This window comes from Streptomyces sp. NPDC030296, from assembly GCF_055572815.1.
In genome coordinates this window covers 56,765-114,239 of record NZ_JBVICQ010000013.1, presented here as the reverse complement: position 1 = coordinate 114,239, position 57,475 = coordinate 56,765, and the positions used below count along the sequence as shown (strand labels likewise).

The following is a 57,475-nucleotide window of genomic DNA, read 5'->3' as shown; positions in this document are numbered from 1 at the left end:
GGAGACGACCCAGCGCGCCGGGTGACCAGTAGTCGACGTGCGCCGGCTCAACGACGCCCATGACTCTGTCATGACAGGGGGGGCTTTCTTCGGCCGCCTCGCTGTTTGCACCCTTCGCAGGGGGTCACTCGACGTGGTAGCCCCAACGGCGACTGCGACTGAGACCGGGAGTGATCAGCAGTGGCGCGAGATGAGAAGGCAAAGGCCAAGATGGAGCAGGCCAAGGGCAAGGCCAAGGGAGTCGTTGGCCGCGCGACGGACGATGAAGGTCTTGCGGCCGAGGGCCAGACCAAGAAGTCGAAGGGCGACATGCGTCAGGCGAAGGAGAAGATCAAGGACGCCTTCCGACGCTGACAGCCGCACAGGCTCGGTGGGCCCCCGCGAATCGGCGGGGGCCCACCGCTTGTTCCTAACGTGGCCTGCTTATGCGCCGCTAGGACATGCCACACAAGCTCCCCTGAGGATTCCGGTCCCCACCACATTCCGTGCATCGTCAGCTTCCCGGCGGCCCCCTACGAGCACGGCCGAGACGGGCGAGCCCCTTGCGAGGGCCAGGCGGGTGACACCGGCAGCCGGCTGGATCAGCCGAGCCCGCAGCAAGACGAAGGACCGTCGTCAACTGGGCGCGCGGCCCGTTCCCGCCGTAGATCGCCGGGCCTACTTGACGCGGCGCGCCATCGGCCTCGCCTCCGCCGGCATCGAACGGTACTGCACCGTCCCCGGCCGGACGCCTTGCCGGCGCACGGGCGCGGGTCCGTTCGCACTCGGCGACGCCCGACACAAGTTGAAGTGGCTGTTTTTGAAGGTTCGCCGCGAATCGCTTCTTCTTGATCATTAGGCTGTTGCCATGGCTGAGGGTCAGAGCGGTATAGCTGCTGAGGCTGATGTCGATGACGTGCGCTGGTCCAACACTCGTGTATGGGTGGAGCGCAGTCTCCGTCCTGGAGACCGGATTCGTGCTGTGACAACGCTGCGAGGGGGCTGGACGTCACAGATGCGCCGCCTTGAAGTCGAGGGGGAGGGTGAGCCGTACTCCCTCGTGCTTCGGTCGTTCGTCAAGCCGTTCTTCGTGAAACACGCGCTGGGACTGCTCACGCGGGAAGCGGACATCCTCCGGCTGCTCGCGGATACGAGCGTGCCAGCCGCTCGCCTGCGTGGGGTTGATGCGGCAGCCGAGCATTGCGACCACCCGTCGCTTCTGATGTCCCTGCTGCCAGGGAGCATCCGGCTGGACGCGGAGGACATTGAGCGGAAGACAGAGCTCCTTGCCCGGCAACTGGTAGCCATTCATAGGTTGCTGGTTGCAGATGAAGCCCGGCCGCGCACCTATCAGGCGTGGACTGGCCCAGAACGGGTGCGTCTTCCCGAGAACTCGAAACAGCCGGAAGTGTGGGAGCGCGCTGTAGAGGTGATCCGCCGCCCACCCCCGACGTATCGGCCTTGCTTCTTGCACCGTGACTTCCACCCCGGGAACGTGCTCTTCGCGGGGGAAGGAGCCGATCTGGCGATCACGGGTGTCGTGGACTGGGTGGAGACGTCCTGGGGACCTGCTGATCTGGATGTTGCCCACTGCTCGACTGCGCTTGTCTTGTTGCACGGAGTGGACGTCGGCATGCGGCTGGCGGACCACTACATCGCAGCCGGTGGGATGCTGAGCAACGACCCTGCTGATCACCTGTACTGGCGTGTGCTGGACGCACTGGCCTTCGCGCCTGGCGCGGAGAAGGTTGCCGGACCGTGGAGGGAACTCGGGAGGGTAGATCTGACATCGGCCGTTCTCGAGCGGCGCTTGGAGGACTATCTCCGAACGCTGCTCAGTCAGTACGGCTGAGACGTGCGGTCAAGGTCGTTCGGTGGCCTTCTGTGCTGCCGGCAATCGCGTCAGGCGCCGAGCCCTGAGAGTGATGAGTGCCCAGTTCAGGTTGGCTCGCAGGGTTGAGGCATCCGTTCGTAGTCGCGTGCGTTGCGGCGGGCGTTCATGCACCAGTCGATCGTGGCCTTGGCGGGGAACCCTTCACCTGCAGTCCTGGGCGAAACGTGCGGCCAGCGCGCAGATCGGCGACGAACGCGTCCAGGACGACGCGACGAAAATGCTGGGACTGGGCGGCGGGGAGTGCTGGAGGTCGTCGGCGAAGCGGAGGAGGGTGTCGTGCAGTTCAGGCCGTGTAGCGCGTCTGCATGACGATGGATATCACGCTGATCAGCGCCGTGCAGATGTACGCCTACTTCCTGCGCCAGGTCCGCGTCGACGCCGGCCGCACACCACTGAGGGAGGCGTAGCAGGACGCCGGAGTGCCGGTCGGCAGATGGATGGGGGCGGGTGTGCCCGCTCTCGGTCTCGTGCTCGGTGCCGAGGTGACCGAGGTCCGCAACCTCCCCGCCGCGCAGCTGCGTCCCCAGTCCGGCGAAGGCCGGCACCCGGACGCCGACCGGCTTGTAGCCGAGCAGCTGGCGGCGGGGAAGAAGCCTGCGCCCGCGTGCTGGGCCGAGGCGCTCGGACGCTAGGTGCAGGTCACCGGAGCCGATCTCATCTTCCGGCCGCAGCCGACCCTGCAACTGCTGTGGGCGCTGGGGGAGGAGGAGACGCGGAAGGCGATCGAGCCGCAGACGAGCGGGCCATCGCCCTCGTGCTCGCATGGACCAAGGACGACGTCGCCGTCATCCGGTACGGCTGAATGTGCGCATTAGTGATCAGCTCGGAGACCGCCAAGACGAGGCATCCACCGTGTTCGGCTCGGCAGCGGCCCAGGGAAGGGACTCAGGACGCTTTCGTGTCCACTCCCACCCCGCGCGTACTCTCTCGGACATGGTGAACGAGTGCGCCCACCCCATCGCCCTCACCGCCACTGCCCCGACTCCCTCCCCCGGGGGTGGAGCCTTTGACGCCCGCACAACGGCGTGGCCCTGGCCTCTGAGCAGGCCGCTGACCTGCTGCGATGCGGGCGCGGGAGGGAGGCGATGGCGTGGGCCTGGCAGGCGGGCGGGCAGGTATGCGTCCTGTCGGAACGGGTCGCGCGCCTCTCAGTTGGTGGTGAGCATGCCTTCCCGTAGGCGCTTCAGGGTGCGGGCCAGGAGGCGGGAGACGTGCATTTGGGAGCAGCCGAGGTGGTCGGCGATCTGGGCCTGGGTGAGTTCGTCGACGAATCGCCAGTGGATGATCTTCCGGGACCGTTCGTCCAGGTCGGCGATCAGCGGGGCCAGGGCATGGAAGTCCTCGACCAGTTGCAGGGCGGTGTCGTCGGTGCCGATGAAGTCGGCCAGGACGCTCTCGCCGTCCTCGCTTCCGGAGATGGCGGCGTCCAGGGAAGCGGAGTTGTAGCCGTTGGCGGCCAGCCGGGCCTCAATGACCTCTTCTTCGGAGAGGTTCATCAATTCGGCGAGTTCCTTGACCGTGGGGCTGCGGTCCAGGCGGGACTGGAGTTCCTCGCTGGCGCGGGCCAGTTCGACGCGGGCCTCCTGCAGGCGGCGCGGTACGTGCACGGCCCAGCTGGTGTCGCGGAAGAACCGCTTGATCTCGCCAACGATGTAAGGCACGGCGAAGGAGGCGAACTCCACTTCACGCGTCAGCTCGAACCGGTCGATCGCCTTGATCAGCCCGATGGTGCCGACCTGGACGATGTCCTCCATCTCCTCCGGCCCGCGGCTGCGGAAGCGGCCGGCCGCGTAGCGCACGAGGGAGGTGTTCATCTCGATCAGCGTGTTGCGCGCGTACTGGTACTCGGGTGTGCCCTCTTCCAGTACGGCCAGCCGCTCGAAGAACTGCTTCGACAGCGACCGGGCATCCCTCGGCGCGACGCGCTGCGGGTCGGCCACCTCAGGCAGGTCGGCTGCTACCGCGCCGACAACGTTCCGCTGGGTCACCGCTGTCACCGTCATCCGCCTCATCTCATCCGTGCCCACCAGTCAGCGCCCGGCCCAGTGGCGGGCCGAGAAGCCGCGCCTACCCTCTCGCCTTCAGATCATGCCGATCTTGCCGACCACCACACGGGTCGCCGCCCCCTGCGTAGGGTGCGCCTGACTGGCCGCAGCAAGCGAGTCGAGGAGAGGACTGTTGGCCAACGCCCGCTCGCCCGTACGCCCGCGGGCCGTTGCTGAGGGATCTGCGCCTCACCGGCGACATGATCGAGGTCGTGGTGTGGGACGGCGACCTGATGCTGCCGGCGCCGTGTGGGGAGCGCGGCGTGGACGGAGCGGCTGTAACAGGTAGGCTCGGCGGTTGTGATCGGGCCAGACGCTCCTGATGGGCGCTGCGTGGTGAGGGGAACAACGTGGATGTCCCGGTCGATGCGGAGGGATGCTCCGGCATGTCGTCGCATGGCGTGAGCGGACTGGAGGTCCATCCACTGCCGGGGGGTGCCGGTGTGGGTGCGGCGGGGGAAGTCAACGCCGCCACACGGCCGGTGTGGAGCGAGGTGCTCGGGCAGCTCGCGCAGCGGGGTGAGGACGTTGTACATGTGGACATGTCCCAAGTGATCTTTATCGACGTGGCGGGGGTGACGGACCTGGCGATGGCCGCGCAGTCGCTGCGCGGCGAGGGGCGGATCGTGGTACAGGATCCGCCGCCGCAAGTGCCGCGCATACTGGAGTTGTTCTGGCCCGGCCTGGGTGGGATCGAGGTGGCACGGTGACCCGCACCACCTCCGAGGCCGAGCGGTTTGTCCATCCGGCGTTGTTCTACCGCGGTGAGGACCAGTACCTGGCCGGCACGGTCCCCTTCGTGGTGGAGGGGCTGGACGCGGGCGAGCCGGTAGCGGTGGCCGCCCCGCCGCAGCGGCTCCAGGTGATCAAAGACGGCTTGGGCGAGCGTGCCGGGCAGGTGCACTTTGTGGACATGACGCAGGCCGGCCGGAACCCCGGGCACATCATCCCGGGCGTGCTGCGCCGGTTCGCCGACGCTCACACGACCGGTCGGGTGCGGATCATCGGTGAGCCGATCTGGCCCGGCCGCACCAGCACGGAGTATCCGGCGTGCGTACAGCACGAGGCACTGATCAACGCGGCGTTCACCGGCCGTGCGGTGACGATCCTGTGCCCGTACGATGCTGACGGGCTCGATGAGCAGGTGCTGCAGGACGCCTGGGCCACCCATCCTCTGATCATCGACGCGGACGGCGACAGGACTTCCGATGCCTACCAGTGGCAGGCGGTCGTCGCCCGTTACAACCAGGCTCTGCCCGTGCCGCCGCAGGCGGAGGCGTCCGCGTTCCGAGGCAGCGGTGAGCTGCACGAGGTGCGTACGTTCGCCGTGACGCGCGGCAAGCGGCTGGGGCTGGACGGGCAGCGGCTGCAGGACCTGGAACTGGCAGTGGCGGAACTGACCACCAACAGCGTCATCCACGGTGACGGCGGCGGCACACTGAGGATCTGGGAGGAAGACGAGCAGGTCGTGTGTGAGGTGCACGATGCGGGCCGGCTGACCGATCCGCTGGCCGGACGGCGCCCCCGGGCACCCGACCAGCCCGGGGGACGAGGCCTGCTGCTGGTCAACCACGTCGCCGACCTGGTGCGCATCCACACCAGCCAGACGGGCACCACCGTCCGCTTCTACCTCGGACGCTGACCGCCCGTCCTCCGGCAGTCAGCTCCGGCTCGGCATACTCCCTCGGCCGTCGACGCTGTCAGCCAGGAGTGGGTCCTTGCCCGATGGCAGGCAGACGGCGTCGGCCCCAAGTCCGGTGGACAGCTTGACCCGCGGCCGGACGCTGTGAGCCCGAGAAAATGTTCAGGCCGTTCCCCAGGCCGCGCTGGCGGCCCGTCCACGTCGCTCTGCCGGCGTGCGGGTGCTGGCTGCTGCGCCTGCAGCCTCAACGGGTGCTGTCTTGCCCGTCGGTCGCCGTCTGGGCAGTGGTCCGAGGTGCCCGTCCGCTAGAAGCTGCTCGGGACGAAACTCCCGGGCGTCGCTCAGGCCCCGCCTTGACCATGCCCGAAGTGCTGCTGCTGTCCCGGCTGATGCCGATCGGTCTTCTCCCGGTGCGTCGTTCATCGTGACCGCGAGGTACGGGTAGACCACTTGCTCCCGGTCCGTCCCTCGGGACGGCCTTCCGGTTGCGCACCTTGCGTGTCCCCCTGTGAGGGCTTCTTGGTCAAGCAGTGGCGTTGAACATGCGATACGGGGCAGACGAGCTTGGCATGGTCCGTACGGGGTCCGGCAGGAGGAGCCAGTGGCCGGTCATGAGACTTACGCTGCCAGCGCGTTTTCGCTGGTGGCGGTGATACTGCTCGCGCGGTGGTGCCTTGTGATCCGCAGCGGCAGGCAGCGCGCTGCAGGCGTGTGCCGCCGCCCCTCGCGCTGGACGGCGCGGAGGGACGCCCGGCGTACGGGCTCCACTGCGGCTGATGAGCAACGCCTTCCGACGGACGCATCCAGTGATCAGCGGGTGGTGCGGGAGGCGGAAGACCTCGTCCATGAGTACTGGCGTCAGATTCGTCCCCTCTACCTGCGCGATCACCGTCAGCTCTGATCCGGCCGTCAGCGCGGGGCCGGTGTGGGGGGCCGATCAGGTGCGAAGTGCCTGGCCGAGGGTTTCGTGGCAGTCGGCGCCAGGTGATGAGGCTCGTCGTCGGCTGTCGGTTACCGGCGCTCATGGTGAGGTCGGTTGTCGGAACTGTCCGACGCCTGCTGGATCACGGCATGCGCGGCCCGGATCAGGCAGGCGTTACTTGCGGCGGGAGTCCCGTCGGGTAGCTGGAGTACGTCTTCCAAGCCGATGCGGGTGTCCAGCCCGCGAGTGGCCGCTGTGTGCAGGATGGCCCAAGCCGCGGTCTCCTCACCGTGGAGGAGGATCGGCAGGTTCGTGCTGCTGAGTTCGTTCAGCAGGCAGGCAGCGACGTCTGGGGCGGTCTGTGGGTCGGTATCGGTGACTTCGGCCAGAACACGCAGCACGCGGTGCGCTTGTGGCCAAGCGAGGAAGCGTCGGGCGGCTTGTGTTCGGGAGTAGATACCGGCTTCGATTCCGATGCCCCGCTCCAGCAGCGTGCTCGCGACGGTCGTAGCGCCGTCTTCATGCCAGTTCACCGAGGCGTGATCGGGCAGCACGGTCCAAGAGCGTACGAGTGCGGCTCGCTGCTGTGCATCCGGCATCGTCCACGCCCCGGTGGTGACCCCGACGGGGACGGCCGGGACGGCCGCCCGCACGGCGGCGACCGCCGCGTCGACATGAGTGGGCTCGAGAGTGTCCTCGCCGTAGTGGTTCTTGGGGTGGAGATGGATGTCCTGAGCTCCGGCGTCGACGGCTTCCCGGGCGGCCTCTGCCAGCTCTTGCGGGGTCACGGGGAGGTGGGCAGACTCGGTTCGGTTCCTGGCACCGTTCAGACAGACCTGCAGCATGGGGTGATCGTCTCAGGTGTGTCTGACAGTCGTGGCCAGGTCGGTCCGCGGCCCTCATGCGGAGGCTGACGTCGGCGGCGTATGTGGCCCAGTAGCTGCGGAGAGAAGTTGCCAGACGACGGCGACGGCGACGTCGGTGTGGGTGCCGAGGGTGCGGGCGGGGATCTCGGCGAGTTGGGCGGGGATCTCGGTGGCGAGCTGGAAAAGAGCAGGCTGCGGGCCTGGTTGGGGCGGATGCCGAGGTTGTTCAGTCGCTGCGTCAGCTGTGTGGTGCTGATCGGCCGTCCGGGCGGACCGCCGGGGAAGACAGCGCGAGCTGTGCGGTGGCTCGTTGACCAGGTGTGGAGGACGAGCGGAGAGTTCTGGACCATGGTGGCCAGCCGCCGCCCTCTTGCGCACGCTGGAGACCGGCACACGGGGCGAGGCAGCCGCGCTGGGCACTGAGCTTCGCCGAGGCTGCCATGGTCCGGCGCCTGGGAGTGACGCCCAACCGTCAGCGGAACACGGTCCGGCGAGCGGCGTCGCGACCAGGCGGTGCGAGGGCAGGTGCCGGGTTCTAGGCTGCCGTCATGACCGAGCAGACCCCGACGCCCCGCGATGCCTTCGAGCTCCTGCTGGCCGGTAACCAGCGCTTCGTCGCCGGTACCCCCGAACACCCCAACCAGGACGCCACCCGCCGGGCCGAGATCACCCCGTCCCAGCAGCCCTTCGCCGTGCTGTTCGGGTGTTCCGATTCCCGGCTGGCCGCCGAGATCATCTTCGACCGCGGCCTGGGCGACCTGTTCGTGGTGCGCACCGCAGGCCACGTCATGGGCCCGGAAGTGCTGGGCAGCATCGAGTTCGGCGTGGAGGTGCTGGGCTGCCCGCTGGTCGTGGTCCTCGGTCACGATTCGTGCGGCGCGGTCGGCGCCGCGTGCGCCGCATTGGAGGACGGCATGACACCGGGCGGGTACGTCCGGGACGTCGTCGAGCGGGTGACCCCCAGCGTGCTGGCCGCGCGGGCCGCCGGGCACGTCGAGCCCGAGGAGATCCTCGCCGAGCACATCAGGCACACCGCCGACCTGCTGCTGGACCGCTCCCGCGTGCTCGCCGACAAGGTCGCCGCCGGGCAGGCCGCCGTGGTGGGCCTGCGCTACCGCCTCGCCGACGGCAGCGCACAGCTGATCGCGGCTCGCGGCCTCGATGCGGTGGTGCCCGCCGCATCCTGACCACCCGGCCGGAGCCACGCGGCCTGGCCAGGGACAGGCCCGCTCACTCCGGCTAAGATCCCCCGCTTCGGAGGGGACTGCCGGACCGGACAGACACCGCGCTCTGGAGACATCAGGTCCGGCAGCCCGCGCCGTCGGGGCTGGTCACCCGATGAGCCGAGGCCCCGCGGCGCGGCGCAGCCGATTGGCGATCGCCGACCCCAGCCCTTCGTCCACCGGCAAGGAGGCGACGATGAGGTCGCACCCCCGCTGGTCGAGCTCACGCAGGAACCCGTACAGCTCGCGCGCGTAGCCGGCCAGGGAGGCCGGGACCTCCACCACGGCGTGCGCCTTCACCGGTGTGCCGACGAGGGACGGAGGGAGAAGGACGCCGACCTGGTGCCCCTGCTGCTGCGCGAGCTGTGCCTCGTCGACGATCTTCTCCGGCTCCAGCAGGACGACCCGCGCAGACGGCGCGTAGTGCGACGGGTGCTGACCTGGCACCCGGACATGGCTCGTGGACGGGACCTCGATGGGATACCCCAGCGCCGCTTCGAGGTCCTCGCGGGTCACTCCGCCGGGCCGGAGGATGGCCGGGGTCTCGCCTGTGACATCGACGATGGTCGACTCGACGCCGACGCCGCAGGGACCGCCGTCCAGGACGAAGTCGACGGCATCTCCGAGCTCCATTCGGACGTGGTCGGCCGTGGTGGGGCTGACCGAGCCGAAGCGGTTGGCGGACGGGGCCGTGACACCGCCGCGGAAGGCCGACAGCAGCGCGAGGGCAACGGGGTGGTCGGGCACACGCACGGCCACCGTCTGAAGGCCACCCGTAGCTTCCAGGGGCACCCGGCGGCCGCGCCGCAGGACCAGGGTGAGCGGCCCCGGCCAGAAGCGCTCGGCCAGCAGGCGTGCCGTCGCGGGCACCTCCTGGACCCAGTCGTCCAGATGCTGCGCGCCGCCAATGTGGACGATCAGCGGGTGGGACGGCGGACGTCCCTTGACTTGGAAGATGCGCGAGATGGCAGCGGGATCTTCGGCGTTGGCGCCCAGTCCGTAGACGGTTTCGGTTGGAAGGGCCACCAGGCCGCCGGCGTGCAGCACACCGGCCGCCTTCTCGATGTCACTGGTTCTTGCCGTCACCCTCGAAATACTCTCACCGTTCCGCCCCCACGTTCCGTAATCTCGGCGGCGCATGACGAGCAGATCACGGCTCTCGGCACCCGTGAGAAAGGCTCGGCAGGGAGGTGCGGCGGAGCTGAGGGGGACCTGCCACCGTGATCAATCTCGGGGACCGATCACGTTTGCAGCGACCTTCGGCTGTCAGTTCCCGTGCGGAACCCTGGGGTTTCAGCGATCGAGCACAACGCCTTGCCAGGGAACTGCCTCAACGTCATCCCGGCCGCCAGGAAGCCGCTGTCGCCGCCGCCACGGCACGACATGCTGCCGATCGCGGTCATGGTCACCACCCCCGGCAGCATCTGTATCGAGCGGCAGGGCACGCGGTCAGCCACGCTGACAGGCCTCACTGGTTGGCTTGGAAGCCGTTGTCGTACCGAACTTGATCGGCATGTTCTCGCAGCTCAGGCATGATTCCGGGGCTGGCGAGGCAGGCCGTCGGTGGAGGTACCGGGATGGCGTCGGTCGTGGGTCTGCTGGAGGAGCGGGAGCTGGCCGCGCGGGAGCGCGTGGAGGGGCTGCGGAGGCGGACTGGCAGGAATGGGTGATCGCCCGGCGGCGCGTGGGCGAGTCCTTTCCGTTCCGCGTATCCGCGAGGACAACCCGGTCCCTGTGGAGGAGCCCTCCGTGCCCGAGCGGGAACCCGAGCCGGTGGCGGACGTGCCCGCCGTGGTGTCTGTCCCTGGAGCTGCGCGGGCGGGTTCGGTCGTCCCGGTGTGGCGGCCCGCGCTAACAGCGGACGCTCTCGCCGTGGACTACCAGCGCATTCTTGCCTTGCTGGCCCACCACCGGGGCGGCGGGAATGAGGTGATGACGTGCCAGGAGATCGCCATGCATCTTGGGGTGGCGCCGATTCCGGCCGGCGTCGAGGGTCTGCGGTCGAAGATGAGGCGGCTCGCGGACCGCGGCTGGGCGACAGAGCCGGCCCCGGGACGGTTCACCCTCGCCGACGGGCCAGCCGCCGGGTCATGAGCATCGCCATCGACCACAGGACCAGCTGATGCGCCGCGAGACCGGCATCACTCCGTCGGCATACAAGCGACGGTTCGGCCCCGAGGCCAACTGACGACATCCATGCCAACCAGCCGAAAGATCACCCGATCGAGTCCGCCGAGTCGAACCCACACTCAACATGATCGGTACGACAACGGCATCTTAGGGGTCGTTTTCACCTACATTGCCCGCTTATCAGTGGATTCTCGAAGTATCGGGTTGTGGTTCGGGTGAGGTGGCGGAGGCGGCCGATATCTATGAGGCGGGCGGGGTTGCGGATGAGGCAGAGAGAGATGCAATCCTGTCTCATCCCGGGATGCACGGGGTATCCGGGCGATCGGTCCGCTGCGCGCTGGGAGTTGATCGAGCCGGCCCTTGCGGCCTGGCGGTTTGAGCGCCGCGGCCGGGCGCTGGACTTCGGCCGGCCGCCCGAACGCGACCTGCGTGACATCAGGGACGCGATCTGTACGTGGATCGCACCGGCGTCCAGTGGCGTTACCTGCCGCTCCACCGCCTCACCGGCGAGAACGCGATCTCCTGGCGCGACCCGATGAAGGCCGCGAAACAACCGATTATGGGATGAAACGTCGGATGAAAACGACCTCTCGCTGATGTGGGGGCGTGGAGCGTTCAGGCTCCGGCGGTGTCGACGACGATGTTGGTGCGACCGTCAAGGCGGCCGGTTCCCCCGTGCACGCCACGGTCGGCGGCTTCAGGGCTGCTGATGGTTACGGAGGCGAGAATGCTCACGACTGGTTACGCTGTCGATACGATGGGTGGTGAGCACATATGGTCACGCGCGGATTCACGGGACGTCCTCGACGCACGGAAGGCGCTGTCCCGCCGGGGCAGTTCGTCACCAGTGACTTCCCGGTGCTCACGGCGGGCCCGACCCAGCACGTACCGACCCGCGCGTGGGAGCTGGTGGTCACCGACGGGACCACGGAGAAGACCTACACGTGGGCATCGCTGCGCGAACTGGGCGTGGTGGACCTGACCACCGACATTCACTGCGTCACGCACTGGTCCAAGCTGGGGACGACCTGGCAGGGCGTTCCGGTGGCGGCCGTGCTGGAGGACGCCGGGGTGGCCGACGAGCCCTACGCGCTGGTGTCCTCGTACGGCGGCTACACCACGAACGTCCCGGTGCAGGACCTGGTGGACCGCGACGCGATGATCGCGGTGGGCTACGAGGGCGGTCCGATCCCGGCCGAGCACGGCGGGCCGGTCCGGCTGCTGGTGCCGCACCTGTATCTGTGGAAGTCTGCCAAGTGGTTGCGCGGGATCCGGGTGATGCCCGAGGACGAGTCAGGGTTCTGGGAGAACGCTGGCTACCACCACCGCGGTGACCCGTTCCTCGAACAGCGCTACTACGGTGACTGACCGTTCAACCATGCCACCGCGCGTGCGCGCCGTTCACGGCTGGCGAGCCGCCACTGTCGCCGGTACGGCGCGTGAGAGCGCCTCGGCCCGCAGCATTCGGCTCGCCGTCGACGGCTGGCCGGGGCATGTCGCCGGCCAGCACATCGACGTCCGGCTCACCGCCGAGGACGGGTACCAGGCCACCCGCAGCTTCTCGCTGTCCTCCGCGCCCGGGGAGGCGCCGCAGATCACCGTGGAACGCGTGGACGACGGCGAAGTGTCTCCGTATCTGGTCGACGTCGCCGCCGACGGTGATGCCCTGGAGGTCATGGGACCGGTGGGGGGCTATTTCGTGTGGCAGCCCGGCGACGACGTACCGCTGCTCCTGGTGGCCGGCGGCTCCGGCGTCGCGCCGATGCGCGCCATCTGGCGGGCCGCCCGCGCTCACGGCACTCCGGTGCGACTGGTGTACTCCGCGCGCACCGCGGACCGGGTCATCTTCGCCGACGAGCTGCGCAGTCCCAACGGGCCGGAGAGCACCGTCCACCTGACCCGGGAACGCGCGGCGGGGTTCGAGCACGGCCGGCTGAGACCCGAGCACCTGAGCGCGCTGCTTCGTCCCGGTGGTGTTCGCGAGCCGCGGCTGCGGGCTTACGTATGCGGCCCGACCGCCTTCGTCGAGGAAACCGCCCGCGGACTGATCGGCGCCGGCTTGGACGCCGACTCGTTGAGGACCGAGAGGTTCGGATAGGAGGCCCGCAGTGAACGCAGAGGAAGACCTCCTCTCCGTGCCCCCGGAGGACGGCTATGTGGACGGCAACGCCGTCGCCGGGGCGATGTCCCTGGCTCTGGGCCGGGACGCAACCACGATCGTTCTGGAGTGTGCCGAGTGCGGGGATCGGCACCGCGTCGCCGAGACCAGGGTCTATCTGCGCTGTCCCGGCATGGTGGTGCGCTGTCCGGCGTGCTCGGCGTGCGAGGTGCTGCTCGTCGACCGACCACGCCGGCTCCAGCTCACCCTGATGTCGATCCGTACCTTGGCGCTGCCGTGACCCCCGCCCCGCCGGGCGAAGACCGAGAGGCGGTGGCCGAGCGGCGTGCTCGGGCGGCCCGGCCGCCGGCATGCGCGGACATCGTCGACGCCCTCGGACGAATCCATCGGCACACGACCGGCGGAGCCGGCACCGAAGGCCAGCGAGAACGCTGACACACCAGGGCAACGAGGAAAGCACTCCGGCCGAAGCGGGCTCTGCGAGTCAAGCTCGCTCGGAGCGCCATCACCTCACGTCGCCGACATGGTCGGATCGCGCGGTTCCCGGCGTTCCTGCCCGACCCAGCCGGCAGCAACGGGAACGTGGCAGCCGGCCGTCCGATGTGACTGCAGCGGGCCCCGGCGAATACCGGGGCCCGCTGTCGCGCTGGTCAGGAGGGAGGATGTCAGCAGCCGTTGAGGATCGAGGACAGGGCGCTCTTCTCGGTGGAGTCGACCGACATGCCGTAGTAGTACTTCACCTGGACCCAGGCGCAGGTGTAGGCGTAGGTGCAGCGGTAGGCGGCGCGGGAGGGCCACCAGGTGCCAGGGTCTTGGCCGCCCTGAAACTGGTTGACGTTATCGGTGACGGCGAGGAACTGGGGAGCGGGTGAGGTCGTTGGCGACGGACTGCCGCTTGGAGGTGGTCCAGTTGTAGGCCCCGGAGCCTCGACGACACGTGCGGCTTGCTGTGGGAGGCCCTCGCCCACGAGGCCGTCACCCGCCCAGTGTTCGGCCCCCACCGGCGTCGACGACCTCACGCCAGACTGGACGACAGCCCAACGCACCACCGGGTAATACCCGCACGGAGCAGGCCCCGGTCAGGTCGGCGCCGATGAGCACTTCCGCTTCACGGGAGCGGCCGGGCCGTAGATCGGGCAGGGCCGCGGACGGCCGGCTGCCGATCGGCACCTGCGCCATCAACGGATGCAGGGTCTGTCAAACGAACGGTTTCACCAGGGTGGTTGGCACCCTCGGTGGTGTGCGGGAAACCGACCTCGTTGCCGTTGTCGTCGGTGCGCACCCCCTGCGGAAGCGCCACCCACCGCTCCGGCTGTGGTGTTGTCGGCCGGCCGTACCTCTTGGTGAGCTCTTGCTGCTTGGTGGGGGGCACGTGTTCTGTACGGCAGGGGCCGTTCAGGGTAAAGGTGGGGGTTGGGTCTGGCCGGCGGCGCTGTTGGCGTTGCGGGCTGCTCGGGTCAGGGCGTCCATGTCAGGGGTGTCGCTGCGTTGCAGGACGTAGAGCTTGCCCATGGCGAGGAGGCTGGGGCCGCAGAGCATGATGGCGAGCCACCAGACGTCTTTGGCGACGTAGATGCCGGCGCCGAGCATGGTGATGCTGATGACAGCTCCGACGTAGAGGCGGGCCGTCCGCAGGGCGTGCTGGCGTTTTTCCTGCGCCAGGCGTAGCTCGCGTTCCGCTGCGGCTTTTGCGTTCTCATCGGCGCGGGTGGCGGCTTCCCGCTGCATCTCCAGTCGTTTCAGCAGGGCTTGGTGGTCGCGTTTGAGCTGTGGTTCGAGGGCTTCGAAGGCGATCTTGAGCTGCTCCGGTCCGCCGAGGGCAGCGCCCCATTTCATGGCGATCTCGAGCCCGGCCGAGACGACGGGGTCACCGGGTGGGAGGGGCAGAGCGCTGCTGTTGTCTTCCACGCTCATCGCCGGGTGCCTCCGTCGTCGCTTCCTGCTGGGCTGTACTCAAGGGGGGTCGGTTCGGGCGGGGGACCGAGATGGACAAAGAGCCAGGCGAGGGCGTGTTCGAAGTCGGTCGCTGCGCGGGTCACGGCGATGTCGTCCTGCCGGTGGGAGGCGTAGCTGCGCAGCAGCTCCCGTGCGGCATCCGCATCGCCGGTGAGAGAGTCGGCCGATGCGGCGTCCTGCCCGTCACCGTGTCGGCGAGCGGATGCTGCCGTGTGGTGCGGCACCGGGTAGCGTCCGCTCACCAGCGCACGGCGCAGCCTGTATTCATCGAGCGGGCCAGCGAACGCCAGGCCGCGGCCGTGCGTGCATCCCAGCTCGCGCAGGGCCTCGATCTGCTCGGGCAGGTCCACGCCGTCGGCCCACGACTCCAGCCCCAGGTCGGCAGAGATTCGCAGCAACCCGCTTGCGATCTGGCCCAGCCGTGCCGACTCCGGGATATCCCCGACGATGGTGTGATCGAGCATGAGGACGTCAGCGGGCAGCTGGCGCAGTGCGGAAAGGGATGCGTATCCCTCGGCGAGAGCACCCAGCGCGATACGGACGCCGAGGCTGCGCAAGGCATTGAGCTGGGGCTCGAGCCCTTCGTCGACGGTGTGGCCTTCCGAGTGCGTGGTCTCGATGATCAGTCCGCCGAACGAGTTCCCGTACTGCGTGAGCAGCCCTTCGACAAAGGCGGGCAGAGAGGGTTCCCGTAGTCCTCGTGCGCTGATCTGGACGGACACAGGCGCCGACACCCCGCTGCTCAAGCGTGCGGCAGCCTGCGTGATCGCCTCCTTGAGCATCCAGCGGTTCAGTTCCGCTTCGTCGTCGCCCGCAACCATGCGCTGCTCGGCAAGCGTGAACAAAACCCCTTGAGCAGAACGCCAGCGGACCTGAGCGCTGACAGCAGTGACCGTTCCAGTGCTCAGCTCGACCAAGGGTTGGTGAAGGAGCACGAATTCGCCCCCGCCCAGGGCCGCACGGACTCTGCCGGCGCGTTGCGCATCGTGTGTCTGCGCCTCCTTCACGGGCGGCGCATAGAGCTCGACACGGTCCTTGCCCGTGGCTTTGGCGCGACGCAGGGCAAGACTGCCGTGGCGCAGCAGTTCCGTGGCGCTCACCCCAGGCGTGGCGAAGGCGACACCGATGGACGCAGTGATCCGTACCTCGCCGCCGGCAACGGCATACGGCACCGACAGCGCGTCCCGCAGGCGGCTGGCGTACTGCAGGATGTTCTGCTCACCGACGCTGCGGTCCGAACTGCGCTGTTGCACCACGAGTACTGCGAACTCATCGCCGCCCAGGCGGGCCACCGTGTCCCCGTCCCGTGCCGCTTGCCCGAGACGGTCGGCGACGTGCAGCAGCAGCGCGTCGCCCGCCTCGCTTCCGAGACGGTCGTTGAGACCCTTGAAGTCGTCGAGCCCTATGACAAGCGTGGCAACGCCATGCCGGGCGATGTGACGGTGGTCGAGAGCCCGGCGTGCGCGTGCGGTGAACAGATTGCGGTTGGCCAGGCCGGTGAGCGCATCGTGCTCTGCGTCATACTGCAACTGAGCCTGCAAGCGCGTCCGCTCGGTCACATCACGGCAGTTGAAGATCAGACCGCCCCGGTGGCGACTGATGGACGCCTCAGTGTTGAGCCAGGTGCCGACACCCGACTTGACGCGGAACTCGATACGACTGTCCGGCACCGCGGCGGGATTGGCGGCGAGGAACCGGCGGACTTCGTGGACGACCATGCCGAGGTCCTCGGGGTGGATCACCGCCGCCAGTTCGGAGCCGACCAGTTCGTCGGTGTCGTAGCCCCACGCTCCTGCCGCGGATGGGCTGACGTACTGGATGATGCCGGCTGGCGTGACGATCACGATGACGTCACTGGAGCCCTGCACCAGGGAACGGAAGTGTCCTTCCTTTTCGGCCAGTTGTCGGGTGAGCTTGCTGTTGCGGAACAGCAGCAGGCCCTGGTGCACGACGAGAGTGAACCCAACTGCGCTCGTGATGGAGACCATGACGGGATTGACCGCGCGGCCGCTTGCGACACTGAAGAGGACGCCGAGTATGCAGACGACGGCGGTCAGGTAGTGGGTGAGAATTGGCCACGTCGCGTACGCACGGGAAGTCCGGCGTAATGAGGTCCTGAATCTGCGCACGATCGCCCCCCTATCGAGATGGTGGCACAGGGCTCGAGCCTGCGTAGGGCTTTCATCTGACCCGGCTCGTGCACTGTCGTCCGGCGGTATTGCCGTGCCAGCAGTACGACCAACTCGAAGAGGGCACAGCCGCGAGATCTGGGGCGAGCGCCATCGGATTCACTGGGTGGACCGTGCCCGGCTGCGGCGGTGGGCGCAACACGGCACACTCTGCGGGAACTGCTGCGCTGTGGGCCGCCTTCAGGCGGATGCCCGGTTACCGCATGGGCTCACTGGCTGACGGAACCCCGATCCTCGCTGCCGCTGCCGTCGGTGTGGCAATCAGGCACGACTGCGGAGCGAGCGCATGGGCTGGCCAGGACTTCTTGCCCCGGCGGCATCGTGTGTCGTCAGGCGCCGCCGAATGCTGTGAACGCCCAGCCTGTGGCTTGGTGTACCGGGTCGGTCGGGAGGGCGGCGCGGACTTTGCGAAGAGCCTCGGCCAGGAAAAGCCCCGCGACTAGCCCCTTGTGTCGGGCGAGCATCAGGGGGACTACCGCGGTGTCGTTGACGGGTGCGCTGCATGCCACCATTCCGGCCGTGCCGAGCGGTAGCAGTGCGGTGATCAGACTGAGGACTTCGCCTGCAGCGACCCGGTTGAGGCGACCGGTGTCGCAGCAGGAGAGGATGATGCGGTAGGGGCTGCGGTCCAGGCGCTCGAATTCGTGGAGCACCATCGGTCCGTCGGCCATCCGTAGTGCCGAGAACAGGGGGCTGTCGGCGCGGAACGTGCCGTGGGCGGCGATGTGGGCCAGCGCGGCGCCGTCGAGTTCGTTGAGCACACGTGGCACGCGTGCGTCGGCATGTTCCAGGACTATGGCACCGCCGTATTGGCCGGCCAGGTGAGGGACTTCAGCGCCGCCGGTCGCAAGGCCAGGCCCGCGCACCAGGACAGGTTGCCCGCGCGGCGGAGGTTCGGTCTCCTGCGCGCGTAGCCAGCCGCTCGCCGACGGCGACACGCTGGACCCGTTCCCGCAGCGACGGCAGCAGCGCCCACTGCACCCGGTGCAGCCAGGCCGCCGGTACGACCACCAGGGGACCATCGTCAGACCAGGAGGTCGTCGAGAGTGTGGTCGGCGAGCAGAACCTCGAGCTGGTTCTCCAGTGCACGCAGGCGATCACGTTCCCGCTGTGTCACCGCCGCGGTCACGCGCCGGCTGAGGAACTCTGCTGGCCGCTGGCCCCGCGCGGCTGCTGCCCGGCGGATGGCCGCCATGTCGCTTCGGCTGAATGCGACGTTGAGCCGTACCCGGCCGTTGCGGTCCGCGTAGTGCGTGCTCAGGACGTCGATGGGCATCGCCCCGGCCTGCCCGCCGTCACCACCGCCAAGCAGGTCACCCAGTCCGACGCGAGCAAGCGCGACATCGTGCTGGAGGCCAACACGTACGACGCCGCGGGCAACCTGACCAAGCAGGTCACCGGCGGTGGCAGGACCACGGAGACCTTCACGGTCGACGCGCTGGGCCGCACGGAACGCAGCGTGCTCGACCCGGGCGGCCTGGGCCGTGCCACCGACTACCGTTACGACGCCGACGACCGGGTCAAGGAGGAGTCCCAGACCATCACGGGGGACAAGAAGCTCACCACGACGTCCGACTACGACGTGGCCGGGAATCTGAAGAAGCAGACGGTCACCGACGGCACCAGCACCCACACCACCACCCGCACCTACGACCAGCGGGGCCTGGAACTGACCTCGGTCACCCCGCGCGGCAACGAGCCCGGCGCGAGCGCCGCCGCCTACACCACCACTTACCGGTACGACGAGCTGGGCCGACTGTTCCAGGAGACGGCACCGCGGGTCGAGGCCGAGGAGAACGGCGGTGCCGCTACAGCGGTGCAGCCGGTCACCCGCACCGGCTACAACGCCTTCGGCGACGTCACCGAGGTCAAGGACGCCCGGGGCCATGTCACCCGCACGGAGACCGACCGGCTCGGCCGTACGACCGCGGTGACCCTGCCCGGGTACACCCCGCCGGGCGGCACCGAGCTCACGGCCGTCCTCCGCGCCACGTACACCCCGCTCGGGCTCCAGGAATCGGTCACCGACCCGCTGGGACGGGTCACGAGTTACGGGTACGACCAGCTCGGCAGGGTGATCAAGAAGACTGACCCGCCGGCTGATCCCGTCGCCGCGCTGCTCGGCGAGGGCAGCTCGGAGATCCAGGTCGGCCCGGTCACGGCGGCCGACGGCGGCGGAATCTCCAGCTACACCTGGACACCCACCGGCCTCCAACTGTCGGCGACCGGTCCAACCGGGGCCCGCGCCGAGGCCACATATGACGAACTCGGCCGACAGCTGACCTCGACGGTCGTCGAGCGGTACCCGGAACTGCAGAACCTGACCAGCCACTACACGTGGGACGACGCGGGCAATCAGACGCTGTCGAAGACCCCCGCCGGCCGGATCACGTCCGCCACGTACAACCCCGCCGGCGAGAGGATGTCTCTGAGTGACTCGGTCGGCACCGCGCGGTTCGCATACGACGGCCTCGGTCGCCAGACCGAGTTCGTCGACGCCACCGAGCGAAGGACGGTGACCGCGTACAACGCTCTCGACGATGTCACCGCGACCACCGACTACGGCACCGGCACCACCGCCCTGCGCACCATCGGCCAGGAATACGACGCCGACGGCAACCGCACGGCTCTGATATCGGCGGAGAAGAAAGTCCGTACGACGTTCACGTACGACGCGCTCGGCCGGATGACCAAGCAGGTGGAGCCGGTCACATCCACCAAGTCGATCACCACGACGTTCGGTTACGACGCCGAGGGCAACCGCACCCGTTTCACGGACGGCCGGAGCAACTCCACGGTCTACACCTTCAACAGCTGGGGTCTGCCGGAGTCCACCATCGAACCCGCCACGACGGCCGGCCCGAACGCGGCGGACCGTACCTGGACCACGGTCTACAACCGGGCAGGGCAGCCGGTGACCGAGCTGCTGCCGGGCGGCGTGAAGCGTGAGAGCACCTATGACGGTCTGGGCCGGCTGATCGGCGAGACCGGCTCCGGCGCGGAGGCGGCCACCACCGCCCGCACGCTGGAGTACGACCTGGCCGGCCGTCTGACCGCTGTCGGCGTGGCCGGTGGGGCCACCCGCAACACGTACATCTACAACGACCGGGGCCAGCTCCTGACCGCGGCAGGTGCGGGCGGGGTCTCCGAGTTCACCTACGACCTCGACGGCAACATGACGCACCGCAAGACCGCCGCAGGCAGTACCGACTATGGATACGACAGCGCCGGGCGGCTCGACTGGGCCTGGGACTCCCTCACCGGCAACGACATCTGGTACGACTTCGACGCGGCCGGCCGGCCCAAGCTGGAGCGGTACGCGGTCAAGCCGGCCGGTTCCTCGGTCTGGACGGAGTCGACCCGCCGTACCTACAGCTACGACGGCCTCGGCCGGCTCACCGGGGACAAGGTCACCCTCCCGGACGGGACGGGCACCATCGCGTCTACGGACTACACCCATGATCTCGACGACCAGGTGAAGACCAAGAAGACCGCCGGTACCGCCGGAGCCACCACCCACACCTACGCCTACGACGACGCCGGGCGCCTGACCTCCTGGGCGCATGACGGCAACACGACAGCGTTCGAGTGGGACGACTCAGGCAACCGCACCAAGTCCGGTTCCGCCGACGCGACGTTCGACGCGCGCAACCGACAACTGACGGACGGCGCGAAGACCTTCACGTACACCCCGCGCGGCACGCTCTCCTCCGTGAACAGCGGCACCGGCACGGCACGGACGCTGACCTTCGACGCCTTCGAACGGAAGATCACCGACAGCGGGGTCGAGTACTCCTACGACTCACTGGACCGCATCCAGACGCGAAATTCGACGACCTTCGCCTACGACGGAGGCTCGGGCGACCTGGCCACCGACGGCGACAGCAAGTACAACCGCACACCGGAAGGCACCCTGCTCTCCGCCTCAACCGGCACCACCAAGCTGTGGGCACTCACCGACCAGCACACCGACCTCGTCGCCGGCCTGAGCGCGGACGGCAAGACGGTCAACGGCTCCACCGCCTACGACCCCTTCGGCGAGGAGATCGCCACCAACGGCACCACGCCCTCCGTCGGCTACCAGTCCGGCTACACCGACCCGACCTCGGGTGACGTCAACATGGCGGCCCGCTGGTACCAGCCCGGCACGGGTTCCTTCGGCTCCCGGGACACCTGGCAGCTCGACCCGGTGCCCTCTGCCCAGGGCAACCGCTACGGATACGCCAACGACGACCCGGTCAACGGAACGGGTCCGACGGGACACGTGTGCGCATGTGGCGGCGGCAGCGGCCGGGTGGGTGTGGGCGGAGGCGTCCGGCGCGGGTCCGGGGGCGGCAGGTACGGCGACGTCGCACCGAAAAGGTACAACCCCTCCCGAAGGTCCGGCGGCAGGACGCGTCCGTCCGGAAGGTCGAATCGCAACTTGACGAACAGCCGGGCCCAGGCACGCAAGAATGCCCGGGAGCTGGCGCGCGTGGAACGGTGGTTCTCCAGGCCCCGTCCCGTCGGCCGCGCCTCCACGGGACGAGGCAACTCCTACCGCGGATGCACGTACGGCTGCTCCACCACCCCCTACAGGGGAACCAGCGCCACCCGCACCACCCGACCTCCCAAGCCCCCGACCCCCCAGAACCCGAACCGGGGCAAGAACCCGACTACGGCCCCAACGCGACCGGTGCCCAGACCGCGGGTCGACGTGGGGCGCGTCAAGCAGCAGGCGCTGCAGCGCGCGGTCGTGGTGGACCAGCGAGCGGTCATCGCGGCGACCTTCGACGGCGACAGACAGTTCTCGCCGGACGAGCAGACATCCCTGGAGTTGCTTGAGGACATGTTTCCGGACCAGAGCATCGATCCGGACCTTGGCTTCGGGACGTCGGGTGCCGACCCCGGTGCCAAGCGCACGAGGAACTCGTGCTCGCGGGACTTTGCTTCAGCAGATCCTTCCTTCTACTACGCCCCAATGACTCGTTTCGGTGCCGGACCGAACGATTGCAGAGCAACAGGGGCAGTGGCGCATATCGACGAGTACGACTTGCGGCCCTGGAGGCTGGACCCCAAGTGGAAGCCAGCCGGGTACGAGCAACTGCCGGTCGGAAATCGAGCGGCGCTACACCTCATCGGCAACCAGATGGGTGGTGCGAATGCTACCCTTCGCAACTTCGTTGCCGGGTACCAGTCTCCTGCGAATACACCGCACATGAGATCCTTGGAGAACGACGTTACCTCCGCTGTCCGAGCTGGAGAGCGTGTCGCGTACGGTGTTATCCCGGTTTACAACGGGGCGAACCCTGCCATCACGACAGAGATCAGGATGCGTGCAGTGGGTGACGGTGGGTATCGGCTGGATTGCACCGTCTATAATCGTCCGTCCGGCGGTTATTCCTGTTCTGAAAGGTCGTCCGGTGGAAATCTCTCAATTCCGTGAACTCCTGGGGGAGCCGCAGGTCAACGGAGATGTTGACCGTGACTGGCGTGCTCTGGAATCAGGCCTGGTGGAGCAGCTCCCTCGGGACTACAAGGAGTTCGTGACTGCTTACGGCCCAGGTTGCATCAATGACCAGCTCTACCTCTTTCATCCGCGAGCGGCGGGTGGTGACCAGGGGCTCAGGCTTGACTCGCTGTGGGAGCAAGCTTCCTACGCCTTTGGTGAGCTCTCGAGGAGTTATCCCGAGCTTTATCCGTTCACGATTCATCCGGCACCCGGTGGATGTCTGCCTGTGTGTCGCTCTATCTCGGGAAATCATGTATTCATCCAGCCTCCGGCGAAGAAGGGAGGCGGCTGGTCGGTGGTTGTTGAAATGGGGGAGTGGGCTCGGCTGGACATGTCATTCACGGACTTCCTGTGGTCGGCGTTGAGGGGGGGACTGGAGATCCCGATCATTGAAGGTGACGCGTCGTTCGAGCGCGTTGGTCTCGTGGAGCCGTAGCCTGCAGGTCGCGTGTGAGTAGCCTCATGGAGCAGGGCAACGGGAAGCATGGGAATGAAACTGTGCGGCAACTCGGGCAGAGTCTCGTTCCGCTTCACGAGTCGGGCGACACGGTCGACTGGCGAGCGGTTTCCGCCGACTACGGCACTCCTTTTCCCGCCGACTACATGGAGTACGTTGCGGCTTTTGGTGCGGGGACGATCGATCAGACGCTATTCGTGTCGATTCCGCGCCGAGGGATTCCTGCCATGCCCCTCACGGTGTCCAGGCTTCCCGAGGAGGTTCTTCGGGGGGAGGCGATGGACGATTGGCAGCGGTCGGACACGGCTTCGCATCCGGCTCTCTCGGATGTGCTGCTCTGGGGTGACACCAACTCGGCGGACGCGTTGGGCTGGGTGACCACCGATCCCGATCCCGACCGCTGGCCGGTGGTGGTGTGGGCCCGTCAGGGCGGCGGCTGGGCCGTTCATGACTGCGGCATGTCGACGTTCCTGCTGCGGATCCTCCGCGCCGAATTCGCGAAATGCCCTATCGGCGACACGTCCCTCTGGGGCCGGGGCACCGCGCGGTTCCTCAGTCTGAGGGCCGAGCATCGACTTCGGGAGGAAGGTATCGATCCTTGGACCGGTGAACCGGATCCTTTCGCCGGGATGGAGTTCGACTGAGCGAGGAGCCGTTCGCAGGGGCAGCGGAGCACCTTGGAAATCCGAGACCTGGCACACAACCACTCAACAAGACCGTTGTTAAATGCCTCGCCGAAGTCCATGGGGCTGCTCACGGCTCCTCGGATCCATCCGCCGGTGGGCGAGGAGTAGTTGGCCGGAATCGAACGTCCTGCCTGGCCTGACGGACGTAATGGAGGGGTTTGCCGGTCTTCGCGTCTTATGACTGGGTGAGGGCGGTCAAGACTCTCGGGCGTCGGGAGTGCAGTCGGCTGCTGGCATGTCAGGGGCGGTCTTGCCGGACCGCCCCTCCAACGAATGACATCGCAGATCTCAACACAGGTGTGGCCAAGCACTGTGTGGTCCATCAACTTCCCTCGGGTGGCCGCACCACCGGCTGCCGCGGGCGCCGTTGCGGGAGTTGCCGCCGTTCTTGCCTGCCGGGTCGTGCTTGTCATAGCCGAGGTGGTCGGTGATTTCACCCTCGAGGGCGGACTCCAGAAGCCGCTTGGTCAGCTGCTGCAACAGCCCGCCCTCGCCCGTCAGCTGGAGTCCTTCCGTCTGGGCGCGGCCCACCAGCTCGTCGATCAGCTGGTGGTCCACGGACTTCGACGGCTGCAGCACAGCCGCCTCGGTGGTTCGGGCCCGGTCACGTTCTCGCTGGGATCGGTGCATCTTCCTTGATCAGGAGTCACACCGAACGTTTTACAGTCCCGCCGAGCACCGTCCCGGTTATAGAGGGATCGGGTGCTGGCGCCTCTGCCATGCCCACGACTGCTGCATCGAGGCAAGGTGCTGACAGGGGGCGCGGAGGGGCGAGGATCTTTCACCATGAGGGACGGGGGACGCGGGACGGGGCAGGTAGTGGCTGCGCTGTGTGTGGCCGCGGGGGTGTGGCTGTGCGTGGTGGCCGTGCGAGGGGGCTGGGACGCTGCTGACCCAGTCGCCAGCGTTCTCGGCGGCGCTCTCCTTGCGACTTGTTCCGGGCTCAGGCAGGACGACAGGGGATCCGCCGCCTCCCAGCCCCGCCGGCCGTGCCCGACTGGGTTGTCGATCGTGACGAAGTGGAGCAGGTCGTCGCAGCGGTCTGCGAGCGCGCGGGGGCGCGGCTGCCGTTCCGCGGTCTTCGCGGCAGTCGCAGTGGCGGTGCCATGGTCGGGATCACCACGGGCCTGCACGGAGCGGGCGGGTTCGGCAAGACGACGCTGGCCCACATGGTGTGCGCCCACCGCAGGGTCCGCCGTGTCTTTCGCGGGCGCGTGTACGTGGTCACCGTCGGTCGCAATGTGCGGGGCCGGGCGGCGATCGCCGCCAAGGTGGCCGAGGCGACCCGGTTCATCACCGGCGACACTCTCGAATCGGGGAGGACCCCAGCAGGGCGGGGGATCACCTCGGACGTCTGCTGGCCAGGCGGCCACGCACGCTATTGGTGATCGACGATGTCTGGTAGCCAGAACAGCTGGAGCCTTTCTTGCGCGGGGCTCAGGAGCAGTGTGTGCGGCTGGTGACGACCCGCAAGCCGGGTGTTCTGCCGTCCGATGCCTGCCGGATCGTTGTGGACCGCATGTCGTTCGCGCAGGCGCATGCGTCCTCACGCGCCAACTCGACTCCGGCCTGCCGGCGTCCTTGGCGGCGGCTCTGGTCAAGGCGACCGGCCGGTGGGCGCTGCTGCTGCGCCTGGTCAACCAGCTGATCGTCGTTCTAGCCGCCACAGGCGTGCCGCAGGCCGTCGCGGCACAGGCGATCCTGGAGCGGTTGCGCGTGCTGGGCCCGGCAAGCGCTGACCGGAGATGCCGGTGGATCTCGATGACCCCACCTCGCCGTAACACCCCGCAGGCCACGACAAGGCCGTACGGCTGAGGAACCCAGCCACCCGCACCGGCAGCGACGAAGACACCGGAGTACGCAAGGTCGCTGTGGCCGCCGGCTCACGGCTAGCCACCGCCGCCGCCGACGACGGCCGGGTCCGCAGCCGCAACGCGACGACCGGCGCGATCTCACACGTCCTCACCGACTACGTCAGGGGAGTCCGCGCCGTAGCCTTCAGGCCGGACGGCAGCGGCGCTGCTCATGACCGGCGAGCGGAGCGAGGGCCAGCTCTTCCCTGGCCACCGTCGGCGAAGACGGCCAGATGTGGCTCTGGGACCCGCACACCGCAATACCGGCGGCAACCTTCGGCACGGACAGTATCCAGGGCATACGAGCCGCCGCGTACAGCCCTGACGGGACCGTACTCGCCACCGCGGACGACTATCGAACGCACATGAGGGGAAGCCGTTTCATGTTTCGTGTGAAGAGTGACCAGCCCGCTGCGGGTCGGCGGTGGCTCGCCCGCGACCCGGCGCGGGCGCCTGACTGCTCTTGCTGTCGCGGTGGCGGCCGTGGCCGGCGTGGTCTGGCACAGCCTGACGCCTCCACGGCCGCCCGGCAGAATTGGTTCTCGCAGCAGGGCCGGTCGACGAGCACGACGTCATCAGCCAGAACACCGGGGACGTCCCACTGCCTCATGACAGCGGCGACGTCTTCGCGGGACCTCCGAACACAGGCTGTCTCCGGTGCGTGAACGGCCTCAAAGACAAGCTGACTCTCGGCCAGTGACTCGACGGGCGCTTCCACTGCGGCGGTGAGGGCAGTCATCCGGTTCTCCCATGGGTCGATGCGGAGCGGCGCCTGTACCTGTCCCCCGCCGTGCTGCCTATCGGCATCCTCTGCGCGGGGCTGTGGGCCGAACCGGGCGTCCACGTCCACCAGTTTTCCGTTATCCCTGGAACGGGATCTGCCGTGGGCCACCACCGATGACGACGACCCGAAGCCGTTCATCTGGACCCACGTATGCGGTTCACAATAGCGATGGTTCTAGCCAGAGAAGACGTATGAATACTCCACTCATCCGGGTCATCCAGTGGTTGGTTTTGCCCCTACCGGGGCGGAGCGGCAAACGGGCTCGATTCCATGCGCAATGACGTGAGGGGGACGGCTCTCTTCGGTCCCGCAGGCCGGCTGTCGGTTGTGGCAGTCCCTCGCTGACGATGCGGTTCGGCAGACCATGAAGTCCAACGCGGAGGGCGTTCGTGGCGTGATCGCACATCACATGGAGCGCGTCGTGGGGGCGGTGTTCTCAGGTCCTCCGCTTCGATGACCACCTCCCGGGGTGTGTACCGGTCTGCGGTGGTGCGGGGACGGCGTGGAACCAGTACTGACGCCGGCCACCGGTGTCGTGTGCGTGGTCGCGAAACCGGTGGCCGACATGGCGCGGCGGTACGCGCAGCCCCGGAGCAGTCACTCCTCCTGGGGCGTTGCGAAGGGATCGGCAGGACGGCTGCTGCTGACGTCTGCTACAACCGGCGGAACATGGCCGCAAGGGCTTGTCCGCCACCGATGCACAGGGTGACGACGCCGAGCTCGAGGTCGCGGCGAACCAGATCCTGCGCAATCCGCAAGGTCAAGATCGCACCGGTGGCGCCGACCGGATGGCCGAGCGCGATCGCACCGCCGTGGGGGTTGACTCGTCCGGGATCGAGTTTGGCGTCGCGGATGCAGGCGACAGCTTGCGCTGCGAAGGCTTCGTTGACCTCGAACACGTCGATGTCCGAGGGTGCTGTGCCGGTCTTCTCGAACAGCTTGCGCAGCGCCAGTACGGGCGCGTAGCCCATCAGCTCGGGTTCCAGTGCCGCAGCTGCGACGGCTTCCAGTGCGACCAGGGGTCGCAGGCCGCGGGTGATCGCCGCGGTTTCGCGGGCGACGACCAGCGCGGCGGCACCGTCGTTGATCCCTGAAGAATTGCCCGCGGTGACCGTGCCGCCGGCGCGGAAGGCAGGCCGGAGCGTTCGCAGGGTCTCAAGAGACGTTCCGGGCCTGGGGTGCTCGTCCCGGTTGACGATCTGTGTCCTCCGGCCCACGATCTCGACCGGAACGATCTCGTCGGCGAAGATGCCGCTCTCCGAGGCGGAGGCACATCGACGCTGCGACTCGACGGCGAACTCGTCCTGCTCCTGCCGGGATACGTTGTACTTCTCGGCTACGTTCTCCGCGGTGATTCCCATGGGGATGTGGTGAAAGGGGTCAGTCAGCATCATGAGCGTGCCGTCGGCCAGTTCGCGGTGGCTCAGCCGGTAGCCGTTGCGGGCGCCGAAGTCGTAGAACGGCATGCGCGACATCGACTCGTCCCCACCCGCGAGCGCGATCTCGGCGTCGCCGCAGCGCAACTGCATCGCGGCCGACCACACTGCCTGCAGGCCGGAGCCGCACAGTCGATTGACCGTGTACGCCGGCACGTGGGTGGGCAGGCCGGCGGCCATGGCGACGCGGCGGGCGTTGAAGGTGTCGGCGCCGACCTGGCCGACGCAGCCCATCACGACCTCGTCGACCTCGGCGGGATCGACGCCGCTGCGACGCAGCGCCTCGCAAGCGGCCGTTGCTCCGAGCTCATGGGCGGCAACTGAACTCAGGGCGCCGCCGAAACTTCCGATGGGTGTGCGTGCGCCGTTGAGGATGACGATCCGCTCGTCCTGCACGGCGCCTCCTTTCCGTGGACGGATTCGGCTCATGCGATGCGGGTCGAGGCTCGAAGGGCCGTCTTCGACAGCTTGCCTGTGCCGGTTTTCGGCAGGGTGGTCATGAAGACGAACTCGTCGGGCAGCCACCACTTCGCCACCATGGGAGAGATGTGCTGCAGCAGGTCCTCAGCGCTGGTGGCGCTGCCCTCGCACAGGGAGACGTAGGCGACAGGTCTCTCGGTCCAGCGCGGATCCGGTCGGGCGATCACAGCGACTTCGACGACGTCCGGGTGGGAGGCGATGGCAGTCTCGAGTTCGACCGATGAGATCCATTCGCCTCCTGACTTGATCAGATCCTTCATCCGGTCCACGAGCCGGAGGTAGCCGTCGGAGTCGATGGTGGCCAGATCGCCGGTGCGCAACCATCCGTCTTCGGTGAAGCTTTCGTCTGCCTCGACGCGGAAGTAGCCACCTGCCACCCAGGGCCCGGCGACCTGCAGCTCGCCGACGGCGTGGCCGTCACGGGGCAGCTTCCTGCCGGTCTCGATGTCCAGAAGCCGCATGCTCACCAGCGGGAGCGGCTGGCCCTGGGCGGCACGCACAGCGGTCTGTTCGTCGGCGCCGAGCTGTAGGTGCTGGCTGCGAGTGCCGCCTACGGCGCCGACGGGGCTGACCTCGGTCATCCCCCAGGAGTGTGTGATGGGCACGCCGACGGCAGTGCGATACGCCTCCGACAGCGAGTCCGGGACCGCGGAGCCGCCGCCCAGAAGGAACCGCACGGCGCTGAGGTCGTGAGCCGAGAGCCCAGGACTCAGGCTGGTCCACACAGTGGGCACCGCCGCGGCGACGCTGACGCGTTCGGTCTCCATGAGCTGGAGCAGATGCCCGGGTTCCGCTGACGGTCCCGGCAGCACGAGCGAGGCTCCGGCCATCATCGCGCCGTAGGGCAGACCCCAGGCGTTGGCGTGGAACATCGGCACGATTGGCATGACGACATCGTTCTCGCTCAGGCCGATGAAGCCGGCCGCGAGGGTGCCCAGGCAGTGCAGGACCGTTGAACGGTGGCTGTAGAGGACGCCCTTGGGCGGTCCGGTGGTACCGGAGGTGTAGCACAGGCCGGAGGCAAGGTGCTCGTCTGCGAGCGTGAATGTCTGCTCGAACGAGCCCGTGAAGGCAGCAGCACTGGAGATCAGCTCGTCATAGTCACAGACGCGAGGGTCTGAGGGGATCGCGACGTCGCTGCCGTCGGGGAGCACGACCCAGTGGCGCACCCTGGGCATCCGTTCGGCGCTGGGCCAGATCCGTGGCAGGAGCGCCCGGTCGACGAAGATCACGTCGTCCTCGGCATGGTTGACGATGAACTCGACGTGCTCGGGGCTGAGCCGGATGTTGAGGGTGTGCAGGACCCGCTTGGTGGCCGGCACCGCGAGATAGAGCTCGAGATGGCGCCGGTTGTTGCTCGCGAAGGTCCCGACCCGGGCGCCGGGGGGCACTTCAAGCTGTTCCAGCACAGTGGCGAGGCGCCGAGCATGGTCGGTGACATCGGCGTAGGTCAGCTGCTCGATGCCGGCACTGGCGACGAGCTTGTGGGAGTAGAGCAGCTCGGCGCGCTCCAGGATGTGTGCGATGGTCAGTGGGCGCGGCTGCATGAGTCCCGTCATCACGTCGCTGAGGCCGATGGTGTCGTCTGGGGTCAGCATCGGGGGCCACCCGCGACATAGAGGGTCTGACCGGTGGTGAAGGATGCCTCGTCCCTCACGAAGAAGGACACTGCTGCGGCGATGTCCTCGACCGTGCCCGTGCGGCCGACCGGGATGTCGGCGGCGAACTCGGCGAGCAGTTCATCGTAGGACTTGCCCATGCGTGCTGCGGTGGCCTCGAGCATGTCGGTGGCGATGAATCCGGGGGCAACCGCGTTGACGGTGATCCCGAAAGGCCCGAGCTCGATGGCGAGGGTCTTGGTGAAGCCCTGCAGACCGGCCTTCGCGGCCGCGTAGTTGGCCTGACCGCGATTACCGAGGGCGGAGGTGCTCGACATGGAAACGATCCGTCCCCACCGCTCCTGGACCATCCAGCGCTGTACCGCCCGGCTCATCAGGAAGCTTCCACGGAGGTGGACACTCATCACGCTGTCCCAGTCGGCGGTCGTCATCTTGAACAGGAGGTTGTCGCGAGTGATGCCGGCGTTGTTGATCAAAATCGTGGGTGCACCGAGCCGCTCTGCACACTCCTCGACCGCCGAGTTGACAGCCGCCTCCTCACTGACGTCGGCTCCCAGCCCGATGGCGGAGCCGCCGGCAGCGACGATGGCGTCGACAACCGGTGCGCAGGAAGCGGCATCGAGGTCGACCACAGCTACGCGGTGGCCGTTTTCGGCGAGGCGTCGGGCAACGGCTGCACCGATGCCGCGGGCGGCTCCGGTCACGATCGCGACGCGGGACTGGTCAGGCATGGGTATCTCTTTCGGTCAACGGATACTCCAGAACACGGCACGGATACATGGGCATCTGGACGGTGATCAGGGATACGAGGGCTACTGTCGGCCGGGGACGGCGACGCGGACGGTCTCGATCCAGCCCTGCCGCTCCTCGGTGTCCGCGGGCTGCCAGCTGTTGGAGGTGAGCAGATAGAGGCTGCGCCCATCGGGGCCGCCGAGTACGCAGTCAGCCGCGCAACGGCCTGGCACGTCGACGATGTCGGTGACCTCGCCGCCGGCCAGGACGCGGATGAAGCGACCGTTCGCGACGCACGAGACCCATACACCACCCTCGACATCGACGCACAGGCCGTCGGGCGTGGAGCCCGCGGGCAGCGGGGCCCACAAACGCTTCCCGCTCAACGCGCCGCCCTCGCCGACGTCGAAGGCAGTCAGACGCGCGGTCCAGGTCTCGGCCACTACGAGGGTCCTGGTGCCGGGGAGGATCACCGACCCGTTGGGGAAGACCATGTCGGAGTCCGCCAGGCACGCCTCCCCCGCTGGCGAGATCGCGAAGAGGGGGCCGTTTTCCTGCGGCGCGCCGGCGTACAGGTCGTAGCCGAAACCTCCGACATATGCGGTGCCGGACTCGTCGACGACCATGTCGTTGATGGGCGCGTCCGTCATCGCGGACAGATCGGCGTAGACACTCTGACTGCCGTCCGGGTCGTGCTTGAGCACGACCCTGCGCAGCATCGAGCTGATCAGTAGTGATCCGTCGGCCAGCCAGCCGAGGCCGGAGGGCTGGTCGTCGATGCGGGTGAAGACTTCCGGCAGTTGGTCGCCGTCCGGGTCGGCACGGAAGATTTCTCCGGTGTGCATGTCGGAGAACCAGAGCCGGCCGTCGTGCCAGCGGCCTCCTTCGGGGAAGCGGAAGCCCGTGTAGAGCCGGGTGGGTGGGGTCACGATGCGGCCTTTCTCGAGTCGGCCGGCCTGGTGAGGCCCGCTGAGCGGAGTGAGTGCAGCCTGACGGAGGATCGGGTCCAGGCCCGGCGTAGACCCGGCGCTTCGACAGCGACGATGAGGAGCAGCAATGCGGCGTAGAAGAGCTGGGCCAGGTAGTCCGGCAGGCCGGCGGCGGTGACGATCTGGGCGAGCAGGGACACCGTCAGTGCCCCGGCCAGGAGGCCGGCGACGCTGCCGCGTCCGCCGGCCAGTGAGACACCGCCGAGCAGCGCGCCGACAGCGGCAAGGATCAGCGGCTGAATTCCAGGATCGGGGTTGGCCGCGCCCAAACTGAAGTTGAGCAGGGTGCCGGAGGCCGCGGCAAGCACACCCGAGGTGGCGAACAGGCCGATGAGGAGGCGGTCGGCGCGTACCCCGGAGACCCGGCTGGCGCGGCGGTCCGATCCGATGGCGCGGATCTCTCGTCCCCAGCGTGAGCAGCCGAGGATCAGGCCGACGACCGCGAAGGCGGCGAGCACGAGCAGGCTTCGGGGCGAAAGGACCACGGCGATCTGCCTGTCGACCCACAGTGTCACCGAGATGTTGTCGTAGGTCTTGCTCAGCCCGCCGGAGATCGCCTTGGTCAGGCCCAGGAGTGCGATGTAGGTCCCCAGGGTGACCGGCATCGAGGGGATGTTGAACCGGGCGACGATGGCGCCTTGGACAGCTCCGATCACTGCGCCGGCCGTGAGGGCGACAGCTGTGCCGATGACCCAGTGTGCGCCGCCGTACTGCACCGCGAGCATGCCACCCAGGGCGTAGGTACCGACGATCGAGAGGTCGAACTCTCCGGCGAACATCGTGAGCCCGAGGCCCAGCACCAGTGGGGCGAGGCGGGCGAAGAACTGCAGTGCGTTGAAGGTGTCGAAGGCCACTAGCGGCTCGCCCGAGTAGAGGGGCAGTGCCAGGTAGGCCAGCAAGGCGATGCCCAGTGCGCTGGTCGGCAGCAGGCGCTGAGGGCTACTCAGGAAGGCCCGGACGAAACGGGTTTGAGGCATCATCGGGCTCCTTTGCGGGACCGGAGGTGGACCACGATTACGATGGCGAGCACGATCAGTCCCTTGACCAGGATCTGTGCCCCGGTGCTGTAGCCGCGCAGCAGCAGGAGGTCGGAGAGGGCGGCGATCAGCACGGCTCCGCACAGTGTGCGAACCGCTGAGCCGCTTCCTCCGGCGATGGGGGTCCCGCCGACGAGGACAGCGGCGATCGCGTCGAACGTCAGGGTGCCTCCGAGGTTGATGTTCGCGGTGGTGTTGAAAGCGCCGCTGAAGGAGGCCGCTACCGCGAACAGGGCGCCGGCCAGAAGCCAGGCGATGGTGATGGTGCGTCCGACGGCAAGGCCGGCCGCAGTGGCCGCGCGCCGGTTCTCGCCGGTGAGATAGAGGGTCCTGCCGAAGCCTGACCGGCGGAGCAGGAGCTCCAGCAGGACGGTGAGGGCCACGAGCACGTAGACACTCAGCGCAATGCCGCCCGGTGTCGCATTGAGGTGGATGTAACCCGCGCCCCGAGGAGCAACCGAGGTTCCTCCGGTGACCCAGGTCGCCACGCCGACCAGGGCGAAGCCGGCAGCAATGGTCAGCACGATGGGGTTGGCCTCGCCGTATCCGACTGCCAGGCCTTGCAGCGCGGTGATGGCCGCGCCGGCGGTGAGCGTGGCCAGCAGTGAGGGACCCAGCCCCCACGACTGGGTCGCGAGGAACACCATGGCGCACACCGAGGCGGTCTCGGAGATCGCGAGGGAGACCGACGTCCCGGCGATCACGATGAGGGTCAGCCCGAGAGCGGCGATGCCGACGAGGCTGGCAGAGGTGAACACCGCGCGTACGTTGTCGAAGGTGTAGAAGCGGTCCGTCGCCGCGCCGAGTACCAGCAGGGCGACGAGAGCGAGGGCGGCGACAGCATCGCTCCAGGCGACGGCGCGCCGGGTGCCACCGATGGCTGTGGCCGCGGTGTCCAGGGGTGTCTGCACAGTGTTCACCGGGCGCCTCCCACCTCGTGCACGGCGGTACCGTGAGTCATCTCGAAGAGCAGCGCGTCCCCGGAGGTCACGCTGTCGTGCAGGGCGACGACCTCGCCCTTGTGGAACGTGACGACGACGTCGGCGAGTTCGACGAGCTCGTCGAGCTCGGTGGACGCGAACAGGACCGTCATCCCGTCGGCCGCGGCTTGGCGGACGAGCCGGTGGATGGCCGCCCGCCCGCCCACGTCCACGCCGCGGGTGGGTTCGTCCAGGAGCAGCACCTTCACGTCCGGACGTCCCAGCGCCCGTGCGACGAAGACCTTCTGCTGGTTGCCACCGCTGAGGTCACCGACCGCGACCCCCAGGCGCTCCCGCAGTCCGCAGGACGCCGCAAGGCGGCGCTCGCATGTCCGCCACGCACGGCTGCGGACCACGCCGGCTCGGGTGAAGGCCGGGATCCTCGTGGCCATGAGGTTCGTACCGACCGGGCGTCGCAGGAACAGGCCCTCCGACTTGCGGTCGTTGGAGGCGAACGCGATGCCGCCACCCGATGCGGCAACGGGATCGCCCGCAGTCAGATACCGTCCTTTGACGCTGACGCGCCCGCGCATCGCCGGCTCAAGACCGGCTATGGCACGCAACACCTCGGAAGCCCCTGAGCCCACCTGGCCGGCCAGGGCGTAGACAGTCCCGGCATGAGCGTCGAGGGACAGGCTCTCGAACCGTCCGGGCACGGCGATCGCGTGGAGCTGCAGAGCCACCTCGCCGGCGTTCGCCGGCCGCTTGGGACTGCTCTCCGGCGTCTCGCCGAGGATGTGCCTGATCAGGCTCTGGACGGTGAGGTTCGCCGTGTCGGCCACGGTCACGACGCGGCCGTCGCGCATGACCGTCACCCGGTCGCACAGCTGGAGCACCTCGCCGAGCCTGTGGGAGACGAAGAGCACGGAGCAGCCGGCGGCGGCTACGCGGCGTACGGCGGCATAGACCCGCTCACTCTCGACATCGCTCAGCGTCGCGGTCGGCTCGTCGAGGATGACCACGCTGGCACGCTGGCCCATGGCCCTGGCGATTTCGACCAGTTGTCGCTCGCCGAGCCCCAGCGAACCGAGTGGCTGGTCGGGGTGCACGTGCGCGAGCCCCATCTCGTCGAGCATGTCGCGAGCGCGAGCTCGTTCCTGCCGGGGCCGGTGAACCCACCCGGCGCCGCGATCGCCGAGAAAGAGGTTCTCGGCCACTGTCAGGGCCGGAACGACGCTGAGCTCCTGGTCGACCAGCGCGATGCCCGCAAGCTGAGCGCTGCCCCTGTTGCGCAGCTCGACGACCTCGCCTGCGATGCTGATGCTGCCGGCGTCAGGGCTCTCCTGTCCCGAGAGCATCTTGACGACCGTGCTCTTGCCTGCGCCGTTGTGCCCGCACAGGGCGTGGACCTCACCGGCCCGGAGCATGAGGTCGGCGCCGTGCACGGCCACCGTGTCGCCGTAGGTCTTGCGCAGGCCGGTGAGGCTCACCAGCGGAGGGCCGGCCGGGGAGTGGTAAGGCCGGGCGCTCATGCGTGGCTGCACTGCGCGGCGTACTGGTCGACGTTGGCTGCGGTGATCCGCTCCTCCTTGACGGTCTGTTTCCGCGGAGGGTTCTCGCCGCTGAGGTAGTCCAGGACGTAGGCCGCCGTCTGGTTCGCGATCGTGCCGGGATCCTCGGTCGCGGTGCCGTAGAGGGTGCCCTGCTTGATCGCGTCGATGCCGGCCTTGAAGCAGTTGCTGCTGGTGACGATCAGGCCGTTCTTCCCACCGACCCTGCAGCCCGCCTGCTGGGCCGAGGCGATGATCGGGAGTGCCATGTAGTCCGCCATGCCGTAGGCAGCCTGGATCCCGCCGCAGCTGCGCTTAGCCAGCAGCTGGGTCGCGATCTGGCCCGAGAGCTTGGGGTCCCAGTTGCCGTCCTGGGTCTCGATCACCTTGTAGCCGGGAGCGGTCGCCATCTCGGCGTTGAAGCCCTTCATGCGATCCTGGGTCACCAGCGAGGAAGCGGTGCCGGTGATGACGACCACGTTGCCGGACTTGCGCCCTTGTGCCTTGAGGCCCTCGATGATGTTCTCGGCAGCGGCCTTGCCGAGTGCGACGTTGTCGCTCACGACCTGAAGCACGTCACCGTCGACCTTCGGATCGGGGCGGCCGTCGAAGACCAGCACCGGCACACCGGCCTGCTTCGCCTTGGCGATCGGAACCGCCATCGACTTCGTGTCGAGCAGTGCGGTCACGATGAGGTCGGGCTTGTCCGCGATCGCCTGGTTGAAGTTCTGCACCGCTGTACCTGGGTCCATGGTGGTCAGGTCCTTCAGCTTGACGTCGGCAGCCTTGAGTCTCTTCTCGAAGACGCTGTTGAAGTAGGCACCCCACTGGTTGGTGTTGCCGTAGCCGATGAAGTGGACGGTCTTTCCCGCGGCGCTGCCGCCGTTCCCCGTGGTGCTGCCCGACGGTCCGGCGGCTGTGGGCGACGAATTGGCGCAACCGGCGGCCAGTGCCGCCATGGCGACCAGGGATCCTGCCAGAGCGATCTTGTTGATCCGCCGGCGGCCGGTCCTTGTGAGGGTGGTCCCGTCTGTGGCCAGGCGCGTTTCAGGCCTCATGTGTCATGTCTCCTCATGGGCACCTCGGTGTGTCTTTCCATGCGTCACGTTAGGTACAGTTCCTTCAGTAGAAGAGGTATGAAAAATCCACTCCTGTGCGCCACGTGGTGCATGTTTCCCACACCACTTGATGACGGTGGTGTGACGGGAGGATGTGAGGGAGATGACGTCGACGGCGTCGCCTTTTCCCGCCGACGAGAGCTCGCAGGCCTATCACCTCCGGCGCAAGCGCGAACTCTCGTCGCTCTATGCGACCGCCAGGTCACTGACTGCGCTGGGTGAGCTTGATGACGTGCTGCGGTCGATCGTGCGCCACGCTCACGGACTCATCGGCACGGACTTCACATACCTGTCCCTGCTCGGCCCTGACAATGCGCTGTCGGTCCGCGCCTCGGAAGGCACCATCTCCGCTGACTTCCTTGCCGCCGGCATTCCTCCGGGCACTGGACTCGGAGGGCAGGTGATCGAGCGGCGCAAGCCGATCTGGGTCAGCAACTACCTCACAGCCGACGAGCTCAATCACGTCCACGAATTCGACGAACTCGTCGCACGAGAAGGCCTGGTCGCGCTGCTAGGGGTGCCCTTGCTCGTCCGCGGCCGGGCGGTCGGTGCCCTGTTCGCCGCCGACCGCTCGGAAAGGTCGTTCAGCTCGGAGGAGATTGCGCTCTTCAGCGCATTCGCAGATCACGCCGCGATCGCACTCGACAATGCTCGTCTGTACGACCAGAGCCGCACCGCCCTCGAGAAACTGCAGGCGGCCTACCGCGTCATCGAAGAGCACGTTGCAACAATCGAACGCTCGCAAGCCGTTCACGAGGCGCTCACCGATGTCGTCCTCACCGGCGGCGGACCGAAGGACGTCGCCCGCCACCTGGCCGATCAGATGGGCGGAGCGGTGATCTTCCTCGGTCGCGACAACACGCTGTTGGCGAGTGCGGGCGTCGACCAGACACTCCATGACAGCGGCAATCCGGCGTGGCCCGGGATCAGGCAAGCCCTCGAGGGCGCGCGTCGCACGGGACGCTGCATGACCCAGCAGGACGCATCCGCCACCTCGCACAGTGTCGCAGTCGTCCAGGCCGGAGACAGCTACCTCGGGGCCCTCGTGTGGAGTCAGCCTGCCAGCCCGAGCCCGGCTGACCTGCGCATGCTCGAGAGAGCCACACACATTGTCGCTCTGATGATCCTCAAGGAGAACGCGGTCGCCGACGCGGCCGAGCGGCTCAGCGGTGAGCTGATGACAGAGCTGCTGGTCAACAGCCCCCATGTCAGCGCAGCGCAGCGGGCACGTACCCGCGCGCGCGGCATCGATGTCGACGCGCTCAACCTCCTCGTGGTCGCCGACTCCACGACGGCTGCCACTGTTGAGCTGTCACGCCAGCTCCATGCATACGCCCAGAACCACGCGGGCCTGGCCGGTGAATACCTCGGCCGGGCCACGATGCTCCTGCATGCCGAGAACGCGGATGAGGCTGTCGCCGACGGACACCGTGCCATACGCCGGCAGCTCGACCGCGACGTCAATCTCATAGGCGAACACGTTCAGGACCGCGACTGGGCCCGCGCATTCGCGACGGCGAGCCGGTGCCTCGACCTCGCACTCGCTCTGGGCAGGACCGACCACGGCGCCACAACAAGTGACTATGCGCTCTACTCGCTCCTCTTCGCCCCGGACCGCATCAACGAACTGGACCGCTTCATCTCAGCCACCATAGGCCCCCTCCTCGCCTACGACGCCCAGCGCTCAACCGACCTCGTCACCACTGCTGTGACCTACTTCGCGAACCGAGGAAGCCTGGCACAGACCGCACGGGCCCTCCAAGTCCATCTCAACACGCTGCTCAAGCGGCTGGACCGCATCGACCTCGTCCTCGGCGACGGCTGGCGGGGGCCGGAGGCGCTCGACACCCAACTCGCGCTCCGTATGCACCAACTGCGCGTCTCCGTGGGCAGTTAGAAGCTGCTGTCTTTCCGAGCTTGGGGACAATGCTTTCGCTGGTCAGGCATAGGATTGGCGACCCGGCGGGACGGGTGGCCTGTTGTCTCCCTTCTGATGTGGTGGTCATGGATGCCGTGCCGTGGGGCTGCTGACAGCACGAGCTCGTCGCTCACCGGCGCGTGGACGAGCTGCGGGAGGAGGCCGACCGAATACAGGCTGAGCCGGCCGTGACGGAGCGGGACCGGAAGGATTGGGCGATCGCTCGCTCAGGGGTGGGCAAGGTGCTTGCCCCGGCGGTCGGGACCGGGCAGGGCCACGGCCAGGCCGACCGGACAGCACCGGCCTCCGACGGGCAGGCCGAGGAGGCACGATCTCTTCCACCGCCCGACCTGTCATCCCAACCGCCGAGATGTCGGTTCAAGTCGGGCGACTTCACTTACTGCCCGGAGAAGCCCACCCCTCACTCGACGTATCTGCGTCACAGGTTGAGCAGATCCCGCTCTCGCTTACAAAACCTGTCCTCCCCGTCCTTGCGCCGGCTGCCTCACGGACAGGTGTCGAAGTACCGGGCTAGGCCCTCGATTCCCGCACTCACGGCCCGCTCGACAATGGGTGCCAGGGCCTCCGGCAAGATCTCCTGGCTGTACACCACTCGTGAGCCTGTCCCGTCCTCCAGCACGTCGAGGGTGCCGAGGTGGAACTCGACGGGCAGCGGCAGGCCCTCGACGAACCGGTACTGGAAGCGCCGCAGTTCGTCGTTCTCCGTCACCACGAGGGACTTCAACTCGCCGTCTGTCGTGCGCAGGTGGCGGTGCTCGTCGTCGAAGCGGGCCTCCTTCACGGCCGGGAACCAGTCCGGGATCTTGCTCACGTCGGTGAGGACGGCCCAGACGGTGTCGGGGTCCTGGGTGACCCGGGTGTCGAAACGGAAGGTCGCCATGGTGCCTCCTCGAAGGGATCGCTGACGTCAGAAGGGATAGTGCGCGTGCTCGGTAGAGAGGGTCACCCAGCGGGTCTGGGAGAAGGACTCGATGCCCCAGCGGCCGCCGAAGCGGCCGTAACCGGAAGCGGCGATACCGCCGAAGGGGGCCTGGGGCTCGTCCGCCACCGTCTGGTCGTTCACGTGCACGATCCCGGTGCGGATACGGCGGGCGACCTTCAGGCCGTGTGTGCCGTTTTCCGTGAGGATGCCGCAGCTGAGGCCGTGCTCGGTCTCGTTGGCCAGGGCGACGGCCTCGTCGTCGTCGGTGAAGGCCCTGATGGCGACGACGGGTCCGAAGGCCTCCGTGTGGTGCAGCTCGGCGTCCTGGGAGAGGTCTGTCACCACGGTCGCCGGATGTACGGCCCCTTGCGGCTCACCGCCCCCGGTGAGGACCCGCGCTCCCTTGCCGACCGCGTCCGTGACCAGGGCGGCGACCCGCCGGGCGGCTGCCTCGTCGACCAGCGGGCCGATGACGGTGCCGGGCAGGCCGGGGTCACCGCTCGGCAGGCGGGTGACCTTCTCGGTGAAGCGCAGGGTGAACTCGTCGGCGAGGGAGGCGTGGACCAGGATCCGGTCGGCGCACATGCAGATCTGGCCGGAGTTCATGAAGGCGGCGAAGGCGGCGGCGTCCACGGCATGGTCGAGGTCGGCGTCCTCCAGGACGATCACCGCGTTCTTGCCGCCGAGTTCGAGCACGGCGGGCTTGAGGTGCTCGGCGGCGAGGGTGCCGATGATCCGGCCGACGCCGGTGGAGCCGGTGAAATTCACGGCGCGGACGCGCGGGTCCGCGATCAGGGTCCTCGCGATGTCGGCGGCGTCGGCCTTGTCGTTGGTGATGACGTTGAGGACGCCGTCAGGCAGTCCCGCGTCCCGGAGGACGTCGGCCACCAGCAGGCCGCACGTGATCGGGGCGTCCTCACTGGCCTTGACCACCACGGTGTTGCCGGCCGCAAGCGCGGCGGCGACGGCCGGGTGCCGAGGATGACGGGCGCGTTCCACGGCGCGAACGCCGCCACCACGCCGAAGGGTTCACGGACGGCGAGGCTGAGGCCGCCCGGGTCCTGGGTGGCCAGTGCCTCCCCGAGCGAGGCCGTGGTAACCGCGGCAGCCTCGCGCAGGATGCCTGCGGCCAGTTGGACGTTGAACAGCGCCCAGCCCCGGGTCGCGCCCACCTCGCCCGCCATCAGCCGCACCACATGGTCGCCGCGCTTTTCCATGATGTCCGCCGCGTCCAGGAAGATCTTCCGTCGGGCGAAGGGAGCGAGGGCGGCCCACTCGGCGAAGGCGGCGTCGGCTGCGTCCACCGCGGCCCGCACGTCCTCGGGGTCGGCGGCGGCGACCGTCGCGTACGGCTCGCCGGTCCAGGGGCTGATGTCCTGGGTGGTCCGGCCGGAGACGGCGGGGGTCTCCTTGCCGCCGATCAGTAGGTTGCGGTGCAGTGGCATGGGGTCGTTTCCCTCTGTGCGGGTCCGGTGTTTCTCTTCGTACGCTCGGTACGTGCTCTGGTGCGGATCCGCGCGTCAGGCGCCGATCATGTTGAAGCCGCCGTCGGCGTTGAGGTAGGCGCCGGTCATGTGGGCGGCGTCGTCGGTGGCGAGGAACAAGGCGGTGCCGGCGAGTTCGGCGGGGCCCGGGATGCGGCGCAGCGGCGTCTTGGCGACCATGTCCTGGCGTCGGCCGGACTGCCAGTCCTCGCGGCCCAGGAGCCGGTCGGTCTCGATGAAGCCGGGGGCGAAGGTGTTCACCCGCACGGTGGGCGCGAAGGCCTGGGCGTAGGACTTGGTGATGCCGAGGATGCCGTACTTGGCGGCGGCGTACTGCGGTGCGCGGGCGCTGCCGCGCACGATCACGGTGGAGCCGATGTTGACGATCGTGCCTTGCCCTTGGTTCAGCATTCTGGAGCCGAACTCGTGGACGCAGAGCATGGTTCCCTTGATGTCGACGGCGAGCACGTGGTCGATGGATTCCTCGGTGACGTCCCGCCAGGACTTCTGCTCGGCGGCCATGTCACCGACGTTGTTGACGAGGACGTCCAGGCGGCCGAGCCGCTCGAAGACCTGCTCGGCCATGCGGATGACGTCGGCATGGAGGGCGATGTCGGCCTGCACGGTGAACGCCTCACCGCCCAGGTCCTTGATCCGGGCTACCGTCTCCTCCGCTCCGGACGCCGAGCTGCGGTAGTGGACGGCGACCCGGGCGCTCTCTTGGGCGGCACGGACGGCGATCTCGGCACCGAAGCCGGTACCGGCGCCGGTCACCAGCACGGCGCGGTCTTCAAAACGGCGGGGCAGTACGCGTGCGGGGCTAGTGTGCTCGGACATGAGTGGCGATCCTTCGGGTCGGGGGGTGTTCAGTAAGCCGGGTCGGTGAAGTGCTGCTGGATCTCGCCGATTCCCTCGATCCGGCTCACCAGGTGGTCGCCCTCGGTGAGGTAGCGCGGAGGGGTGCGGCGGTTGCCGACTCCGGCAGGCGTACCGGTGAAGACGACGTCGCCGGGGAGCAGGGGGAGGACGGCCGAGAGCCGGGCGATCAGTTCGGGGACCGGGAAAATCATGGACTTGGTGCGGTCGTGCTGGACGACCTCGCCGTTGAGCAGCCCGGTGATCTCCAGGTCGTCGGGGTCGTCGAACTCGTCAGGCGTGACGAGGACCGGGCCGGTCGGCCCGAAGCCGGGAAAGGACTTCCCCATGCTGAACTGTGCGGGTGTTCCCTGAAGTTGGGAGACACGCTCTGAGAGGTCCTGTCCGACGGTGAGTCCGGCGACCACGTTCCAGGCGCGCTCCTCGGACACGCGGTGCGCCCGCTGCCCGATCACGGCGACCAGCTCCACCTCCCAGTCGACCTTGCCCTCGGGCAGTTCGACCCTTGCCCGCGGGCCCGTGATGCAGGTCGGGAACTTGGTGAAGACCAGCGGCTCGTCCGGTGGAACGTAGCCGGCCTCGGCGGCGTGCGGGGGGTAGTTGAGGGCGAGGGCGAATACCTGTCGGGGACGGGGCACCGGGGCCTGGAGGTCTGCCGGGTCCACCTCGATGTCGTACGCCTCGGCCGGCAGACCGGCGGCCCAGTCGCGGAAGGACTGCCACTGCTCCAGCAGAGCCATCGGGTCGGTCGACAGCCGCCCCTGTGAGGCCCAGCCGACGTCGGCGGCCCGGTCGCCGCGGACCACGACGGCGCGTCCGCGCAGGACGCCGAGCCTCACCAGTCCACCTTCTGCGGCACGGGGGTGCCGTGGCCCTGCTCCCAGCTGACGATGGGATTGCGCAGCACGCCCAGGCCCTCGACCTCCGCCTCGACGACATCACCCGGCTTCAGATACATCTCCGGGTCGCCGCTGAAGCCGGCGACGCCCTGCACCGTGCCGGTGGTGATCAGGTCGCCCGCGCTGTAGCCCTGCGGGGAGTGGTAGGCGACCAGGTGCGGGATGGACACGGACATGCGGTTGGTGTTCGACTTCTGCCGGACCACGCCGTTGACCCGCAACTCCATGTCGAGGTTCTGCGCGTTTGGGATCTCGTCGGCCGTCACGATGTACGGGCCGAGGGGGCAGAAAGTGTCGATGGCCTTGCAGAAGGAGAAGACGCCTGACTCCATCTCGCGACGCTGGATGTCGCGGGCGGAGATGTCGTTGAAGACGACGTATCCGGCGATGTGGTCGGCCGCGTCGTCCACGCCGAAGAACTTGCCGGGCTTGCCGATGACGACGGCGATCTCCAGCTCGTAGTCCAGTTCGCTGGTGAGGTGCTCGGGGTAGATGACCGGCTCGTCGGGGCCGACGATCGCGTCGACGTTCTGGAAGAAGACGATGCCCTTGTGCATGGGGTGGGACCAGTCGACGTTCTTCGACTCGTCCTCGTGCTCACGGAAGTTGCCGGAGGTGTGGAAGAACTTCTTGGGCACGATCGGCGCCCGCAGCTTCACGTCGTCCAGCGACAGCCGCTCGCCGGTCTCCGTCACCCGACCGTCCCGCTCGAAGTACTGGCGGGTCGAGGCGACCTCGAGGGGGAGGACGAGCCTCTCCTCCAGTTCAAGCCTGCCCACGCGGCCGTCGTCGAAGGTGATCAGTTTCATGATGTCCACTTTCCGTATGTGCGGGTGGGGTGTTGCGGTGGTCCGCCGGTTTCTCCCCGGCGAAGACCCGCAGCTGAAGGGCCAGCAGTGCGTAGTAGCCGACCAGCGTGGTGAGTTCGAAGAGGCCTCGCTCTCCCCATGCGGCCACCGTGTCGTAGTACTCCTTGTCGCTCAGCGCACCATTGCGGAGCAGCGCGGCGATCGCGAGGAGGGCGGCCCGCTCGGCCGGGTCCGGCAGGTCGGGCAGTCCGCCGGCGTGCAGCGCGTCCAACTCGCCTTCCGTCAGGCCGCAGGTGCGGCCGACCGCCTCGTGGGCCTCCCGCTCGAACGTGCTGCCCCAGTGGGCGGCGACGGCCAGGATGGCCATCTCTCGCACACGGTCGGTCAGGACCGACTCGTAGCGCACCGCGGCCCCGACGGCCTGGACGGCAAGCCCGACGGGCGGGCTGAGCAGCATGGCGTTGAACGGGCCGCGCAGCCGGCCCTCGTCGTCGGTGAGGGGAAGGCCTGTGGTCCGGTGGCCCGGGGGCCGCCGGTGACAGCCCGGTAGACCTCGCTCTGCTGCTCGTCCAGCTCGCCGGGCAGCAGTCCGGCCAGACGTGCGGTCATCCGCGCTCCTTCCGAGCGGGCCGGAGATGTCGGGGGAAGTCCGAAGGAGTCGGGGCCTCAGACGAGCGTGCGGCCGCCGTCCACGTAGAGCACCTGTCCGGTGATGTACGAGGCGCGGGCGGAGGTGAGGAACAGCACCGCTCCGACCACGTCCTGCGGCTGTCCCAGGCGCCCGGCGGGGACCAGACCGGTCATCTCCTCACGCATGCCGGGCTTTGCCAGGTACGCGCGGGTCAGCTCGGTCTCGGTGTAGCCCGGGGCGACGGCGTTGACGGTGACGCCGTCGGCGGCCCATTCGCGGGCCATGACCTTCACCAACTGGTCAAGGCCGCCCTTCGACGCCGCGTATGGACCGTGATGGCGGTGGGCGAGCTGGGAGGAGACCGAGGAGAAGAACACCATGCTGCCGTGACCGGCCTCGCGCATGAGCCGGCCGGCTGCACGCCCGGTCCAGAACGCGCTGGACAGGTTCAGGGTCAGGATGCGATCCCACACCTCGTCCGGTGTGTCCACCACGGGACGGCGGTCGTTCGTGCCCACGGCGTGCACCAGCACGTCCAGGCCGCCGAGCTTTCACGCGCAGCCGTGGTGACCACCCGCTCGCACGCCTCGGACGACGTCAGGTCCGCCGTGAGGGTCCGTACGACGGCGGCCGAGCAGGCAGGATCGTCGCGCAGGGCCTTGAGGCGGGCCTCGTCCGCGTCGACGACCGTCAGCCGCGCTCCGGCTTCCGCCAGGCCCCGAACGAGCAGGCGGTGCCCAGTCCTCCGGCCCCGATGAGCATGTTGTCCGCCAGTGCGTTCCCGCTCTCGCTGAGACCACCGTCGTGGATCGACAAAGCACTGCGAGGTTTGACCTCGCGGGCGTAGTCGATGACTTCGCCCGTCTTGGACCACGGGCCGTGCACGGGCAGGAGGAGCGTGTCCACCGGGCGTTCGGGCACGGTGAACGCGTCGCCCGGGTGGAAGACGGTGGCGTCGCCCTCCCCCACGAGGAAGCCGACGTTGGTGACCCGCGGCAGGTCGGGATGGACCACGGCATGCAGTTCTCCGTGCACCTCGACGCCGATGCCCCCGATGTCGAAGGCGTCACCGTCACCGATCACGGTGAGCCGGTCGGCGCCGAGCCCGACGAGCTGGTCCGCCACGGATCGGTTGGCCCAGATCCGCAGGCCGGGATTTGCTTCGGCTGCCGCGCGCAGCACGGGTTCGGCGAAGTGGTCCATGTGCTCGTGCGTCACGAGGACCGCGTCGGCCCCGTCGAGCGCGCTGGGGTCGGAGTAGCTGCCGGGGTCGATGACGATGACGACGCCGTCCTGCTCCAGCCGGACGCAGGCGTGACCGCACCTGGTGAGTCGCATGGGTGTGCTCACTTTCGCAGTTCGCTGTCGGGGACCCAGGTGCCGTGGAAGCCGTACCGGAGCCGGAAGGGGATCTTGACGGTGGCCAGGGGGCCGGCGGCGATGTCCAGGGCGTCGAGGACGACAAGGTCGTGCCGGTGCTGGTCGCGTCGGCCGACGAGCGCCAGCAGGTAGCCCTCGCCCTCGTCCGCGTCGGCCGACTTCGGCACGAACACCGGCTCCTCGGGGGCGGCCTGCTCGCCGGGCGTCCAGAAGACCGTCTCACCCGTGTGGTCGTCGCGGTGGATGAGGGAGTTGAACGGCGGTCCCATCGGGCCCATCTCAACCTTGGGTACGTCGGGGTGCATACCGCCGACCCAGGCGTGCCGGTTCTTCTCCATCAGGACGCGGGGGTCGACGCGGGGCATGTCACCGGGCGAGGCGAGGAGTTGCTCGCTGCGGTAGGTGTCGGTGGCGTCGTCCCAGTGCGGCGCACCGCCGGTGAGGTCGAAGGTCCAGCGGTGCAGGAACGGCGGTTGCTCAGGCAGCAGACCCACGGTGGTCTTCGGGAACTGGGAGAACCAGCCCGTTGTGGTCGTGAAGTGATCGGCGATCAGGGTGTCGCCGTCCGTCCAGGCGTTCAGGGAGTGCGTCTCCATGAGCTGCTCGCTGCGGAACCACCTGATGCCGCTCACACCCTGGTCGCGCGGGATGATCGCGACGTAGGTGCCCTGGTTCGGGTCCCAGACGAAGTACTGTTCCTCGCATCTGAGCTGCTCCGGGTCGGCGACCATGGGCGAGACGGTGAACACGAAGTGGTCCCGGGTGACCAGCCAGTCGTGCACCATCGAGGAGTACGGCACCTCGAAGGTCTGGGAGCGGGTGACCTTGCCGTCGGCGGAGATCTCGTAGATGTGTATCTGCTTGTCCGGCAGACCGCTCGCGTTGTACGCGAAGGCGATCAGCTCGCCGGTGCGCGGGTCGTGCTTGGGGTGTGCGGTGAAGGTGCGGCCGGGGATCTGGCCGGAGAAGTCGTAGACGCCCTTCGTTTCCAGCGTCACCGGGTCCAGCTCGTACGGCAGGGCCGCCTCCTTGAGGGCGAGCAGCTTGCCGGCGTGCCAGATGATCGACGTGTTGGCGTTGCCGTCGTCGATGCCGAGGACGGACGGGTCGTCGGTGTAGGGGTTGCGGTAGGCACCGAACAGCGCCTGGCGGGCCACGCGTTCGAGCTGGAAGCGCTTGGTGCGGACATAGCGCGTCCTGAGGTCGGCGTGGCCGTTGTCGAACCGCACCATGTGGATCATGCCGTCGCCGTTGATGTACACGTCGTTCGGGAACCTCGGCGGGTACTGGGTGTCGGCGGCGGCGCGGTAGAAGGCGCCGTTCAGCTCAGGGGGAATGCGGCCCTCGATCTCCAGGTCGTAGACGTCCGCCTCGATGCGTGAGGGGGCGAAGAAACCCCGGTACTTGGGCGTGTCCGGCCAGGTGATGGTTTCCGGAGGCGGCTGGGTGCCCACGGGCTCCTGCCCGGGTGTCCCGTGGGGCTGCGTCGTTGCAGTGGCCATGGCTCTCTCCCCTGTGGCAAGGTCGGATCAAGCGAAGAACGTGATGGATTCCCGGGTGCTGCGGCGATGCGCTCTGTGGCGCGATTGAGCCTCGTGGCACCGGTTGAAGCGAGCTGATGGGCTCGGGGCTGCCATCATGTCCCTGGGTTGTCGTCGGCGTCCAACACTGAAACACGCACGAAATGATCGGAGAATGCGATGGATCTGCGGCAAATGGAGTACGCGGTGGCCATCGCTGACGAGCTCAACTTCACGCGGGCAGCCTCACGCTGCCGTATTGGGCAGTCGGGGCTCAGCCACCAGATCACGCAGCTGGAGCGGGAGGTGGGGACCCGGCTGTTCGAGCGGACGAGCCGCAGCGTCCGGTTGACCCAGGCAGGCCAGACCTTCGTCGCCTGCGCCCGGCGCGTCCTGTCGGCCGTCCAGGAGATGCACGCCGAGATCGCCTCGCTCGACGGACCCGTGCGGGGGCGGTTGCGCATCGGCTCGGTGACGCTCACGGCCGGGAACATCGACCAGCTCGGCCTGTTGCGGGAGTTCCAGGAAACCTACCCGGCCGTCGAGGTCATCCTCTCGGACGCCGACGGCGTGGAGGCGACTGCCCAACTCCTGACCGGTGAATTGGAGGTGGCTGTCCTCGCCCTGCACGGGCACCAGTTGCCGCCCGGGATCAAACATCACCTGCTGCGCCTGGTGCCGCTGGTGGCAGTGGTGGGTCGCCGGCACGAGCTGCGCGGGGCCGGCGTAGTCGACATGGCCAGGCTGGCCGGCGAACGCTTCCTCGAATGCGGCCCCGACACCGGCCTGCGCGCGCAGGTGGACGCGGCGTTCGACCGGGCGCGCACCCGCCGCCGGGGCGTGTGCGCGCTGCGCAGCGCGGGAGACCTCGCCTCGTTGGCGCTCGAGGGCATCGGGGTGACCGTCGTCCCACGTCCGGTGGCGGAGGCGATCATCCCGGCCGACCACGCCGACTGTGTGCTGCGCATCGACGATCCGCAGGCGCTCCAGCCCTTGGGGCTCGCGTACCGGGATCCCGCACCGGCCTCACCGGCCGCCCAGGCGTTCCTGCGCCTGGCACTCACCCGCCTGCCCGGGGAAGGAGCGCCGTCCGGGCCGGCGGGCGTGCCAAGTCCGGCCGCGTCAGGGTGAGCGCGGCCCGGACCGTGCACGCCGGGGCCCCAGGCGTACGGCTGCGCTTCCACCGCACGCCCGCCGACGTCACGGAGGACCCGGCCAACCTGCTCAGCACGGCCGACGAGCTCCCGATGCCGCGGGGCGTCTTCAGCGCCCTTCCCCGCCGTCGACCTGTTCACCGACCGCTTTCTTCCTGGTCGCCGAGACGAACGACGAGGTCGGCGACCATCTGACCATGGACGACCTGACGCGGCTGCCCTGGGTCGTCCACCAGCGCACCTACGACGCCCCGGCCGCCCGGCACCTCAGCATGCTGGGCGTCGATCCCACGGCGTGGAGTCTCCGTGGACAGCTTCCAGGCGCTGCCCTCCATGGTCGCCGGCACCCGTCGGATCGCGCCGGTACAGCAGCGTCTGGCCGAACTGCCGAGCTGTGTCGCCCCCGTACGCCTCGTAGAACCGCCCTACGCGGCGGTTCCGCTCCAGAAGGCGCTGTGGTGGCATCCGGTGCACACCCACGACGCGCGACCCCCAATCTGGCTGCGTGGGACGACAGCGCCCTGCTTCAGGCGCGGGTAGTCACCTCCGGTCTCGCCCTGGTAGGCCGGGTGCGGGCCGTCAGTATTCCGCCACGTCGGATCGGGCACGTGAGACCAAGTGGCATTTTGGCCATTTCTGGCGTGATGGGAGCTGGCAGTCGAAATGCGTGGCCTACAGAATGACGGCGCCTGGCACATCCGTTGAAATCGGAAAGAGTGATGTCATGTACATGACCAGAATGGGGAAGCGGGTCAGCTTCGTCACAGCTATGGCTGTAGCCCCGCTGATGTTCGCCGCCTCGTCGGCCTGGGCGGTCACCATCACGCTCGGCTCCAACTACGCCTACAACTCAGGCACGACGGTCAGGGTCTGCGACCAGGAAGAGGACGGCAACGGCGTCTACGTCGAGTACTGGGGTAACGGCGGGATCCACGGCACTGTCTGGGACGGGAACGGCTCGCAGAGCGGGTGCGGCTCCTCGGGGTCACTCTCCTCCCTCACCCACATGAAGCTGTGCGAGGACGACTGGGGCTCGGACACCTGCTCAGCCAGGTGGAGGGTGTGACCTGTCTGTCGCCCGTCACGCTCTGAACCGTCGCAACGTCGCATGATCTTGGTGCGCCATGAGGCCCGCTGGCACCCGCCGCGCGGGCCTCTGTCATTCAGTCGCCCGAATTGCAGAGGCCCCTTCGATCGTCCAACCACTCTCACTGACGAGACATGAAGCGGCCCCGGCAGGTGCGCTTCTCCCGGCCGGGGCCTGGTCCCGCCCGCCTCCGATGAGCTCATGGGTGCAGGGGCGGGCGGGGGTCAGCGGCGGTTGGACGGGGCTTCTGCTGGCACTAGCGCTTACACACCTGGACGGTGCCGCCCGCCCCGGAGGACCCCATGTTCGGGATAGTGTCGTAGCGGCCGGTCAACGGCTTGTCACAGCGTGCACATGAACATCAGATGTCTCCTCGGGTCTCGGTCTCCGCAGTAGGTCCGCCGGTGCGTGCGCAGGGCGAGCAGGCGTAGACCTCGACGCTGAGGTCATGGGCCCGAACGCCCCGGTGCCCGGCCGACGCTGACGGCGCCTCGCCATACGGCGGCACCGCAGAAGCAGCAGGCGCGGCCGGCGGCCCGGGCCCACGTCAGCTCTGCGGCGGCGGCTTCGGCAGGTGGGTCACGGCTGGTCCACCAGCGCGACGGGGCCGTTGGCTATGCGGCAGCGCTCGCACGCGAAGAGGTTTCCGCCGGGCCCGGACCGGAGGAGGCGGGCAGTGTCGCTCAGCCCGTTGTGCCAGGCGCATCAGGCGATCTGGCGCGGACGCTCGTGCTGCTCCTCCGGCTGCCCGGTCATCGCCGTTCCCCCCGTTGCGCCCACAGTCCGCACTCATCGGTCGTCCGCCCGGACTGGGTGGCCAGCCCGCTGACGATGAGCCAGCCGGGGCCGTGGCTGTAGATCGGGGGGATCGGGTCGGTGCCGCGGGCGGTGATGCAGATGCGGGTGCCGGCGGTGGAGAGGGTCATCTCGATGACGTCGACGGCCACCGGACCGTGCTGTGGCGGACCGAGGACAGTGTCCGGCTGCAGTCGCGTTCCGGCCGCGACGTCACCGCGCTCTGGATGGATGTGGCCGTGGCCGCCATGTGCCTGCCGCCCGGCGTGATCCTGGGCGGCGAGGCAGTGGTGTACATCGCCGATGCCGACGGCACCGCGCACATCAGCTTCACCGCGGCGCAGTCCCGCGCGCCGTCCCGCCCCGCTCGCGCGCGGGAGTTCGCCGACCAACACCCGGCGACGTACGTGGCATCGACGTCCTCGCCCATCCCGCAGTCGGCTTCCCTGATCTGCGGTCGCGCCCGTACTCGGAGCGCCGCCAGGTCCTCCTGGACGTGCTCGCCGACGTCGGCCCGCCGATCGAGCCGGTCTGGTCGACCATCGACCGCAGCGAGGCCCTGCTCTGGTACGCGGCGCTCGAGGGGCAGGCGTGGAGGGGATCGTGGCCAAGCCCCTCAACTCGGTGTACAAGGCGAACCGGACCTGGTCGAAGGTGAGGCACGCGGACACGCTCGACGCCGCCGTGGTCGGCTTCCACCTGCATCGCGCGACATCCGAAGGCACTCGCCGTACAGCTGCCCGACGGACGCGTCGCGCTGTCGCAGCGGCTGACCACGGCGCTCGTCTCCGCCGTCGGCCCACGCCTGGTCCCCCACGGCGGGCGGGCGCTGACGAACGCGGGCGACTCCTACACGCCCGCCAGCGGCAACGCCGTGGTGGAGGTCGTGGCGTGCACGACCTGGCCCTCGGTTGTCACAGTGGCCCGGCTGCGCTGACCGGTGGCGCGACGTCGGTCGGGCCGATCGGCTCACGCAGATCCAGGTAGCAGCGCAGCCGTACGCCAGGCTCACCGACATCATGCGTCGTGGCTCCGCTGACGACGTCGCCCATCGTTCGGCGAGCAGTTGCTGGAAGGCGAGCGCGGTGTCGTCGTCGGCGGCCGCGACGTCGACGACGACAAGGCCCGGCTCCCGCACGTGCGCCTCCCCTCGCCGGTGGGCAGAAGTCCGCCTGCGGGGCGTTCGTGCAGGTCACCACCTGTCATGGCCGAGCTGGGCCGCTGATAATATCCGGCCACTCGGACGGTAGTTCGGACATCAACGTCTTGCCGTCCGCCCTGCCCGCGCACCCGCCATACGAGTCTCCCCGCATTTCTTGCTTCCCTGGCTTCCAACTCCCCGCAAAATCCCGTCTCCTGTGGAGGAACCGAGTGGGCAGACGTGTCCTCATGCGCGGCGGTGTCGCCGCCGCCTCGCTTACCTTGGCCATGGGCCTCGGACCGCTGGCCCTCGACGTGCACGCGGACGGGGCCGCCGAGGTGGTCATCCCGGCGGAAACGTCGCTGCGGCCCCAGACCGCCCTGTTCAGCGCGGGACCGTCGGGGTTTTTGCGCTATGAACCCGGGCGCGGCCATGTATGGACCACCTACACCGGTGAGGACACGGTGGTGGACGCCTCGGCCGCCGAGGTTTGGGGGATGCCGGAGTTCGGCGCCGGTTCGGACGTCGTCGCCCGCTACGACGATGCTGCCGCCCAGACCGTGACGCTGCGGGACATGGCGGCGGGCGGGACGGCCACGACCATCCCACTCCCGGACCGGCACACCTACCAGGGGACGCTCGGGCGGACCGTCGTGACAACCGCATGGTCGGGGACGGGCGACGACCTGACGTGGCACCTGTTCGACCTCCGGGACGACGGTACGGTGCGCGACCGCACGGTGGCGGGCGTCCCGACAGGCATCACTTCGGTGACCAGCAGCGACTCGCCCGTGGCCGACGCCCACGGCATGGTGGTCCTGTACAAGGCCAACGGGACGTTCCGACGCGGCTGGCTCGACGCCGACGAGAGCCGGCTGGTCGAGCTGTCCCACGACCCGAGCGGCAACGGCAGCGGGAACGTGATCCTCACCGCCACCCATCTGCTGTCGTGGAACGGTACGGCCGTCTCCGTCTACTCCCGCGACGACCTGAACACCGTCGTCCGTACGGTGCCTCTGGTGAACGACGGACCGACCCACCTGCTGGGCATGGTCGGCGACACCCTTCTGGTCTCCCGCTACGACTCCTCGCTGGGCGCCATGGACGGCGCCCTGCCCGTCTGGCGCGTCGACGCGCTCGCCACCGACGGCTCGACGACGGGGACCGTACTAGCCCGGTCGCGCAGCCTCTCCCTCGCCGTCCCCACCCCCGACGGCGGCCTTCTGGTGCCCGGCAGCGGCCCCGACACCGCCGACTGGGGAGTGAACCTGATCCGCGCGGGCTCCGACGGCACCCCCGTGGTCAAGAAGGTCGCCGCCGCCGAACTGAAGCCCGTGGCCGACCCCGTGCAGGAACTCACCCTGGCGGGCGGTCGGCTGACCGTGACGGAACACGACTGGGACCGAGGGCGTACGTACATGTACGGCCGGACGATCGCCACGACCGGCGACACCCTCACGGCCGGCTCACGCACAGCCCAGGGCGTCACTGACGACAACCCCTACCTGGTGGGCACCGGGGACGGCCGCACGGTGGTCTGGAACCCGTGGGCCTCGGGCGGCGACCGCGTGCCCCGGTTCGTGGGACCGACGGGCTCGCTGCCCGGCACACCCGTCGACGCCGAGCACAACTACGTCCGCGTGTGGGACGCCAGGGGCCGACACGTCGCGATGGCCACCGAGTACACCGACGAAACCGGGTCGCAGACGCGGGTGATCGACCTCGGCACGGGCGACACGGTGCTGACCTCGCCGGAGCACGGCACGGCGATGTGGGGCACCACCCTGTGGGTGCGGGACGGCAACGACAGCGTGGCACCGGTCGACATCCGCACGGGTGCGCGCGGCGAATCGGTGTGGTTCGGACGAGGGTGTCTGCTGGAGGACCTGCAGGCGGCCGGGCGCTGGCTGCTGTGGACGTGCGTGGGATCGGCGGAGAGCCAGGGCGTCTACGACACCGTCGCCAAGACCAAGCTGACCCTCACCGAGGGAGACTGGGAGACCGCGAAGCTCGGCGACGGATTCGTCGTCACCGGCGTGGACGGCCAGTTCAAGGTCACCGACGTCCGCAGCGGCACGCCCGTGTCGCACTCGGCGGGCACCTTCCAGTCCGGGCAGCCCTGGGACGTCGACCCCTACACCGGCCTGATCGCGTACGTGGACGCCAAGGGCGACACCCACGTGGTCTCCAGCGGCGTCCCCGTCTCGGCACTCAGCCAGCTCGACTCGACCGTCGCCGGCTCGGCCGATGTGAAGGGCGGCGCCGCGAGCTGGACCCCCAAGTGGTGGCTGTCGAAGCCGGCTGCCTCCTGGCAGCTCGTCATCAGGAACAAGGCCACCGGTACGACCGTGCGCACCCTGACCGGCGGTACGGCACAGGGCGTGATCCCGGCGTCGTGGAACGGCAAGGACAGCGCGGGCAAGCTGGTCGCCAACGGCGCGTACACCTGGATGCTGACCGCCGCACCGGCCGACGGACAGGGCCCGTCCCTGACCAAGACCGGCACGGTGAAGATCACCGGTGCCGCCCCGGCCCGGCGGGACTTCGCCACCTCGGACGGCTTCGGCGAGCTGCTCACCCTCAACAGCTCGGGCGGACTGACGTACCAGTACGGGACCGGCACCGGGACCCTCACCAGCAAGAAGACGGGCGTCGGATGGCCCACGAGCGCGAAGTTCGTGCCGTACGGCGACCTGAACGGCGACCGGTGCAACGATGTGCTCGTCCGCCACAGCAGCGGCACGCTGCGCGCCTACCGGCCCGCATGCCAGGCGGCGGTGACCCCGGCGACCGCGTACACCTCGCTGGGCACGGGCTGGGACCAGTACGACGTGCTGACCTCGCCGGGGGACATCAGCGGTGACGGCCGAGCGGACCTGATCGCCCGTCAGTCCTCGACCGGGGACGTCTACCTCTACAAGGCGACGAGCACGGGGAAGCTCTCGGCGCGGGTGAAGATCGCCTCCAAGTGGACGGGCTACAAGAAGATCCTTGGCGCCGGTGACCTGAACGGCGACGGCCACGGCGATCTGCTGGCGCAGGACAGGTCGAACGAACTGTGGCGGTACGACGGCACCGGGACCGGCACGTTCAAGAGCCGGGTCAAGCTGTTCGATGACTGGGGCTCGTCGTACAACGTAGTTGTGGGCGTGGGCGACATCACCGGCGACGGCAAGGCCGACCTCGTGGCCCGCGACACCGCCGGCAACCTGTGGCGCTCCAACGGCACGGGCAAGGGCTACTTCAACAGCCGTACGAAGATCGCCACCGGCTGGCAGGGCTACAAGGGCGTGTTCTGAGCGACGGTTCGCTCCGTCGGACACCGAGCCCCAGGGTTCGGTGTCCGACAGGAGAAACCACTTCGACGACTGACGATGGACAGCGGGAAGGCCCAAGTCTCTGACCTGGGCCTTCCTCGCGGAGCGGGTGACGAGAATCGAACTCGCGCTCTCAGCTTGGGGAAGCTGCGGGCACTTGGGCTGGCTCGGGCGCCGACCTGGGCGAACGGCTGAAGAGTGGCTTCGTCGGGCGAGACTGCGTTCCCCGGGAGCCCTGGCTCGATCTGGTGCGCTTGTGGTGCGATCGAGCAGTAGCCCACCGCGGCCGCCCGAAACTGCAGAGCGTTCGGTAACCCGAAGTAAGGAGGTGACACCGGTGCAGCGCTTCACCGCGTTCGATTTCGGCGTCTCGTGGGTGATGGGTTTCTTCCACCAGGACTGGAGCCTTGAGGCGGACACCGCCGCCGTGCTCGTCGCGAAACATTTTCCGGAGGAGGCCGACGAGGATGTCCTGGCGGTACGCCGCGACGCCCGGGCGCTCCTCGACAACCTTTCCTCGGAGACGCTCCAGGTGCTGTGGACGGCCGGAACGGAGTACATGCCGAGCTTCGAGCGGGTCACGGGATCCGAGTGGACGAGGACGGTCATCGGACTGTGTGAGACCCGGCTGTCCACAACGTCGGCCAGATAAACGATATCTACGTCAAGCCGTTCGTCTCCGAACTCGTCACCAACGCCGTCCAGTATGGAACAGGAGATGTTCGAGTCCGGCTGCTCAACGCGAGGGCGCGACTGCGCATCGAGGTCACCGATGACAACCGCGCTCCGGCGACGCTGCGGGTGACCGGCGGCGACGACACGTCGGGCCGGGGTCTGCTCATCGTCTCTGTCCTCTCGCGCGCCTGGGGCGTCACCGATGACGGCAGGACGACGTGGTGCGCCTTTGGCATCCCCACGAGCAGGTGATGAGGGGCGCAGTCGACAGCAAAGATGTTCGGCCTTGTCCTTGGGTATGACGTCTGCGAGCGGATCCGGGCGAAGCTGAACCGGATCGCCGCCCTCAAGACCCGCCGCGCGAAGCCGTGGCACCGCTCACGTTGCAGCCGCGCCAGAACTGGCGGGACAGTGCGCGGGCCTTCCTCGCCGTAGGCGCTGACCTGATCGACTCCTCAGGCGCGTCCGCGCCGCGGCCGCAGTGATCCGGGCCCGGCTCGCCGCTGTCGACATGAACTCCCCTCGGCCTGTTGGTGCGGTTGGCTGTGTTGGGTGTGGTGTGTTCGTGGGGGGTTACCGGTGGTGTGGAAGATGTGTACTGGGTCCTGGGGTTTTCGGGTGAGTGGCCGTCGGCAGGTCCGGCGCGGGGTGTCGGGCAGTGGTGGCGGGCGGTGGGCTGGTGGCTCCGCCGTGAGTGCCGGCCCTGCGTGAGTTGCTGTCCCGGGCGGCCAGGGGCGTCGGTTGCCCTTGGCGGGCTTGCTGGAGGCCGCTGCCGCGCTGGTCGTGCACATCCTCGTTGGCGCCGAGGTGCGGATCCCGACGGCGACGTGGTCGACGATCCTGAGGTCGCGAGTGTCGCCGGCCAACGGGGATAGGTCATGTAGCCGGTACCGGGCGGCGTCGCCGAGGAGGGCTGAGTTCCCTGGCCGGTCGGCGCACCAGGTGGCCTGCTCCGCGCACCGTGCCGGCTGGGGTCGCGCGTTCTCCTCTAGAAAAACATAGCGAGCGTTCTGTATGCTTCTTGGGGTCGGCGGGGCCGGGTACGTGACGGATCCGCCGGTCTGTGCCTTCCCGGTGTCGGCCCGCCCGGCTCGGCATGGTTCGGTTCGCCCCACCCCGGTCTCGACGAGGATTGAGGTTCGCCATGATGCGGCTGCGAATACGTCTCCGTGCGCCCGGCGGGCGCGAGAGCGCCGCCCGCGGCACTCATGCCGCTCTTCTTGCTTCTGCCGCTCAGGCCGGGCGGGCCGCACCGGGCGTGGGGGCGGTTCGGGGCGTCGTGTTCGGGGGCGCTGGGGTGTCGTGGCGGGCCGAGGGATGAACATCAAGCACCTCAGTGCCTTCCTGACGGTCGCTGAGTCCCGCAGCTTCACGCAGGCGGCCCGCATTCTGGGGCTGGCCCAGCCGACGGTCACCGCCCGCATCAAGTCGCTGGAGCAGTTGCTCGAGACGCCGCTGTTGGACCGCACGGCCGAAGGTGCCCGGCTGACCGCGGCCGGCCGTCGGTTGCAGCGCTACGCGCTGCGCATCGTTCAGCTCAGCGAACTCGCGCAGGAGTCGGTGTCCGCCCCGGTCGACCTCGCGCCCGCCCTGGTGATGGGTGCCGCCGAGTGCATCACCACCTACCGCCTCCTCCCGCTCTTCGAGTACCTGCACCTCAGGCACCGGGCACTGGATCTGTCGCTGCGCACCCTGGACGGCGACGCCGTCTCGCTGGTACGCGACGAGCAGGTCGACTGCGCGTTCTTCATCGGTACCCGCACCGCTGCCGACGATGTCAGCCACCTGGTGCTGCGCCCCGAGCGGCTGAGCCTGGTGGCCCACCCCGCCCACCCGCTGGCCGGCGTGCGGGTTCGCTCGACCGCCGACCTCGCCCGCCATACGCTGGCGTGCGCCCATCGCGGGAGCAGCTACCAGCGCGGTTTCGAGGCGGAGCTGGCCGCGGCCGGCGCAGCCCCGGTCGGCGTGCTGGGTCTGGGTTCTGTGGACGCCGTCAAGCGCAGCGTCGGCGAGGGTGTCGGCATGGCGTTGCTGCCCGCCGTCACCGTCGCGGCCGAACTGCGGCGCGGGCAGCTGCGGCGCATCGGCTGGCAGCCGTCCTTCGAGGTCTTCTCCCAGTGTGTATGGCGTCGCAGTCTCGACGACGACAGCATGTTCCGCACGGTGCTCGACGCGGCCCGCCAAGTGCTGGCCGAACAGGACGCCGACGACCTCCTGCTGCAGTCGGCCGCCTGAGCGCGTCCGGGTGCTGCACCGTCACGAGCCGTCCGCCGCCTCACGGCTTTGCGGGCACCGGAGCCGTCTTGAGCGCGCAGGGGAAGGCGGCCGGGGCACTGGAAACCGGTAGGCGACCCCCTGCCCGGCACGGCGAAGACGCCGGCGGCAGGCGCAACGCCCGCGGCGCAGCCCGTCCTCGCCCTGCGGCGGAACCGCGGCGCCAGGGTGTCGAAAGGGTCCCGTGCCGCGGGGACCTGCCGGCGGGCCGTGGCAAAGCGGCATGCTCGCTTAAGGTGTCGAAAGGGTCCCCTGCCGTGGGACCTGCCGGCGGGCCGTGGCAAAGCGGCATGCTCGCTTCGGGGATCGGCGGTCCGACCGGCGCGTTCGCCGTCACCTGGGTGAGCCGCTCTTTGTCTGGCCGCCGGGTGACGAGCCGCTCTTTGTCTGGCCGCCGGGTGATGTGCATCGGTGTGGCCGGCGCCTCGTGATGACGGCCGTCCCGCTGAGGCGAT

45 protein-coding genes and 8 pseudogenes (1 of these 53 only partly in view) are annotated in these 57,475 nt (G+C 68.6%); 24 read left to right on the top strand and 29 right to left on the bottom strand.

Annotated features, from left to right (window positions below; genetic code table 11):
- From mscL to ACZ4Z3_RS32260, 4 genes are all read left to right on the top strand, one after another.
- Positions 1-25 carry the 3' portion of a large conductance mechanosensitive channel protein MscL gene (gene mscL / locus ACZ4Z3_RS32275; RefSeq protein WP_468504344.1) on the top strand. 419 nt of this gene lie to the left of the window's left edge, so 25 of the gene's 444 nt are visible here — the last part of the coding sequence; its start codon lies beyond the left edge, outside the window; the stop codon is at positions 23-25.
- 155 nt (positions 26-180) lie between these two features.
- On the top strand, positions 181-354 hold the full coding sequence (locus tag ACZ4Z3_RS32270; RefSeq protein WP_359692206.1) for a CsbD family protein: 174 nt from the start codon (positions 181-183) through the stop codon (positions 352-354).
- A 493-nt stretch (positions 355-847) separates the two neighbouring features.
- Positions 848-1,831, top strand: coding sequence for a phosphotransferase family protein (locus ACZ4Z3_RS32265; RefSeq protein ID WP_468504343.1), 984 nt, complete (start codon positions 848-850; stop codon positions 1,829-1,831).
- 491 nt (positions 1,832-2,322) lie between these two features.
- The gene (locus tag ACZ4Z3_RS32260; RefSeq protein ID WP_468504342.1) at positions 2,323-2,505 is read left to right on the top strand and encodes a hypothetical protein; all 183 of its coding nucleotides are present in this window, start codon (positions 2,323-2,325) and stop codon (positions 2,503-2,505) included.
- Positions 2,506-3,021: 516 nt separating this feature from the next.
- On the opposite strand, the gene ACZ4Z3_RS32255 is transcribed toward ACZ4Z3_RS32260, so the two are convergent.
- The gene (locus tag ACZ4Z3_RS32255; RefSeq protein WP_468504341.1) at positions 3,022-3,876 is read right to left on the bottom strand and encodes an RNA polymerase sigma factor SigF; all 855 of its coding nucleotides are present in this window, start codon (positions 3,874-3,876) and stop codon (positions 3,022-3,024) included.
- 392 nt (positions 3,877-4,268) lie between these two features.
- On the opposite strand from ACZ4Z3_RS32255, the gene ACZ4Z3_RS32250 reads away from it, so the two are divergent.
- Together ACZ4Z3_RS32250 and ACZ4Z3_RS32245 are read left to right on the top strand one after the other, a co-directional pair.
- Positions 4,269-4,628 (top strand): STAS domain-containing protein, encoded by a 360-nt coding sequence (locus tag ACZ4Z3_RS32250; RefSeq protein WP_468504340.1) that lies wholly within the window; start codon positions 4,269-4,271, stop codon positions 4,626-4,628.
- Positions 4,625-5,560, top strand: a complete 936-nt coding sequence (locus tag ACZ4Z3_RS32245; RefSeq protein WP_468504339.1) for an anti-sigma factor RsbA family regulatory protein — start codon at positions 4,625-4,627, stop codon at positions 5,558-5,560. Before ACZ4Z3_RS32250 ends, ACZ4Z3_RS32245 begins: the two co-directional genes overlap by 4 nt.
- 1,011 nt (positions 5,561-6,571) lie before the next feature.
- Here the strand turns inward: ACZ4Z3_RS32245 and ACZ4Z3_RS32240 are convergent.
- On the bottom strand, positions 6,572-7,327 hold the full coding sequence (locus ACZ4Z3_RS32240; protein WP_468504338.1) for a 3-keto-5-aminohexanoate cleavage protein: 756 nt from the start codon (positions 7,325-7,327) through the stop codon (positions 6,572-6,574).
- Between the two features lie 569 nt (positions 7,328-7,896).
- Between ACZ4Z3_RS32240 and ACZ4Z3_RS32235 the strand changes: the two genes are divergently transcribed.
- Positions 7,897-8,535: a carbonic anhydrase gene (locus tag ACZ4Z3_RS32235; RefSeq protein WP_468504337.1), complete on the top strand. Its 639-nt coding sequence runs from the start codon at positions 7,897-7,899 to the stop codon at positions 8,533-8,535.
- Positions 8,536-8,679: 144 nt separating this feature from the next.
- Here the strand turns inward: ACZ4Z3_RS32235 and ACZ4Z3_RS32230 are convergent, their stop codons facing one another.
- Together ACZ4Z3_RS32230 and ACZ4Z3_RS32225 are read right to left on the bottom strand one after the other, a co-directional pair.
- On the bottom strand, positions 8,680-9,657 hold the full coding sequence (locus tag ACZ4Z3_RS32230) for an L-threonylcarbamoyladenylate synthase (RefSeq protein WP_468504336.1): 978 nt from the start codon (positions 9,655-9,657) through the stop codon (positions 8,680-8,682).
- Positions 9,658-9,812: 155 nt separating this feature from the next.
- Positions 9,813-9,974: a hypothetical protein gene (locus ACZ4Z3_RS32225; protein WP_468504335.1), complete on the bottom strand. Its 162-nt coding sequence runs from the start codon at positions 9,972-9,974 to the stop codon at positions 9,813-9,815.
- Positions 9,975-10,443: 469 nt separating this feature from the next.
- Between ACZ4Z3_RS32225 and ACZ4Z3_RS32220 the strand changes: the two genes are divergently transcribed.
- From ACZ4Z3_RS32220 to ACZ4Z3_RS32200, 5 genes and pseudogenes are all read left to right on the top strand, one after another.
- A complete protein-coding gene (locus tag ACZ4Z3_RS32220; protein WP_468504334.1) occupies positions 10,444-10,665 on the top strand; it encodes a hypothetical protein in 222 nt (73 codons plus the stop codon).
- 314 nt (positions 10,666-10,979) lie between these two features.
- Positions 10,980-11,191, top strand: a pseudogene (locus tag ACZ4Z3_RS32215) (transposase); the annotation flags it as partial.
- Positions 11,192-11,475: 284 nt separating this feature from the next.
- On the top strand, positions 11,476-12,069 hold the full coding sequence (locus tag ACZ4Z3_RS32210) for a molybdopterin-dependent oxidoreductase (protein ID WP_468504333.1): 594 nt from the start codon (positions 11,476-11,478) through the stop codon (positions 12,067-12,069).
- Positions 12,070-12,079: 10 nt separating this feature from the next.
- Positions 12,080-12,799, top strand: a complete 720-nt coding sequence (locus ACZ4Z3_RS32205; protein ID WP_468504332.1) for an FAD-binding oxidoreductase — start codon at positions 12,080-12,082, stop codon at positions 12,797-12,799.
- 10 nt (positions 12,800-12,809) lie between these two features.
- Complete coding sequence (locus tag ACZ4Z3_RS32200; protein WP_468504331.1) at positions 12,810-13,100, top strand: DUF6510 family protein; 291 nt, start codon at positions 12,810-12,812, stop codon at positions 13,098-13,100.
- A 385-nt stretch (positions 13,101-13,485) separates the two neighbouring features.
- On the opposite strand, the pseudogene ACZ4Z3_RS32195 reads toward ACZ4Z3_RS32200, so the two are convergent.
- The 5 genes and pseudogenes from ACZ4Z3_RS32195 to ACZ4Z3_RS32175 form a co-directional block, all read right to left on the bottom strand.
- Positions 13,486-13,744: pseudogene (locus ACZ4Z3_RS32195) on the bottom strand (hypothetical protein); the annotation flags it as partial.
- 471 nt (positions 13,745-14,215) lie between these two features.
- Positions 14,216-14,734 carry a hypothetical protein gene (locus tag ACZ4Z3_RS32190; RefSeq protein ID WP_468504330.1) on the bottom strand — a complete coding sequence of 173 codons (519 nt, stop codon included), beginning with the start codon at positions 14,732-14,734 and terminating at the stop codon, positions 14,216-14,218.
- Positions 14,731-16,764, bottom strand: coding sequence for a putative bifunctional diguanylate cyclase/phosphodiesterase (locus ACZ4Z3_RS32185; RefSeq protein ID WP_468504329.1), 2,034 nt, complete (start codon positions 16,762-16,764; stop codon positions 14,731-14,733). Before ACZ4Z3_RS32185 ends, ACZ4Z3_RS32190 begins: the two co-directional genes overlap by 4 nt.
- 530 nt (positions 16,765-17,294) lie before the next feature.
- A pseudogene (locus tag ACZ4Z3_RS32180) lies at positions 17,295-17,985 on the bottom strand (CHAT domain-containing protein); the annotation flags it as partial.
- 4 nt (positions 17,986-17,989) lie between these two features.
- Positions 17,990-18,241, bottom strand: coding sequence for a hypothetical protein (locus ACZ4Z3_RS32175; RefSeq protein ID WP_468504328.1), 252 nt, complete (start codon positions 18,239-18,241; stop codon positions 17,990-17,992).
- A gap of 6 nt (positions 18,242-18,247) precedes the next feature.
- Here ACZ4Z3_RS32175 and ACZ4Z3_RS32170 point away from each other — a divergent pair.
- The 3 genes and pseudogenes from ACZ4Z3_RS32170 to ACZ4Z3_RS32160 all read left to right on the top strand — a co-directional run.
- A pseudogene (locus ACZ4Z3_RS32170) lies at positions 18,248-22,390 on the top strand (DNA/RNA non-specific endonuclease); the annotation flags it as partial.
- Entirely contained in the window at positions 22,368-22,892 is a 525-nt protein-coding gene (locus ACZ4Z3_RS32165) for an SMI1/KNR4 family protein (protein ID WP_468504327.1), read from the top strand. The pseudogene ACZ4Z3_RS32170 and the gene ACZ4Z3_RS32165, both read left to right, overlap by 23 nt.
- A gap of 26 nt (positions 22,893-22,918) precedes the next feature.
- Positions 22,919-23,557: a hypothetical protein gene (locus ACZ4Z3_RS32160; RefSeq protein WP_468504326.1), complete on the top strand. Its 639-nt coding sequence runs from the start codon at positions 22,919-22,921 to the stop codon at positions 23,555-23,557.
- A 399-nt stretch (positions 23,558-23,956) separates the two neighbouring features.
- Here the strand turns inward: ACZ4Z3_RS32160 and ACZ4Z3_RS32155 are convergent.
- Positions 23,957-24,229, bottom strand: a pseudogene (locus ACZ4Z3_RS32155) (transposase); the annotation flags it as partial.
- Between the two features lie 389 nt (positions 24,230-24,618).
- Here ACZ4Z3_RS32155 and ACZ4Z3_RS32150 point away from each other — a divergent pair.
- Positions 24,619-24,987, top strand: a complete 369-nt coding sequence (locus tag ACZ4Z3_RS32150) for an NB-ARC domain-containing protein (RefSeq protein WP_468504325.1) — start codon at positions 24,619-24,621, stop codon at positions 24,985-24,987.
- Positions 24,988-26,889: 1,902 nt separating this feature from the next.
- Here the strand turns inward: ACZ4Z3_RS32150 and ACZ4Z3_RS32145 are convergent.
- From ACZ4Z3_RS32145 to ACZ4Z3_RS32110, 8 genes are all read right to left on the bottom strand, one after another.
- On the bottom strand, positions 26,890-28,068 hold the full coding sequence (locus ACZ4Z3_RS32145; protein WP_468504324.1) for a thiolase family protein: 1,179 nt from the start codon (positions 28,066-28,068) through the stop codon (positions 26,890-26,892).
- A gap of 29 nt (positions 28,069-28,097) precedes the next feature.
- Positions 28,098-29,750 (bottom strand): long-chain fatty acid--CoA ligase, encoded by a 1,653-nt coding sequence (locus ACZ4Z3_RS32140; RefSeq protein ID WP_468504323.1) that lies wholly within the window; start codon positions 29,748-29,750, stop codon positions 28,098-28,100.
- The gene (gene fabG / locus ACZ4Z3_RS32135) at positions 29,744-30,502 is read right to left on the bottom strand and encodes a 3-oxoacyl-ACP reductase FabG (RefSeq protein ID WP_468504322.1); all 759 of its coding nucleotides are present in this window, start codon (positions 30,500-30,502) and stop codon (positions 29,744-29,746) included. Before fabG ends, ACZ4Z3_RS32140 begins: the two co-directional genes overlap by 7 nt.
- An 81-nt stretch (positions 30,503-30,583) precedes the next feature.
- Positions 30,584-31,432, bottom strand: a complete 849-nt coding sequence (locus tag ACZ4Z3_RS32130; RefSeq protein WP_468504321.1) for an SMP-30/gluconolactonase/LRE family protein — start codon at positions 31,430-31,432, stop codon at positions 30,584-30,586.
- The gene (locus tag ACZ4Z3_RS32125) at positions 31,429-32,472 is read right to left on the bottom strand and encodes an ABC transporter permease (protein ID WP_468504320.1); all 1,044 of its coding nucleotides are present in this window, start codon (positions 32,470-32,472) and stop codon (positions 31,429-31,431) included. The genes ACZ4Z3_RS32130 and ACZ4Z3_RS32125 overlap by 4 nt, the downstream gene beginning before the upstream one ends.
- Positions 32,469-33,449, bottom strand: a complete 981-nt coding sequence (locus ACZ4Z3_RS32120; protein WP_468504319.1) for an ABC transporter permease — start codon at positions 33,447-33,449, stop codon at positions 32,469-32,471. The genes ACZ4Z3_RS32125 and ACZ4Z3_RS32120 overlap by 4 nt, the downstream gene beginning before the upstream one ends.
- Positions 33,446-34,981, bottom strand: a complete 1,536-nt coding sequence (locus tag ACZ4Z3_RS32115) for a sugar ABC transporter ATP-binding protein (RefSeq protein WP_468504318.1) — start codon at positions 34,979-34,981, stop codon at positions 33,446-33,448. Before ACZ4Z3_RS32115 ends, ACZ4Z3_RS32120 begins: the two co-directional genes overlap by 4 nt.
- Entirely contained in the window at positions 34,978-36,057 is a 1,080-nt protein-coding gene (locus tag ACZ4Z3_RS32110) for a sugar ABC transporter substrate-binding protein (protein WP_468504317.1), read from the bottom strand. The genes ACZ4Z3_RS32115 and ACZ4Z3_RS32110 overlap by 4 nt, the downstream gene beginning before the upstream one ends.
- A 163-nt stretch (positions 36,058-36,220) precedes the next feature.
- On the opposite strand from ACZ4Z3_RS32110, the gene ACZ4Z3_RS32105 reads away from it, so the two are divergent.
- Positions 36,221-38,014, top strand: a complete 1,794-nt coding sequence (locus tag ACZ4Z3_RS32105) for a helix-turn-helix domain-containing protein (RefSeq protein WP_468504316.1) — start codon at positions 36,221-36,223, stop codon at positions 38,012-38,014.
- A gap of 526 nt (positions 38,015-38,540) precedes the next feature.
- On the opposite strand, the gene ACZ4Z3_RS32100 is transcribed toward ACZ4Z3_RS32105, so the two are convergent.
- The 9 genes and pseudogenes from ACZ4Z3_RS32100 to ACZ4Z3_RS32060 all read right to left on the bottom strand — a co-directional run bounded on the left by ACZ4Z3_RS32100 (position 38,541) and on the right by ACZ4Z3_RS32060 (position 46,559).
- Positions 38,541-38,936 (bottom strand): SRPBCC family protein, encoded by a 396-nt coding sequence (locus ACZ4Z3_RS32100; protein WP_468504315.1) that lies wholly within the window; start codon positions 38,934-38,936, stop codon positions 38,541-38,543.
- Positions 38,937-38,963: 27 nt separating this feature from the next.
- Positions 38,964-40,423: pseudogene (locus ACZ4Z3_RS32095) on the bottom strand (aldehyde dehydrogenase family protein).
- A 75-nt stretch (positions 40,424-40,498) separates the two neighbouring features.
- The gene (locus ACZ4Z3_RS32090) at positions 40,499-41,299 is read right to left on the bottom strand and encodes an SDR family NAD(P)-dependent oxidoreductase (protein ID WP_468504314.1); all 801 of its coding nucleotides are present in this window, start codon (positions 41,297-41,299) and stop codon (positions 40,499-40,501) included.
- Between the two features lie 29 nt (positions 41,300-41,328).
- On the bottom strand, positions 41,329-42,177 hold the full coding sequence (locus ACZ4Z3_RS32085) for a fumarylacetoacetate hydrolase family protein (protein WP_468504313.1): 849 nt from the start codon (positions 42,175-42,177) through the stop codon (positions 41,329-41,331).
- On the bottom strand, positions 42,174-43,046 hold the full coding sequence (locus tag ACZ4Z3_RS32080; RefSeq protein ID WP_468504312.1) for a fumarylacetoacetate hydrolase family protein: 873 nt from the start codon (positions 43,044-43,046) through the stop codon (positions 42,174-42,176). The genes ACZ4Z3_RS32085 and ACZ4Z3_RS32080 overlap by 4 nt, the downstream gene beginning before the upstream one ends.
- Positions 43,003-43,503 carry a carboxymuconolactone decarboxylase family protein gene (locus tag ACZ4Z3_RS32075; RefSeq protein WP_468504311.1) on the bottom strand — a complete coding sequence of 167 codons (501 nt, stop codon included), beginning with the start codon at positions 43,501-43,503 and terminating at the stop codon, positions 43,003-43,005. The genes ACZ4Z3_RS32080 and ACZ4Z3_RS32075 overlap by 44 nt, the downstream gene beginning before the upstream one ends.
- A 209-nt stretch (positions 43,504-43,712) precedes the next feature.
- Entirely contained in the window at positions 43,713-44,195 is a 483-nt protein-coding gene (locus ACZ4Z3_RS32070) for an SDR family NAD(P)-dependent oxidoreductase (protein ID WP_468504310.1), read from the bottom strand.
- Between the two features lie 172 nt (positions 44,196-44,367).
- Entirely contained in the window at positions 44,368-45,015 is a 648-nt protein-coding gene (locus ACZ4Z3_RS32065) for an MBL fold metallo-hydrolase (protein ID WP_468504309.1), read from the bottom strand.
- A gap of 8 nt (positions 45,016-45,023) precedes the next feature.
- On the bottom strand, positions 45,024-46,559 hold the full coding sequence (locus ACZ4Z3_RS32060; RefSeq protein ID WP_468504308.1) for a carotenoid oxygenase family protein: 1,536 nt from the start codon (positions 46,557-46,559) through the stop codon (positions 45,024-45,026).
- A gap of 198 nt (positions 46,560-46,757) precedes the next feature.
- Between ACZ4Z3_RS32060 and ACZ4Z3_RS32055 the strand changes: the two genes are divergently transcribed.
- From ACZ4Z3_RS32055 to ACZ4Z3_RS32045, 3 genes and pseudogenes are all read left to right on the top strand, one after another.
- Positions 46,758-47,708 (top strand): LysR family transcriptional regulator, encoded by a 951-nt coding sequence (locus ACZ4Z3_RS32055; protein WP_468504307.1) that lies wholly within the window; start codon positions 46,758-46,760, stop codon positions 47,706-47,708.
- 5 nt (positions 47,709-47,713) lie between these two features.
- Positions 47,714-48,271, top strand: a pseudogene (locus ACZ4Z3_RS32050) (LysR substrate-binding domain-containing protein); the annotation flags it as partial.
- A 184-nt stretch (positions 48,272-48,455) separates the two neighbouring features.
- Positions 48,456-48,797, top strand: coding sequence for a hypothetical protein (locus ACZ4Z3_RS32045; RefSeq protein WP_468504306.1), 342 nt, complete (start codon positions 48,456-48,458; stop codon positions 48,795-48,797).
- A gap of 773 nt (positions 48,798-49,570) precedes the next feature.
- Here ACZ4Z3_RS32045 and ACZ4Z3_RS32040 read toward each other — a convergent pair.
- Positions 49,571-49,765 carry a hypothetical protein gene (locus ACZ4Z3_RS32040; protein ID WP_468504305.1) on the bottom strand — a complete coding sequence of 65 codons (195 nt, stop codon included), beginning with the start codon at positions 49,763-49,765 and terminating at the stop codon, positions 49,571-49,573.
- A 762-nt stretch (positions 49,766-50,527) separates the two neighbouring features.
- Positions 50,528-50,751 (bottom strand): annotated as a pseudogene (locus tag ACZ4Z3_RS32035) (DUF6207 family protein).
- Between the two features lie 233 nt (positions 50,752-50,984).
- On the opposite strand from ACZ4Z3_RS32035, the gene ACZ4Z3_RS32030 reads away from it, so the two are divergent.
- The 4 genes from ACZ4Z3_RS32030 to ACZ4Z3_RS32015 all read left to right on the top strand — a co-directional run bounded on the left by ACZ4Z3_RS32030 (position 50,985) and on the right by ACZ4Z3_RS32015 (position 56,981).
- Positions 50,985-54,053: an FG-GAP-like repeat-containing protein gene (locus tag ACZ4Z3_RS32030; RefSeq protein WP_468504304.1), complete on the top strand. Its 3,069-nt coding sequence runs from the start codon at positions 50,985-50,987 to the stop codon at positions 54,051-54,053.
- 355 nt (positions 54,054-54,408) lie between these two features.
- Positions 54,409-54,723 carry a contact-dependent growth inhibition system immunity protein gene (locus ACZ4Z3_RS32025; protein WP_468504303.1) on the top strand — a complete coding sequence of 105 codons (315 nt, stop codon included), beginning with the start codon at positions 54,409-54,411 and terminating at the stop codon, positions 54,721-54,723.
- Positions 54,720-54,998 (top strand): ATP-binding protein, encoded by a 279-nt coding sequence (locus ACZ4Z3_RS32020; RefSeq protein ID WP_468504477.1) that lies wholly within the window; start codon positions 54,720-54,722, stop codon positions 54,996-54,998. The genes ACZ4Z3_RS32025 and ACZ4Z3_RS32020 overlap by 4 nt, the downstream gene beginning before the upstream one ends.
- 1,065 nt (positions 54,999-56,063) lie before the next feature.
- Positions 56,064-56,981: a LysR family transcriptional regulator gene (locus ACZ4Z3_RS32015; RefSeq protein WP_468504302.1), complete on the top strand. Its 918-nt coding sequence runs from the start codon at positions 56,064-56,066 to the stop codon at positions 56,979-56,981.
- Positions 56,982-57,475 lie beyond the last annotated feature (494 nt).

Excerpts from the sequence above, each read along its gene's own strand:
- ACZ4Z3_RS32065 (WP_468504309.1), bottom strand. The coding sequence starts at position 45,015 with ATGCGACTCACCAGGTGCGGTCACGCCTGCGTCCGGCTGGAGCAGGAC.
- ACZ4Z3_RS32045 (WP_468504306.1), top strand. The coding sequence starts at position 48,456 with ATGTACATGACCAGAATGGGGAAGCGGGTCAGCTTCGTCACAGCTATG.
- ACZ4Z3_RS32060 (WP_468504308.1), bottom strand. The coding sequence starts at position 46,559 with ATGGCCACTGCAACGACGCAGCCCCACGGGACACCCGGGCAGGAGCCC.
- ACZ4Z3_RS32235 (WP_468504337.1), top strand. The coding sequence starts at position 7,897 with ATGACCGAGCAGACCCCGACGCCCCGCGATGCCTTCGAGCTCCTGCTG.
- ACZ4Z3_RS32210 (WP_468504333.1), top strand. The coding sequence starts at position 11,476 with ATGGTCACGCGCGGATTCACGGGACGTCCTCGACGCACGGAAGGCGCT.
- ACZ4Z3_RS32160 (WP_468504326.1), top strand. The coding sequence starts at position 22,919 with ATGGAGCAGGGCAACGGGAAGCATGGGAATGAAACTGTGCGGCAACTC.
- ACZ4Z3_RS32090 (WP_468504314.1), bottom strand. The coding sequence starts at position 41,299 with ATGTCCGAGCACACTAGCCCCGCACGCGTACTGCCCCGCCGTTTTGAA.
- ACZ4Z3_RS32225 (WP_468504335.1), bottom strand. The coding sequence starts at position 9,974 with ATGACCGCGATCGGCAGCATGTCGTGCCGTGGCGGCGGCGACAGCGGC.
- ACZ4Z3_RS32115 (WP_468504318.1), bottom strand. The coding sequence starts at position 34,981 with ATGAGCGCCCGGCCTTACCACTCCCCGGCCGGCCCTCCGCTGGTGAGC.
- ACZ4Z3_RS32100 (WP_468504315.1), bottom strand. The coding sequence starts at position 38,936 with ATGGCGACCTTCCGTTTCGACACCCGGGTCACCCAGGACCCCGACACC.
- ACZ4Z3_RS32080 (WP_468504312.1), bottom strand. The coding sequence starts at position 43,046 with ATGAAACTGATCACCTTCGACGACGGCCGCGTGGGCAGGCTTGAACTG.
- ACZ4Z3_RS32185 (WP_468504329.1), bottom strand. The coding sequence starts at position 16,764 with ATGGTCTCCATCACGAGCGCAGTTGGGTTCACTCTCGTCGTGCACCAG.
- ACZ4Z3_RS32175 (WP_468504328.1), bottom strand. The coding sequence starts at position 18,241 with ATGCCCATCGACGTCCTGAGCACGCACTACGCGGACCGCAACGGCCGG.
- ACZ4Z3_RS32140 (WP_468504323.1), bottom strand. The coding sequence starts at position 29,750 with ATGCTGACCCCAGACGACACCATCGGCCTCAGCGACGTGATGACGGGA.
- ACZ4Z3_RS32205 (WP_468504332.1), top strand. The coding sequence starts at position 12,080 with ATGCCACCGCGCGTGCGCGCCGTTCACGGCTGGCGAGCCGCCACTGTC.
- fabG (WP_468504322.1), bottom strand. The coding sequence starts at position 30,502 with ATGCCTGACCAGTCCCGCGTCGCGATCGTGACCGGAGCCGCCCGCGGC.
- ACZ4Z3_RS32255 (WP_468504341.1), bottom strand. The coding sequence starts at position 3,876 with ATGACGGTGACAGCGGTGACCCAGCGGAACGTTGTCGGCGCGGTAGCA.
- ACZ4Z3_RS32125 (WP_468504320.1), bottom strand. The coding sequence starts at position 32,472 with ATGATGCCTCAAACCCGTTTCGTCCGGGCCTTCCTGAGTAGCCCTCAG.
- ACZ4Z3_RS32105 (WP_468504316.1), top strand. The coding sequence starts at position 36,221 with ATGACGTCGACGGCGTCGCCTTTTCCCGCCGACGAGAGCTCGCAGGCC.
- ACZ4Z3_RS32110 (WP_468504317.1), bottom strand. The coding sequence starts at position 36,057 with ATGAGGCCTGAAACGCGCCTGGCCACAGACGGGACCACCCTCACAAGG.
- ACZ4Z3_RS32240 (WP_468504338.1), bottom strand. The coding sequence starts at position 7,327 with ATGCTGCAGGTCTGTCTGAACGGTGCCAGGAACCGAACCGAGTCTGCC.
- ACZ4Z3_RS32265 (WP_468504343.1), top strand. The coding sequence starts at position 848 with ATGGCTGAGGGTCAGAGCGGTATAGCTGCTGAGGCTGATGTCGATGAC.
- ACZ4Z3_RS32015 (WP_468504302.1), top strand. The coding sequence starts at position 56,064 with ATGAACATCAAGCACCTCAGTGCCTTCCTGACGGTCGCTGAGTCCCGC.
- ACZ4Z3_RS32075 (WP_468504311.1), bottom strand. The coding sequence starts at position 43,503 with ATGCTGCTCAGCCCGCCCGTCGGGCTTGCCGTCCAGGCCGTCGGGGCC.
- ACZ4Z3_RS32055 (WP_468504307.1), top strand. The coding sequence starts at position 46,758 with ATGGATCTGCGGCAAATGGAGTACGCGGTGGCCATCGCTGACGAGCTC.
- ACZ4Z3_RS32190 (WP_468504330.1), bottom strand. The coding sequence starts at position 14,734 with ATGAGCGTGGAAGACAACAGCAGCGCTCTGCCCCTCCCACCCGGTGAC.